The sequence below is a fragment of the Cryobacterium sp. M91 genome (assembly GCF_002929615.1).
GTDB lineage: Bacteria > Actinomycetota > Actinomycetes > Actinomycetales > Microbacteriaceae > Cryobacterium > Cryobacterium levicorallinum.
In genome coordinates, this window is sequence record NZ_PJJT01000091.1 from 114,343 (window position 1) to 170,485 (window position 56,143).

Consider the following 56,143-nt stretch of genomic DNA (forward strand, 5'->3'; position numbering starts at 1 on the left):
AATCAGCAGGTCATAGGCCTTGGCGTCTCGGTAGGGACCACTACTGCCATATCCGCTGATGGAACAGGTAATCAGGGTCGGGTAGCGCTCGCGCAACTCGGCGGCGCCGAGACCGAGGCGAGCCGCCGCATCCGGTGCCAGATTCTGCACGAAGACGTCGGCGGTGGCAAGCAGCTCGTGCATTATCGCCAGGGCCTCTGGCCGTTTCAGGTCGAGGGCGAGGCTCTCCTTGTTGCGGTTGAGCCAGACGAAGTGGCTGGACAGCCCGTTCACCGTCTCGTCGTAGCTGCGGGCGAAATCGCCTGTGCCTGGACGTTCGATCTTGATCACCCTGGCACCCTGGTCGGCGAGGTGGCGGGTGGCCAGGGGAGCAGCCACGGCGTGTTCGCAGGAGATCACCGTGATGCCCTCGAGGGGCAGAGTCTGGGACATATTCAACCTTCAACGCTGACGATAAAATGCATGATTCTCTAAATAATGTATCATTCTGAAACGGAGGCATCTACCCCTCGTCCGGTGGATGCGGTTCGGATAGAGTGAGGCCTTTGACCGCCACCCCGCGAAAAATGCAAGGAAATATGATGGGAATGACCGAGGCGCCCCCCACAAAGCGGGATCAGATCGTCGACGAACTCCGGCGCCTGATTCTCAGCGGTAATCTGCCCCGCGGCGCAAAGCTGCCCCAAGATGAACTAGCCCGCCAGTTCAGCAGCAGCATCACCCCGGTGCGCGAGGCGCTGCGCGCCCTCGAAGCCGAGAACCTTGTGGTGAGCGAACCTCGGCGCGGAGTGCGGGTGGCCGGTATCAATTTCGAGCGGGCCAAAGCGACTTATATTATTCGTCGGCTCACCGAGAGCTACGCCATGCGGCGCGCGGCGATCCGGCTTTCGCCGCTCGAACTGCGCCAGGTCGAACTGCTGCTCGACGAACTGAACGCGGCCACTGCCCGTCACGATTCGGATGCCGTCCGCCAATTGAATAAGCGCTTCCACTTCTTCTTCTACGAGCGCTGCGGCATCCCCAGCCTGGTCGAAGAGATCGATGCTCTCTGGAGAGTATTCCCGTGGGACTTGCTGCTCGACTCCCCCGAACCGGCCGAGGACTCCGAGGCCGAGCACCGAGCGATGCTCGAAGCCGTGCGCGCCGGAGACGCCGAAGCTGCGGGGCTGGCCCTTGAGCATCACGTGTCGCGCAGCTTCATTGCGCTGAACGCGCGTTACACCGGCAAGCCGCCCGCCGACCCTTTCGACATCGCCAACGACTGACGCGCGGTTCGTTGGCCAGGGCGACGGATGCCGTACGTTGTACTGGGCGCACCGCCCGGACACGTTCACGCTTGCGCGGCTTCTGCCCCGCGGCGGGCGAGGATGCGCTCGGCCCGCACGGTGACCGGGCGGTCGATCATCTGTCCGTTCACCTCAGCTGCACCCCCGGTGGCGCCGATCACGCTGCGTGCCCAGTCGATCTCGGCCGGCGTGGGGCGGAACGCGGCCGCCACCGGTTCGAGCTGGGCGGGGTGAATGCAGAGCTTGCCGCCGAAGCCGAACTGCCGGGCGAGGGCAGCCGAATCGGTCACTGCCCCGGTGTCACTAATTTGCACGCTCGGCGAGTCAAGCGGCGCTTCGAGGCCGGCCGCGCGCGAGGCGACGACGATAGCCGACCGGGCGTAGTCGAGCACGCGGTCGCCAGCACCGGCGTTAATATCGAGGGCGTAGTCGATGGCGCCGAAGGCCAACCGAGTCACGCCCGGCACCCGGGCCAGCTCGGGCGCGTTCTGCACGCCGGCGGCGGACTCAATCAGCGCCACGAGCGCGAGCGGCGGTCCGGCAACCCCGGCAAACGCGGCCGCGACCTCGCGGAGCAGTTCGGGGTTTTCGGCCTTGGGCACGACGAGACCGAGCAACCCGTGGCCGGACCGCGCGGCGAGGTCACGGAGAGCTGCGAGCTCCGCGGGCAAGCTCACAGCCCCCGCGGCGTTGACGCGCACGAGGGCGCGAACCGGGTCGGGGCCGGCGGCAAGGTGCTCAAGGATGGCGGCCAGGGCATTCGCTTTGGACTCGGGCGCGACGGCGTCTTCGAGGTCGATAATCACGACGTCGGCCGCTGAACCGGTGGCCTTGCGAAAGCGCTCTGGCCGGTCGCCGGGCACGAACAGGGCGGTGACGGCGCTAGCCGTGGTGGTACGGGACATAGTGTCTCCTGGATTGATCGGCACGAGACCGGTGACGCTCAGTATGAGCGGGGCAGGCCGAGCACCTTGGTGGCCACGAAACTCTTGATCAGGTTGTTGCTCACCGGAGCGGTCTGGAACATGCGTGTCTCGCGGAACTTGCGCTCCACGTCGTACTCGTCCACGAAGCCGTAGCCGCCGTGGGTGTCGAGGCACGCATTGGCGGCGGCCCAGCTGGCCTCCGAGGAGAGGTGCTTGGCCATGTTGGCCTCGGCGCCGCACGGCGCGCCAGCGTCGAAGAGGCGGGCGGCTTCGTAGCGCATCAGGTCGGCCGCGCGCACCTTCATGTAGGCGTCGGCAATGGGAAACTGCACGCCCTGGTTGCTGCCGATCGGGCGGCCGAAGACCTCGCGGCTGTTCGCGTAGGCGCTGGCCCGGGCACTGAACCAGTAGCCGTCGCCGATAGCCTCGGCCGACAGCAGAATGCGCTCGGCGTTCCAGCCGTCCAGTACGTAGCGGAAGCCGCGGTCGACCTCACCGATCACCGCGCTTTTGGGCACCCGCATGCCGCGGTAGTGCACCTGGTTGGTGGCGTAGTTGAACATGGTACGCACCGGGATGGTTTCAAGGGTATGCGGCTGCTCGGCACGAACCTTGCGTAGGTCGACGAGGAACAGGGTGAGGCCCACGGTCTTGTCGGCGCCCCGGTCGCTCGTGCGGGCCAGCACCATGGCCAGGTCGGAGTCGTTGATGCGGCTGGTCCAGTTCTTGTGGCCGGTGATCACGAAATCATCGCCATCGGCCTCCGCGCGGGTGAGGATGCTCGTGGTGTCCAAACCAGCGACATCCTCGGTGACCGAAAACGCCTGCAGTCGCAGCCGGCCGGCCGCGATCTCCGGCAGATATTCGGCCTTCTGGGCTGCTGTGCCGTGGCGTAGCAGCGCGCCCATGATGTACATCTGGGCGTGACAGGCGGCGGAATGGCCGCCGGAGCGGTTGATCTCCTCCATAATCACGCTGGCCTGGGTGAGGGAGTAGCCGAGGCCACCGTACTTGGTAGGGATGAGGGCGCTGAGCAGGCGGGCCTGGGTGAGGGTCTCCACGAATTCCTGCGGGTAGCTGCGGTCGCGGTCGCTCTGGCGCCAATACTCGTCGGGGAAGCCGGCGCAGAGGTCCCTGGTGAACTGGCGAATTTCGTCGAGCGACAATCCCGGCGAGGCCTGCCGGGTGGCCGGTGCGGTGTCGAGCAGGTCTGTCATGAGGGCTCCTTGTCGAGTATCGGGCGGACCGGACGTTAATAGAGTACATAATATATTAAAACGGCGCCAGAGGTATTTGTCGTGCTTTGAGGAAGCAAATAGCTTGACTTGTCTGTGTTTCTCGCAGAAAATACCCCTAATAGATAATATATTCTGTACAAGGAGATCGACTCATGGCCGAGCATACCCTGACCCCCGAATCCACCGGACGCGTCGTCGCGGGCTGGACCGGACGCCTCTGGGAAGACTTCGCCGTCGGCGATATCTACTACCACCCGTTGGGTAAGACGGTCACCGAAGGTGACAATCAGATGTTCACGCTGATGACGCAAAACGTGGCCAAGACGCACATCGACAGCAACTTCGCGCTACGCACGGAGTACAAGCTGCCGCTCGTGAACTCCACCTTCATCCTCGCGCTCGTCACCGGGCAGTCCACGATCGACCTGTCGATGAACGTGTTCGCCAACCTCGGCTGGGACGAGGTACGAATGCCCAGCCCGGTCTTCGAGGGCGACACAATCTACTCGCGTTCCAAGGTGCTGGCTACGCGCGCCTCGAAGTCGCGCCCCACCCTAGGCCTCGTGACCGTGGCGACCGAGGGCTACAACCAGAACAGCGTCATCGTGATGAGCTACCAGCGCACGTTCATGGTCTACCGCGAGGGGCACCTGCCCGACTTGGAGGACACCCGACCGAACGAGGCGAGTCTGCCGGCGACGCTCGAAAAGAACTAGAGGATGCGCGCGCTGCCGCTGGCCGGGCTCACGGTCGTCTCCCTCGAACAAGCCGTCGCCGCGCCGTTCGCCACCCGGCAGCTCGCCGACCTCGGCGCTCGAGTGATCAAGGTGGAGCGGGACACCGGAGACTTCGCTCGCGGCTACGACGAGACCGTGCACGGCATGTCGAGCTACTTCGTGTGGCTCAACCGCAGCAAAGAAAGCATCGTGCTCGATCTGAAGAGCGACTCGGGCCTGGCCGTGCTGCGTGAACTGGTCAGCCGCGCCGACGTGCTGGTGCAAAATCTCGCTCCGGGGGCTGTGGAACGGCTCGGTCTCGGACCCGACGAGGCCCTCGCCTTCAACCCGCGGCTCATCCACGCCTCTATCTCGGGCTACGGCCGCGGCGGCAGCTATGAGCAGAAGAAAGCCTACGACCTGCTCGTGCAGTGCGAAGCCGGCCTGCTGAGCGTCACTGGCACACCCGAGGACCCTGCCAAGGTCGGCGTCTCCATCGCGGATATCTGCGCCGGCATGTACACCTTCTCGGGAATCCTCACCTCGCTGCTGCAGCGCGCCACGACCGGGCGCGGCGACGTGCTCGAGGTATCGATGCTCGAGGCGCTCGGCGAGTGGATGCAGCAGCCCTACTTCTTCGCCGAGTACGGCGGTACTCCCCCGCAGCGCAACGGCGCACAGCACGCGTCGATCGCGCCCTACGGCCCGTTCGATACCGCGGACGGCACGGTCTTCTTTGGTATCCAGAACGAGCGCGAATGGGCAGCATTCTGCACTGATGTGCTGAAACGCCCGATTCTCGGAGCGCACCCAAATTTTCTGGGCAACGCCCTGCGGGTGCAGAACCGGCCAGCGCTGCACGCGGTGATCCTCGAGGTGCTGACCACCCTCACCTCCGTGGAGGTGCTCGCTCGACTGGACCGCGCGAACATCGCCAACGCGCAACTACGTAGCATGCACGACTTCTCGGCGCACCCGCAGCTGACCGAACGCGGCCGATGGCAGAACGTCGACTCACCGGTGGGGCCGGTGCGCAGCCTGATTCCGCCAGTGACGAGCCGTGAGACCGGGTTTCGCATGGACCCGGTGCCGGCGATCGGGCAGCACACCGAGCAGATCCTGGCTGAGCTCGGGCTCGCCCTCTGAACCAAGCATCGTGACCCTGGCTCGGCCCCGGTGATGCCGTAACTTAGGAGTGACCCTGCCCGAGAAAGGACCCGCGATGGCCTCCCGCCGCCCCTCGACCCGCGCGCGCCCCCAGCTGAGCGATGAGGCCTCAGGCTACGTGCGCGGCATGATCATGTCCGGTGAGTTGCCGCCCGGCACGGCCGTGCGCGCCGAGACCATCGGCGCGGCACTCGGCATTTCCACCACGCCGGCACGCGAGGCGCTGCAGGCGCTGCGGGTGGAAGGTTTCCTCGAGCTCGTGCCCCGGCGCGGGTTCCAGGTGGCCGTGCTCACCGGGCAAGACGTTCGGGACCTGTTCACCGTGCAGGCGCTGATCGCGGGCGAGCTCGCCGCACGGGCCGCCGTCGCCGCCACTCCCGAAGATCTCGCCGAGCTCGAGGCCCTGCACCACGAGCTGATCGCGGCGTCCGCGCGCGGCAACCTCGAGCTGCTCGAGGAGAAAAACCACGCCTTCCACCGAGAAATCAACCTGATTGCCGGTGCTCCCAAAATCATCTGGGCGCTCGGCCTGATGACGCGGTATGTGCCCCGGAAGTTCTATTCCAGCATTCCGGGCTGGCCCGAGGCCACGGCGAACGATCACGCCCAGCTCCTGACGGACATCCGTTCCCATGACGCACAGGCCACTCGCGTGGCCATGCAGGCGCACGTCGAGCACGCCGGCGAGTTGCTCGCCGCACACTTCGACGAGCGAACAAGCGCGGCGGCACTTGACGTGACACCCGGGCCGCCCGATTGAGTCGGGTGGCCCAGGCGTCAACTTAGAGCGCGAAGGTCGAGAGCTGCGGTACAAAGGTCACGATGACGAGGGCGATCAACAACACGCCAACGCTCGGCATAGCCGCCTTCGCAACTCGGAGGATATTCATTCCCGTGAGCCCACTCGCGACGAACAGGTTGAGTCCGAGCGGTGGAGTCATCATGCCGATCTCCAGGTTGAGCACCATGATGATGCCGAAGTGGATCGGGTCGACGCCGAGTTCCATCGCCACCGGCAGCAGCACCGGGGCCAGGATGAGGATGGCGCTCGAGGTCTCCATGAACATGCCCACAACGAGCAGCAGCACGTTCACCATAATCAGGAACATCACCGGGGTGAGCTCTGACGCGAGCAGAGCTTCACTCACCTGGCCCGGGATGCGTTCGGCCGTGAGCACGAACGAGAACAGGATTCCAGAGGCCACGATGAACATCACCATCGACGACGTTCGCGCGGACGCCATCAGAATCGATGGAAGGTCCTTGAGCTTGATCTCCTTGTACACGAAAATCGATACGATCAGGGCGTAGAACACGGCCATGGCTGCGGCTTCGGTGGGGGTGAAGATCCCCGTGTAGATGCCGCCGAGCACGAAGATAGGCAGAAACAGGCTGAGTGAGGCGTCGCGCAGGGCTGTGAAGCGTTCGTATTTGCTCATGCGGATGGCATTCAGGCCCATGCCGTATTTTCTGCGTCGCGAGATGACCACGGCGAGGATGAGCAGCCCGATTCCGGCCATGATTCCCGGCCCGATGCCGGCGACGAACAGGTCGCCGATCGACTGTTCGGTGGAGATTCCATAGACGATGAGCGGAATCGACGGCGGGATCAGAATTCCGAGCGACCCGGAGGTCGTGACGAGCCCGGTGGAGAAGTCCTTGCCATAGCCGCTCTTGATCATGGCCGGAATGATGAGCGTTCCCACGGCCACCACGGTCGCCGGGCTCGAGCCGGAAATGGCCGCGAAGAACATACAGGCGAGCACGGCCGTCATAGCCAGGCCGCCGCGGAACTGACCCACGAGGGCATTGGAGGCCGCGATCAAACGCTTGCTGATTCCGCCGCGGCTCATGAGGTTCGCCGCCACGATGAAAAAGGGGATCGCCATCAAGGGGAACGCATTGAGCGCGTTGAAGAGCCGCTCGGGAACCTGGGTGAGCGGGATGGCCGTGAAGAAGTAGAAGTAGATGAATGATGTGAGCCCCATGGCGACCGCGATGGGTGCGGACGTGAGCAACAGGGCAAACAAGATAACCAGGAGGGCCAGCAGTCCTTCGATCACAGTTTCGCCTCCCCTTCTCCCAGGCCGAGCGCTTCTTCTTCTCGTTCGAACTCGCTTTTGTCTCCGTCAACGGATGCCGGCAGGCCCCGGATGAGTCGCACCAGAATCTCAATCGCTCGCAGCAGCATCAGCGTGAATCCCAGTGGAACAGAGAATTCGACCACCCACAGTGGCAGTTTGAGCGTGGGGGTGACCGTGGAGGTGGAGAACGGTTCGAAGAGCAGCAGCCACGCAAAGAAGCCCACGATGGCGAGGTAGGCAATGGTGACCAGAATGCCGAGGATGTCCATCCGGCGACGGCCGATTCTGCCGAGGAACGGTTCGAAGACCTTCACGGCGATGTGTTCGTTGTGGCGCAGGGTGATGATGGCACCGAGGAAGGTGGAGTAGATGATGAGGTAAACAATGGTCTCCTCACCCCACCAGAGGTGAATGTTAAAGATGGCCCTGAGCAGCACCTGGGCGATGGCAACGAGCGTTGCCACCGCCAGACAGGTGCAGACCAGGAAGTTTTCCACCCGAGTCAAAGCGTGGCTAAACCTGATAATGGGGGCGTCCTTAAGTTGAAGGGCAGCACGACGAAACCCGTGCCGACGGGTGAAAAACGAGGGCGATGGCTAGTCGCGGTTGGCGAGCAGTTCGGCCACGATCTCCGGGCCCAGCACTTCGGAATACTCTTCCCAGACGCTCGGGATGACCGTTGCCATCAGGGCATCGCGCTCCGCGTCGGTCAGCTGAATGATCTCGGTCGACCCTTCGGCGATGATCGCCTGCTTGGCCTCTTCGTTCACCTCGGCCGCGATCTCACGGTTGTAGACACTGGATTCGTCGACGGCGTCGAGAACGAGCTGCTGCAGGTCATCGGGCAGCGACTCGAAGAAGTCATTGTTGATAGCCGGAATGTAGCCGATGTAGCCGTGGTTGGACTCGGTGATGAAGTCCTGAACCGTGTGCATGCTCTGCGTTTCCATGTTCGACCAGGTGTTCTCCTGACCGTTAATGACGCCCTGTTCAAGCGCGCTGTAGACCTCGGCGAAGGCGAGGATAGAGGGGATGGCGTCCCAGGTTTCGAACTGACTCACCAGCACATCGGCCGGCTGGATGCGAAAGCTCAGCCCGGCCATGTCCGCTGCGGCCCGGATCGGAACGTTGGCCCCCATCTGTTTGAAGCCATTGTCCCAGAGGCCGAGCGGCTTAATCTTCGCCGCGCGCAGGTCCTCGTTCTCGAAGATCGCCTTGCCCACGACGGAGTCACGAGAGGCGATCTCGGCGATGTCCTCGCTGCTCTCAAACAGGAATGGCAGGTCGAGCAGCTGCAGCTGCGGGGCGAGAGTGGTGAACTTGGCACTCGCCGGGGCGATCATCTGGATGCTGTTGGACTGCAAGGCCTGCAGCTCATCCTTGTCGCCGTACAGCGAAGAGTTGGGGTACAGCTCGACCTCGATGCGGCCATCCGAGGATGCCTCGAGGATCTCCTTGAATTTCTCGGCGGCGGCGCCTTTGGGCGTGTTCGTCGTCGTCACATGGGAGAAGCCGATCGTGTAGACCTCGTCCTCGTCTCCGCCCGACGCGGCAGACCCGCGGGCGGATGAACAGGACCCGAGAACGAGGACGACTCCGAGCGCGATGGCCGTTGCCCCGATCAGGCGGGATTTACGGGTATGTTGTTGCATTGTTTCTTCCTTATCGTCATTGATTAGGCGAAACGTGACGAGCATTGCGTCAAGTTCATCCAGAACAACGCTATCAAAAAAAATATGCTCTCAACCAAAATAATGCATTATTTTTATAACGAATGCATTGCTGCGGCTATCGAGTGGTGTGCATCTAGCAGGCGTTCAACGCTGTTTCGACAGCATCAGGTGAGGTGCCGACCACACCGACCTGGGCCAGTGTCTTCGCTGGTGACGCAAGCGGAGGCATCCGCCGTACCCGCGCTACGCTGACATGTGCAACTTTCCCTATGGCTGGCCCTCGTGGGCGCCGGCGTGCTGATCAGCTTCACCCCCGGCGCTGGCGCGATCAACACCATGAACAACTCGCTCACCAGCGGATTTCGCCGTTCGATCTGGGGAATTTTCGGGCAGCAGGCGGCGCTTGTCGTGCACGTGATCGTGGTGGCGCTCGGCGTTGGGGTGCTCGTCACCAGCTCACCCGTACTGTTCAACGTCATTCGGTATGCCGGGGCCGCCTACCTGGTGTTTCTGGGCATCCGTTTAATTCTGCAGAAACCCGACCCGTCTCGAGACCTGGCTGCACCGCGAGCCAGGGAACTCGCCTGGTCGATGTTTCGCCGCGGTCTGTGGGTCAACCTGCTCAACCCCAAGGCTCTCGTCTTCTTCCTCGCGTTCATGCCGCAGTTCATCCAGCCGGAGCAGCCGCTGCTCCCCCAGTATCTGGTACTGACCGTCACCGTGGTGCTGATTGACATCCTGGTGATGTGGTTCTTCTTCGCGGTCGCGGCCAAATCGTTTCAGCGCTTCACGAACACCACTCGCGGCCAGCTCATTCTCAACCGCTTGTTCGGCCTGCTGTTCATATCCGTCGCGCTGCTGCTGGCGCTGGTGCACTGAGCAGTTCACGAGCGGGAACATCGTGCGGGAGCGCGGCAGCTTGAGCGGGGGCGTGCCCAGCCTGGGCGAGGCAGAATAGAAGGATGAGCGACGCCGACGATTTCGTGGATCGCACGCTGCAGTACGAAGCAACCTGGGAACGCGCGGCCGAGTCGCGGGCTCGGTTCGGGACCGAACTGGAGTTCTACGGCGCCTCGGTCGGCGCCGTGCGCGGCACCATCCGCGATCTGGCCCGCCGATACAAGAACATGACGCACGACGAAGTAACGGCGCTGAGCTCTGAATTGTGGAAGGTTCCGGTCTTCGAACGCCGCCTCGCCGCCATCGTGCTGCTGCAATCCAACGTGACCCGACTCGACAACACCGATCTCACCCGCATTGAGGGGTTTCTACGCGGCGCGGTCCTGCCGGAGCTGGTCGATCCGCTCACCCTCGACGTCGTGCTCCCCATGGTGCGGGCGCTCAGCGGGCCGAGTCGTTTGAGAGCGGATGCCACCCTCGAACGTTGGGCGCACGACGGCGACCCCTGGCTGCGTCGCGCCGCCGACGGCGTTAGCGCGAGAATCACGCCATAGGTACAAGCCGGGTGCAGGGATTCCCCAGGCTTCGAAGGCGGCGATCGCCTCAGCGTTGAGCGAGGAACGCACCAGCGGAGTGTCGATGAAGCCAGGCCGACGGCGTTGGTGCGCACGTTCCCCGCGTCTACCGCAACGCCGGAGACCACACCGGTCGTTACAGGCGGGGTCGGCCAGCCCAGCGGGCGGCTTTGAGGGCCAGGTGCAGCTCGAGACGAGCATGCCCACCCAGTGGGTCAACACCCAGCAGAGAACGGATGCGCCGCAGCCTGTTGTACACACTGGTTCGATGCAGGTGCAGGTGCTCGGCGACCTCGGCCACGGAACCGTCCTTGTCGTAGAGCAGCTCGAGCACGGGCAGCAGTTCCCCGTTCCGGTCGAGATCCCTCAACTCGGAGAACAGCGATGACTCGAACGCCGACACCTCTCGACCCACAACGGCCAGAAATTGGTAGACCCCCAGCGCGCGAAACGAGACGACCCTGCCGAGTTGGGCATCCACCCGAGCCGCCTGCACGGCGCTCCGCGCCTCGGCGTAGGCGCCCGGCAGCCCGCGCAGGTCGGTGAAGGGTTCGCTCAGCCCAAGCAGAGCGGGCGCCGCCACCTGGCCCCCACGGCGCGCGACTTCGAGCTCGAACCGTCTCAGAACCTCGGACTGGTCGAAGCCGTCGATCTCGTCGTGCAGCAGTAGCACGGCATGCGTTTCGGTTCCGGCTGAGAACAGCACGGTGTCAATGCCGAGAGTGGAGTGAAGTGCGGAGAGCCGGTGCAGCAGACCACTCTCGGCAGGGTTGCGCTGAACATTGTCACCGCGCTCCAGCAGCGTGGCGAGACGCCAGGGTCCGCGCCCGTGCAAGCATGGCCAACCGCCCACCGCCACCACGGCGTCGCGGTCGCCCAAACAGGCGGCGAGAAATTGCCCTTCGCTGGCGAGACGCCCGTTAGAATCCGCGCTCGAGCGGTTGAGAAGCATCTCCGCGAGGGCATCCAGCTCCGGGCGAATGATGCCCAACTCACGCAGAATGGACTCCGGCGTCTGCTCGTCGTCGAGCTGGAGGACCCACAGATAGCCCACCCGGAATCCACGCGCCAGCAGCGGCACGCACACGCGGCCCAACATTCCGAGATCGGCATTGGCCGGAACGGGAACCGGTTTTACCGCCGTTGCGATACCGTGGCTCAGCTGCCAGGCGCTGACGTCGGGCGGAACCAGCTTGCTCAGCAGAAAATTCGTGCGCACGCGGTCAGCCGTAGGGCGATGCGCACTATACGCAAGCAGCCCGCCGTCGAGGTCTTCGAGCGAGAGAGCACGGCCCAGATGGGCAGCGATAATAACTACCGCCTGGTCGATATCGGCCGCTGTCATAGCTTCAATCCTACGGAGCCGTGTGGACGCCTGGCGACAATCAACGAGCCGTGACGCTACAAATGTCGAGTCGGCCGCGGGGTGTCTGCCGAGTGGGACACATCGGACCCCGGCGGCGACAGCGAAGAACCCCTGTAAAGGCGGCAAATTTGGGGTGGTGAGGCGTGCGAGGACCAGCCCACGGCATCCGCTGCCCGGCCGCCCCGCCGGGAGAGCCGCGAAAACCCGGGCTTATCGTTCTTACGCCGACCAAAGTCGATCGGCCTGCGTCTACCAGGAACAGGAGTTCCCCATGATCATTGGTGTTCCCACCGAAGTTAAGAACAACGAATTCCGTGTGGCCATCACCGCCGCCGGAGTGCACGAAGCCAAGCTGCACGGCCACACCGTGCTGGTGCAGGCCGGCGCCGGTATCGCCTCCGGCTTCGCCGACGCCGACTACATGGCTGCCGGTGCCGTGATCGCCCCGAGCGCCTTCGAGGTGTGGGCAAGCGCCGACATGATCCTCAAGGTGAAAGAGCCGGTCACCGCCGAGTACGCGTATTTTCGTGAGGGCCTGATCCTCTTCACCTACCTGCACCTCGCCGCCGAGCCCGCTCTCGCCGCCGCCCTGCTTGAGGCGGGCGTCACCGCCATCGCCTACGAGACCGTGCAGAAGGCCGACCGCACGCTGCCCCTGCTCGCCCCGATGAGCGAGGTCGCCGGACGCCTGGCCGTTCAGGTCGGCGCCGCGTCGATGACTCGCCCCGGCGGCGGCCCCGGCATGCTGATGGGCGGCGTACCCGGAGTGCGCGCCGCCAAGGTGACCGTCATCGGCGCCGGCGTCGCAGGCTCCAACGCCGCCGCCATGGCGCTCGGCATGGGCGCGGACGTCACCATCCTGGACATCAACATCGACCGCCTGCGCGAACTCGACGCCCTGTACGCCGGACGTCTCAAGACCATCGCCTCCAACGCCTACGAGATCGACCGCTCGCTGACCGAGGCCGACCTCGTAATAGGCTCCGTGCTGATCCCGGGCGCCAAGGCCCCAAAGCTCGTCACCAACGAGCTCGTGTCGCGCATGAAGCGGGGCTCGGTGCTCGTCGACATCGCGGTGGACCAGGGCGGCTGCTTCGAAGGCACCCACGCCACCACTCACGAGGACCCCACGTTCCCCGTGCACGGCTCGATCTTCTATTGCGTCGCCAACATGCCCGGCGCCGTTCCGCAGACCTCGACCCTTGCACTCACGAACGTCACCCTGCCCTACGCTCTGTCAATCGCCGACCGGGGCGTGCGCGCCGCGTTCGAGCGGGACGCCGCCCTCGCCGGAGGGCTTAATATCGCCGCCGGAAAGATCACGAACCGTTCGGTGAGCGTGGCCCTCGACCTGCCGCTCGCGGACTGGACCGATTTGATCAGTCGGGTCGAGCCCGCGCTGGTCTGAGAGCGCTGTTTTCAAAGCGCTCTGCAGCGCTGTTTCAACGTGCTGCTCTAGCAGCGCTGCGTAGCGGATGCCGGGCGCGGGCCTATCGGCCGGCCCTGGCATCCGCTGCCCGCTTTGTCTCAGAGTTCGAAAGAACCCGACGCTCTGTCAATCGCCTGGACTACAAGGAAGTAACTCCGATGTCGCAATTGAAAACCAACACTCGACCCGCCCCGAACACGCAGCCACACCTGGCCCGATCGCTCTCGAACCGTCATATCCAGCTGATCGCCATCGGCGGCGCGATCGGAACGGGCCTGTTCATGGGCTCAGGAAAGACCATCTCCCTCGCGGGGCCGTCCGTGATCTTCGTCTATATGATCATCGGCTTCATGCTGTTCTTCGTCATGCGGGCCATGGGCGAGTTGTTGCTCTCCAACCTCGACTACAAGTCATTCAGCGACTTTGCTGGGGACCTGCTCGGGCCGTGGGCCGGCTTCTTCACGAGCTGGACGTACTGGCTTTGCTGGATCGTGACCGCCATCGCCGAGCTGATCGCGATCGCGCTGTATACGAGCTTCTGGTGGCCCGATCTGCCGCTGTGGATTCCGGCCCTCGGTGCCGTGTTGATTCTGCTTGGCTTCAACCTCACGAGCGTCAAGGCGTTCGGCGAGACCGAGTTCTGGTTCGCGCTGATCAAGATCGTCGCGATCGTCACGCTCATCATCGTGGGGCTCGTGATGGTGTTCACAAAGTTCCAGTCCCCCGGCGGCACGCCGGCGAGTTTCAGCAACCTGTGGAACGACGGCGGGATGTTTCCGACCGGTCCGATGGGGTTCATCGCAGGCTTCCAGCTCTCCGTGTTTGCGTTCCTCGGGGTCGAGCTCGTGGGCACGACGGCCGCCGAAGCGCAGCACCCGGAGAAGAACCTTCCCAAGGCCATCAACTCGATCCCCATTCGCATCATGCTGTTCTACGTGCTGGCCCTGATCGTGATCATGGCGGTCACTCCGTGGCGTGAGGTCACCGCCGATGTGAGCCCGTTCGTGGCGATGTTCGCCCTCGCGGGGCTCGGCGCGGCCGCAGCCGTGATCAATTTCGTCGTGCTCACCAGCGCGACATCCTCCGCGAACTCCGGCCTATATTCCACATCGAGAATGCTCTTCGGGCTGTCGGTCGAGGGTACGGCACCGGGGCGTTTTCAACGCCTGAGCCGCCACCGGGTGCCCGCCAACGCGCTGTTGTTCTCCTGCATGTTTTTGCTCGTATCCGCTGTTCTGCTGTATGCGAGCTCGTCGATCATCGCCGTGTTCACCGTGGTGACGACCATGGCATCGGTACTGTTCATCTTCGTGTGGTCCATCATCGTGGTGAGCTACATCGTGTACCGCAAGCGTCGCCCGGCACTGCACGCGGCCTCCAAGTTCAAAATGCCCGGCGGCGTCTACATGTGTTATGTCCTGCTCGCGTTCTTCGTCTTCCTGATCTGGGCGCTCACCCAGAAGGCCGATACCCTGCAGGCGCTGCTCGTGACGCCGGTGTGGTTCATCGGGCTCGGCGTCGTCTGGCTGATTATTCGCCGTCGCCCCGAACTGGCCGGCCATCAGGAACTTCACCGGGCAAATGTGCAGGCCGATCGGGCCGCGGCACTCGCCTTCCGGCGCTGATCCGGCCGGACCAGGGTCACCGTTCGTCACCAACTTCGGAGGGTCGGGCCGCGCCCGAATGATCGGTACGCTGGCGGCATGGAGAACACCGTGAAACCGCAACCGCGCCGCGCCGTCGTGGCGGCTGCCGCGGGCTTCGCGGCCTTGGCCGCCTACGCGATTGTGGGCGCCCTGCAGATTCTGGTGTGGAATCCGTTGGCGGCAGTTCCGGGCGCCACGCTCGGGCAGATCCGCGCTGAGATGGCGCGCGCGGATCAGCCGCTCACCGCGAACTGGGTTCTCGCCTGGGGCATGAGCGGAATCGTGCTCGCCACCGTCGTTCTGCTGGTGACGATCGTACGGATGAACAGCCGGGTCGGGCCGGTGGTCGCGGCCTACCTGGTGCTGTTGGTATTTGCAGCTCCCGGACACTTTTTCGCGGGTTTCGGGCCTGGCATGTCGCTCGCTGACACCTTTTTAGTCTCGGGCGCAGACCACGCGCCCTGGGGCATGTTGCTCTACGTCGTTAGCGCCGCCAGTCTGCTCGCTTTGATCGTGCTGATCATTCGGGCCGGGCGCTCCGCCACCGCTCACGCAGTGAGGCACGGGTAGTTCGAGTCTTCGTCAGTCGACGACTTCGATCTGGGTGCGAATGTATTCCTTCTCACTATCGGAGAGGGCGGCCGGGCCTGGCTCGATAGTCGCGTCACACAGGCGGGCCACTTCGTCCAACGCCTCCGTGCTCAAAGGGGCATCCAGGTTCGCCAGGATCTCGTGCTTGAAGTCGATGTCAAGGTGCGGCCACCAGCGGTCAATGGGGGGCAGAACGGTCGCACTCATGAGAATCTCCTGTTCAGCGGTCAGAGTCGTGAGCCGCAATTCCATGATGCGCCGAGTTCTGCCGTCCCGATAGGGGCGAAGCATCGGTGAAGCGGATGCCCGCCCGACACCTCGGCGCCGTTGGTCGTGTCGTACCCCACGCGTAGGCTGCGAGCATGCGCGCAATTATCGTGAACTCTCCCGGTGGTCCTGAAGCTCTCACCCTGACGACGGTGCCCGATCTCGTTGTCGGGGCCTACGACATCCGTTTGGCGGTGGCTGCGGCAGGTGTGAACCGTGCGGATATCGTGCAACGGCAGGGCCACTACCCCTCGCCGGCCGACGCGCCGCAGTGGCCGGGGCTGGAGGAGTCTGGTCTGGTCATCGAGGTGGGCGAGGACGTGACCCGGTTCGGCGTCGGCGACCGGGTGTGTGCGCTGCTCGCCGGCGGCGGGTATGCCACCGAAGCCGTGGTGCACGAAGATCTGGCACTGCTGGTTCCACTGTCGATGGACCTCATCGACGCCGCGGCCCTGCCGGAAGCCCTCGCCACGGTCTGGTCGAACGTGTTCATGAGCGCTGAACTCGCGCCCGGCGAGACGCTGCTCGTGCACGGCGGCGGGAGCGGAATCGGCACGACCGCCATTCAGCTCGCCCGACTCATGGACGCCCGTGTGGCCGTGACGGCCGGATCCGCCGAGAAACTCGCCGCGTGCGCGAGCCTCGGGGCACAGATTCTGATCAACTACCACGAGCAGGATTTCGTCGCCGAGATCAACACCGCCACCGACGGGCACGGCGCCGACGTGATCCTCGACATCATGGGCGGCGCCTATGCGGCGCGCAATATCGAGGCGGTCGCGGTGAACGGGCGCATCATGGTGCTCGCCAACCAGAGCGGCGAACCGGCCACGTTCGACCCGTTTCGCCTCATGCAGAAGCGCGCCCGCTATTGGGGCACCACCCTGCGATCGCGGCCGCTGGCCGAAAAGATCGCCATTCTGCGTTCCCTGGAGTCGGCGGTCTGGCCGTGGATCGCGTCGGGCGAGTTCCGACCGGTGATCGACGGCCGGTTTTCGTTTGCGAGTGCAGCAGATGCGCACCGGCGGCTGGAAGCATCCACTCACGTCGGCAAGATCGTGCTGGTGCCGTAGCCAGCGCTTACCGGCCGGCGGGCGGCATCCGTTATTGGGATCAGTCGTGCGGTCGAAAGCTGCTCGCGCGGCCGGCCTGCCGGGGGCGCGAGCAGCTTTCGGGCACGGCCCGTTCAGCGGGTGTAGTGCGACTCCTGCAGCTCGTACACCGGAGTGTCGAGCCCCTCCATGCGCGCTTTGATCTGCAGCGCGAGGTAGTTCGAGTAGTGCCGACTCTGGTGCAGGTTTCCGCCGTGAATCCACAGCTGAGGAACGTTTGTGGGCTTCCACATGTTGCGCAGCTCACCCTCCCAGGGCCCAGGATCCTTCGGCGTATCGGACCCGTAACCCCAGCAGCGGCCCACCTGATCGGCAACCTCTGTCGAGACGAGATCGGCTAGCCATCCGTTCATGGAGCCATACCCGGTGGCATACACGATCAGGTCAGCATCCAGCTCGGTGCCGTCCGCGAGCACCACGGACTTGGGCGTAATGTGGTCGAGTTGGCCCGATTTCACAGCGACGCGACCGTCAATGAGCAACTGCGATGCCCCCACATCGATGTAGTATCCCGACCCACGGCGCAGGTATTTCAGGAACAGGCCCGAGCCATCCGTTCCAAAATCCAAATCGAACCCGACTTCGCTGAGCTGGGCATAGAAGTCGGCATCGCGCTCGGCCATCTGCTCGAAGACCGGAATCTGCGCGGACGGCAATATTCGGTAGGGCAGTGACGCGAAAAGCAGGTCGGCCTTTTCCGTGGTCACCCCGTTCGCCAGCGCCTGCTCAGAGTACAGGCCGCCGAGCGCAAGGTCCATGAGCGAGTCGCTGCGGGAGATGTGCGTCGACGAGCGCTGCACCATGGTGACGTCGGCCCCGTGCTCCCAGAGGTCGGCACAGATGTCGTGGGCCGAGTTGTTGGACCCGATCACGACCGCCTTCTTGCCGGTATAGTCCCCTCCTCCCGGGTGCTTCGACGAGTGGTGTTGCTCCCCTTCAAACAACCCAGCGCCATCGAAGACCGGCGTATTTGGGTAGCCCGAGACACCAAGCGCAAAAACCAGTTGCTTGGGTCGCAAGGTGACCGGAGTGCCGTCTCGCACAACCTGCACGACCCACTCCTGGGCGTCCTCGTCGAACGCCGCCTTAGTGCATTCGGTGCTCGACCAATAGTTCAGCTCCATGATGCTCGTGTAGTGCTCAAGCCAGTCGCCGATCTTGTCTTTCGAGGCGAAGACCGGCCAGTCCTCGGGAAACTTCAGGTACGGCAGGTGGTCGTACCATACCGGGTCGTGCAGATGCAGCGACTTGTAGCGGTTGCGCCACGAATCCCCGGCCTTCGCGTTCTTCTCGATCACAATCGTGGGAACACCGAGCCGGCGCATGCGGGCAGCCAGGCCAATGCCGCCCTGCCCACCACCCACGATGACGCAATAGGGCTGCTCTTCGTAGCCGAGGCGCGCCTCCTGTGCCGTCTTATTCTCGAGCCAGGATGTGCGGCCCTTTGTGATTTTGTGGGAGACGCCCTGGTCGCGGTTTCGGCCTTTCTTCTCTTCAAAGCCTTTGAGTTCCTGCATCGTGGTGAGCAGGGTGTAACACAGGCCATCGTTGAGCCGTAGGTGCGCATAGCCGCGGGCCTGGCCGGTTTCAAAGGTCACCCACGCTTCGACGGCACCCGCCGCGCCGGTTGCGGGTTCGGCGAGCGCCCAGCTGTACGGGCGCACTTCGTCGAGGGTGACAGCGAGCATCCGCTCTATGTCGGCCTTGCCCTCGAGAGTTTTCAGGTTCCAGGTAAACGACACGAAATCGCGCCAATAGCACTCGTCCGCGAACAACGCCACTGCGCCATCGATATCGCGGTTTTGTAACGCGGAGTCAAACCGGGCGAGCCAGTTTTCGACCACGGTGGTCGGTGAATCGGGCATGTCACTCCTTTGTGAGCTAGCGGAAGGTGAGCCCATTGTCGGACGCGACCTGTATGTTCAAGTACACGGCCGCAGGGGTTACACAGGCGTTACACCCGGTGCTCCTGCTTGGCGCCATCGTCGGATCCAATGGAGGAGACATCGCATGACCCACGGCCCGAACACCACCGTTCTCACTGCTGACCAGCGTTTCTCCTCCCCCCATGAATACGAACGGATGCTGCGCGCGGCCCATGAGGTAACACTGGCCGGTTCGCCCCCGCTCGGGATCAGCACCGAGGTTTGGGAATCCTGGCAGCGTTCGCTGGCTGCGGGCATCGACCCCGACCGACACCTGCCCCGGCATCTGCACGAGGTGGCCGACGTCGTTGCGCTGCGCCGCGGCCATGCACTAGAGGCCGTGATGCCAGCCCTCAGTGAGCTTCTCTCTGATGAGAGCTCTGATGGGCAGCATCTGCTCGTACTCGCCGACGCGAGTGGAGAGGTGCTGTGGCGGGTCGGCAGCCGCGCGGCATTGCGGCAGGCCGACAGGCTCGAGTTCGTCGAGGGCGCTGACTGGTCCGAGGCCGGGGTAGGAACGAACGCGATCAGCGAAGTCGTCCTGAGTGGGCGCGCCGCACAGTTATTCTCGGCCGAACACCTCGTGCGCACTCACCACGACTGGGCGTGCACAGCTTCACCGATTCGGGACGCGGACAGCGGCGCGGTCATCGGCGTCTTGAATGTATCCGGGCCACTCAACACGGTCACGGCCGACAGCATGCGCATGGTCAAGTGCGGGGTGCGGCTCGCCGAGGAGTTGTTGCGGGCGGCGCGACGAGAACTCGGGCGCGGGTCGCAGTTGATGACTGCTGGGCGCTCAACTGCGGTCTTGTCGGTGGCCTCGTCTGCGCTCACCTCCGTGGCATCGCTCGCTCTGCTCGGTGATAGCCCAGGGGTGGTCGGCGGCGATGGACGCCGAGTGCCGCTCTCGCTGCGCCGCGCGGAGATTCTGGCCTTGCTCGACTCACGGGATCGCGGATGGAGCGCCGACGAACTCGCCTACGCCATTCACGGGGAAACAGGCTTAGCCGCCACCATCCGCATCGAGATGCACCGTATTCGCCACGTGCTCGGCGAGTCACTGGAGTCCACGCCGTATCGCCTCGGCTCCACCCTGCGAGGCTCGTCCGACGTGGGGCGGGTACTGCGGCTCGTGCGCGAGGGCCAGGTTGCCGCAGCCCTCGCGGCGTACTCTGCCCCACTGCTGGTGAGGTCGACCGCCGGGGCCATCGAACCGCTGCGCGCCGAACTCACAAGCGCGGTCGGAGCATCCGTTCGTGCAAGCGGAGACGCCGAGCTGCTGCGCCGCTGGTGCGCGACCGAGATGGGGAGCAATGATCGCGAGGCGGTGCAGGCCCTTGGCAGCTTGGCTGGCATCGACGATGCCGGCTACCTGGCATCGCTCGCGCGCCTGAGCCGCATCGACCGCGAGCTCGGCTGTTAGTTCTGTGGAGGTGACCAACGCTGTATAGACTCACGACACATGTCCGAGCCCTGACCCACAAATAAATCTAGGCAACCGGGTTCAGGTCCTGGGAAATGGACTCCACGGCGGCGCGCAGCGCGGGAATGGCGAGTTCTGCAAACGCATCATCGACCCGGGACACCGGCCCGGAGACGCTGACGGCGGTCGGCGTCGGCGCATCCGGAACCGCCATCGCGAAGCAGCGCACACCAATTTCCTGCTCACCATCGTCGATGGAGTAGCCGCGTTCCCGGATTCGGGCCAGGTCAGCCAGGAGATCGTTCACGCTGCCGATGCTCATCGTCGTGGGAGTGGGCATGCCAGCCCTGGCCACAATGGCGCGCACGGCGTCATCGCTCAGCTGGGCCAGAATCGCTTTGCCGACTCCTGTGGCATGAGTATGCGCGCGTCGGCCGACCTCCGTGAACATGCGCATGGAGTGTTTGGATGGAGCCTGGGCGATGTAAAGCGCCATGTCGGCATCGAGAACAGCCATGTTCGCCGTCTCCCCCAGTTGGTCGACAAGGGCCCGGAGTTGGGCCCCAGCCAGGGCGCCGAGCTGCTTACTGGCTGCCGTTCCGAGGCGAATGAGACCTGGGCCCAGCGCGTAACGCCGATTGGCGAGCTGACGAATGTATCCCTTCGCCACCAGCGTGCGCAGCAGCCGATGAATGGTCGGCAGGGGCAGCTCGGTGGAGGCCGCGAGCTCGCTCAGCATCACCTGCCCGCCAGCGGCCGTGATCAGCTCGAGGAGTTCAAAAACCCGCTCCACGGATTGCACACCGCTGCCAGCCGTGCGTTCTGCCATCTTTATGCCTCCAGGCCATACGTGGCAACGGATATCCGCATTGTGGAAATATCGCCAGGTTACCCAGATTACACAGAAGTTGACGCCGGGCCGCACTGACCGTAGTCTTTCCATATAACAAAAACTAACTTCCACAATACGAAACTTGGTGGAATCAAGTCGCATAATCATCAACTCGAGGAGCAAGGACGCCCCCATGCTGTACACCGTAAACTGCTCCATCCTGCTGACCGAACTGCCGTTGCTCCAGCGCCCAGCCGCGGCCAAAGCCGCCGGATTCGACGCGGTCGAGTTCTGGTGGCCCTTTGCCGCCGCCGTTCCCACCGAAACGCAGATTGCCGACTTTGAGAACGCAATCACGGATGCCGACGTTCGACTGACCGGTTTGAACTTTGCGGCCGGCGACATGCCGGCCGGTGATCGAGGTCTGGTGTCCTGGCCAGCCCGATCCGACGAGTTTCGCGACAATCTGGCCGTCGCCGCTGGCATCGGCGGGCACCTCGGCTGCACGTCCTTCAACGCCCTCTACGGAAACCGTATCGACGGCGTTGCCCCAGAGGAACAAGATGAGCTCGCTATCGAAAATCTCTCCCTCGCCGCACGATTCGTCGCCCCGATCGGTGGCACCGTGTTGCTGGAGCCGGTGAGCGGGGCACCGAAGTATCCCCTGCGCACGGCGGCCGACGTGCTGGCCGTGATCGAACGGGTGAGCATCCAGAGCGGCGACACGAACATCAAACTACTCGCCGATTTTTACCACCTGGCCGTCAACGGCGACGATGTCGAGGCCGTGATCTCCGAGCACGCGCACCGATTCGGACACATCCAGATTGCCGACGCACCCGGGCGCGGCGAACCAGGAACGGGCACGCTACCCATTCACGAATGGCTCGCGCACAGTCACGGTCTCGGCTATGACGGCCCCATCGGGCTGGAATACAAGACGGTCGCAACAAATCCGTTTGCCTGGCTTGAAACCGCCTAACCGACCGCTGCGCATCCAACACCCTTGAGAAAAGGACAAATAAAATGAATAATGTCGCCGTCATCGGCCTGGGAATAATGGGCCTGCCCATGGCAATCAATCTCGTGAAGGCTGGCCACAACGTCGTCGGTTTCAACCGCAGTTCGGCACGAATTGACGAGCTGGTCGCCGCGGGCGGTCGAGGCGCGGCGAGTATCCCCGACGCCGTGCGGGATGCCAACGTCGTGATCACGATGCTGCCAGACTCGCCCGATGTCGAAGACGTCGTCAGCGGCCCGGACGGTGTCTTCGCCCATACGCCGGCCGGCGCCTATTGGATTGACGCCAGCACCATCCGGCCCGACGTTGCCGTTCGCCTGGCCGGAGCTGCGAGGGACGCCGGGCTCAAGCCCGTCGACGCCCCGGTCTCCGGCGGCGAAGCCGGCGCAATTGAGGGCACCCTGTCGATCATGGTCGGCGGGGAGTTCGCCGACGTCGAGGCCATCCGTGGCGTACTCGACGCTATGGGCAGCACCGTGGTCCACGTCGGTCCGGCTGGATCCGGCCAAACGGTCAAGGCCGCCAACCAGCTCATCGTCGCCGGCACCATCCAGCTCGTCGCCGAGGCGCTCGTGTTTCTGGAGGCGCACTCGGTCGATACCGAAGCATCCGTCAAGGTTCTGGCTGGCGGGCTGGCCGGCAATCGCATCCTGGACCGCAAGGCCGCAGGTATGGTGGCGCGCACGTTCGAACCGGGTTTCCGGGTCGACCTGCACCACAAGGACCTCGGCATAGTCACCGCAGCGGCCCGCGCGGCCGGCGTCGCCATTCCGCTTGGTTCGATGGTGGCCCAGCTAATGGGCACCCTGCGCGCCGAAGGCCACGGCTCGCTCGACCACTCCGCATTGCTGCTGTTGGTCGAGCAGATGTCCGGCCGCTCGCACGCCTGAACACCAACTTTTCAGATTCAAGGAGAATCACATGTCTAAAATGCGCGCAGTAGACGTTGCCGTCGCCATCCTCGAAAAGGAGGGGGCCACCCAGACCTTCGGTGTACCGGGGGCTGCCATCAACCCGTTCTACTCGGCCATGCGCGCCCACGGCGGCATCGACCACATCCTCGCCCGCCACGTCGAGGGTGCCTCGCACATGGCCGAGGGATTCACGCGCACGAAGGCCGGAAACATCGGCGTGTGTATCGGTACCTCCGGACCGGCCGGCACCGATATGCTGACCGGCCTCTACTCCGCGTGGGCAGATTCCACGCCCATTCTCTGTATCACCGGCCAGGCTCCGGTGAGCAAGCTGCACAAGGAAGATTTTCAGGGCGTCGACATCGCCTCCATCGCGGCCCCCGTCACGAAGATGGCCGTTACAGTGCTCGAGGCCGGGCAGGTTCCCGGCGTCTTCCAGAAGGCGTTTTATCTGATGCGCTCCGGCCGCCCTGGCCCGGTGTTGATCGACCTGCCGATCGATGTGCAACTTACCGAGATCGAATTCGACATCGACACCTATGAGCCGCTTTCGGTAGCCAAGCCCGCAGCATCCGTTGCCCAGCTCGAAAAGGCGCTCGACATGCTGCTGCTCGCGAAGCGCCCGGTGATCATCGCCGGCGGCGGCGTGATAAACGCGGACGCCTCGGCGGAGCTGGTCGAGCTGGCCGAGGTGCTGAATATTCCGGTGATTCCCACGCTGATGGGCTGGGGCAGCATTCCCGACGACCACCGGCTCGCGGCCGGCATGGTGGGGCTGATGACGTCGCACCGCTACGGCAATGCAACCATGCTCGAATCGGATTTCGTACTCGGCATCGGTAACCGTTGGGCCAACCGGCACACCGGTGGCCTCGACACATACACGAAGGGCCGCACATTCGTCCACATCGACATTGAACCCACACAGATTGGGCGGATTTTCTCGCCGGACTTTGGCATCGTCTCCGACGCCGGTGCAGCGCTGCGCGGTCTGGTTGAGCTCGCACGCGAACGCAAGGCCGCCAACGCCCTCCCCGATTGGGAGAGCTGGGTTGAAGACTGCGCGCACCGCAAGGCCACGCTTCAGCGCAAGACGCACTTCGAGAACGTGCCGATAAAACCGCAGCGCGTGTATGAGGAGATGAATCGGGCATTCGGCACCGAAACCCGCTACGTGACCACGATCGGGCTGTCGCAGATTGCGGGAGCACAATTTCTGAACGTCTTCCACCCGCGGCACTGGATCAATTGCGGCCAGGCCGGGCCACTCGGCTGGACGCTTCCCGCCGCCCTCGGCGTGGCCGTGGCCGACCCGTCGAAAACGGTCGTGGGGCTCAGCGGCGACTACGACTTTCAGTTCATGATCGAAGAACTCGCGGTGGGTGCCCAGTTCCACATCCCGTATATACATGTCGTCGTGAACAATTCCTATCTCGGCCTGATCCGTCAGGCGCAGCGCCGCTTCGATATGGATTACCAGGTGTCGCTCGCGTTCGAGAACATCAATTCGCCCGAACTTGAGGGCTATGGCGTCGACCACCTCAAGGTGGCCGAGGGCCTCGGCTGCAAGGCCATCCGGGTGCGCGAAGCCGACGATTTGCAGGCAGCGTTCGCGCAGGCCCAGGCGTGGATGGTCGAGTTCAGGGTTCCCGTTGTCGTCGAAATTATCCTCGAGCGGGTCACAAATATCTCGATGGCCGCCGCCGAGATCGACGCCGTAACCGAGTTCGAAGACCTGGCCGTGACAGCGGCCGATGCGCCCACCTCGCTCTCGCTCATTGTCAGCGCCACCGAATAGTCTGTTTGCACGTGCACGTCGAAAACAAGGGAGTTTTTGTGAGTACAACAACCGTTAGCTCCGAGACTGGCACCGCGATGTTCGGCGCGCTGCGTGCCGCCGTTGGCGACCCGGCTCGGGTGAAAACTCGGGCACTCGACCTCCACGCGAACGCCCACGATGCCTCACACTTTTTGCTTATTCCCCAGGCCGTGGTGGTGGCCACGGATGCCGCGGAGGTCGGCGCCTTGTTGCGCGCCGGCGCCGCGCAGGGCGTGCACCTCACGTTTCGCTCGGGCGGCACCAGCCTGAGCGGCCAGGCCATCACCGACGGTGTGCTGGTCGACGTGCGCCGGAACTTCAAGAACATCGACGTACTCGACGACGGCCTGCGCGTGCGCGTGCAGCCGGGCGTCACGGTGCGGGCGCTCAACACCCGCCTCGCCAAGTACGGGCGCAAGTTCGGACCCGACCCGGCGAGCGAATCCGCCGCCACCATCGGCGGCGTCGTGGCGAATAATTCCTCCGGCATGGCCTGCGGCACCGTGGACAACACCTACCAGACGCTCGAATCGGTCACCGTGGTGCTGCCAAGCGGCACGGTCATCGACACCGGGGCAGCGGATGCCGATGAGCAGTTGCTGAAGCACGAGCCGGTTTTATACAACGGCCTGCTCGAACTCGCGCGGCGCACCCGCGATAACGAGGCATCCGTCGCCACCATTCGTCAGCAATTCTCCATGAAGAACACCATGGGTTACGGCGTGAACTCGCTGCTCGACTTCGACCGTGCCGTGGATATGCTCGCGCACCTGATCGTGGGCAGCGAGGGCACGCTGGGATTCGTGGCCGAGGCGATATTTCGAACGGTTCCCAAACTGCCGCACGTCACCACCGCCCTGCTCGTGTTTCCCGGGCTCGAGGCGGCCACCGCCGCTCTGCCCGCCTTGGTAGCGACCGGTGCGGCCACCCTGGAACTCATGGACGCGCTCTCGCTCATTGTGGGGCAGAAGATGCCGGGGGCGCCCGCGATCGTGGTCGATCTCATGGTGGACCAGCACGCCGCCCTGCTCGTGGAGTACCACGCCGAGTCGCCAGAGAAACTGGCGCAGATGCTCGCGATCGGCATGCAGACCGTCAACACGCTCGGTCTCACCCTGCCAGCCGATTTTACGACCGATGCCGGCATCCGCGGCCAGCTGTGGTACCTGCGCAAGGGGATTATTCCGGCTGTGGGCGGTACCCGGCCGCAGGGCACGAACGCCCTGCTCGAAGACATCGTGGTTCCGGTGCCAGCGCTCGCCCGCACCTGCATGGAGCTCATTCGGCTGTTCGCCAAGTACGAGTATAAGAACTCTATGATTTTCGGTCATGCCAAAGACGGCAACGTGCACTTCATGCTCACCGACGATTTCGGCAGTGCCGTGGGTCTCGAGCGGTTCAGCCGGTTCACCGAAGATCTCGTTGACCTCGTGCTCGCCGAAGGCGGTTCGCTCAAGGCCGAGCATGGCACCGGGCGCGTAATGGCGCCGTATGTGCAGCGCCAGTTCGGCGACGAGCTCTATGACGTGATGCGCCGCATCAAGGTGCTCTTCGACCCGGCTGGCATGCTCAACCCCGGCGTACTCATCAACGACGACCCGAACGCCCACTTGAAAGATCTCAAGGCTATCCCGGCCGTGGCGAAAGAGGTCGACCGCTGCACCGAGTGCGGCTGGTGCGAGCCGGTGTGCCCGAGCCGCAACGTGACGCTCACGCCGCGGCAGCGCATTGTATCGTTGCGTGCAATCGAACAGGCCAGGCTCGACGGTAATCTCGCTCTCGTGGCCGAGATGGAGAAAGACTACGAGTACGACGCCGTGCAGACCTGCGCCGCCGACGGCATGTGTCAAACGGCCTGCCCGGTCAACATCAACACCGGCGACCTCATGAAGAGGCTGCGCCACGACGAGGCGAATCCACTGGAAAGCGCGCTGTGGAATGTGGCCGCCAACAACTGGGGCACGGTCACTCGCGGCGCGGGGCTCGCTCTCAAGGCGATCGCCTCGGTTCCGGTGCCGCTCGTACTCGGCCCCAACCGCCTCGCGCGCACCGTGCTCGGCACCGACACCGTGCCCCTCTACTCGCCCGACCTGCCCGGCGGGGGCCGACCCCGCCACGCCCACTCCGGTCAATCCCAGAAGGAGAATCACCATGGTTGATGCAGTAGTTGCCACCGAGCGGATGCGCCCTGCCCCGCGCCAGGCGCCGGCTGCCGTCTACTTTCCCGCCTGCGTGCAAACGATGTTCGGTCCGGCCGTTGCCGGAACTCCCGGCACGCAATACAGTTTCGAGCAGCTCTGCGAGCGTGCCGGCGTGACCCTACTCGTGCCCGACGGCATCGACGCGCTCTGTTGCGGTACCCCGTGGGCCTCCAAGGGTATGACCCGCGGACTCGCCACGATCGCGGCGAAGACCCTGGCCGCCCTGCGCACCGCGACCCGCGACGGCGAGCTGCCGGTGATCTGTGATGCTTCCTCATGCACCGAAGGGCTGCGGCACATCATCGAGGGTGACCGGAGCGAGCATCCGCTGACGGTCATGGACGCGGTCGAGTTCGCCGCAACGAGCATTCTGCCCGGCCTGCCCGAATATGTGAAGATCGAGTCACTCGCGCTGCACCCCACGTGCTCGTCAACACGGATGGGCGCCAACGCTGCCCTACAGACCGTGGCTTCCAGCGTGGCCGAGCACGTTGAGATACCCGAGAACTGGGGCTGCTGTGCCTTTGCCGGCGACCGCGGCATGCTGCACCCGGAGCTCACAAAATCGGCCACGAAGGCCCAGGCCACTGACGTGCTCGCCATGGACGCCGTGGCGCACGCTTCGTGCAATCGAACCTGCGAGCTCGGCATGACCCGTGCCACCGGCAAGCCGTACCGGCACGTGCTTGAACTGCTCGAAGAGGTCACTCGACCGTAACTTCCAGGGCGCAAAACCGGAGTAGCTGCACGTAGCTACTCCGGTTTTTCGTGTGCTGGGGTCTGACGCGCGCGGGTCCACAAGCCGTCGTCTGTTTCACCTGGCACGACAAAGCGGGCGACAACGGATGTCTCCGCTGCCGCCCGCTCTCGCCTGACTGACTTAGACGCGCTCAGGTTCGGGCGCCAGCACGGCCGCCTTCTGGCGCAGCATCCACCGCACGATGAATCCGAGCGTGCTCATCAGCAGCACGAGCATGATCGTGCCGAGGTTGAAGCCGAGCCCGTAGATAAAGATGAATGAGATCGCTCCCCCGGCGATGCAATAGTACAGCGTGACGAGAATTGTCTTGCGCAGCAGGTCGCCCTCGCGCCCGAGCAGCCCCACCGTGGCTGACGCGGCCACAATGTTGTGGATGGCGATCGGGTTACCGCCAGCGCCGCCGACGGCCTGGGCAGCCACCACCTGCTCCGGGTTCACCCCGATGGCGTTGCCCGTGGAGAACTGGAACTGCGAGAACGTAAGGTTGGACACCGTGTTGGAACCGGCGACGAAGGCTCCGAGCGCACCGATAAATGGGGCGATGAACGGCCACGAGCTGCCCGAGATGGCGGCAGCGCCCTCAGCGAGCGTCACCGGCATGCTCGAGAGACCGGATGCGTTGAGCTCCGGCCCCGACTGGATCAGCACGCGCACGAGCGGCACGGCAAAAAGCAGGGCCACGGCGGTTCCAGCGAGTTGCCTGCCCGATACCTTCCACGTCTCGCGAATCTGTTGGCCATTCATGCCATGAAGTCCATACGCGAACAGTGATGCCAGAATGAGCAGGAAGGCTGGCGAGTAGAACGGCTGCACGGCGGTGGAGATGTCGGTGCCGAGAATGTTTTTGAACGGGATGGCGATACCGGTGAGGAATTCCGTGACCGGTGTAATTACCCGGCTGCCGACCAGCAATACGGCCATCAGTACGTAGGGTGACCAGGCGCTCACGATGCCGATGCGGCGAACGGATGCGGCGGGTTCCGCCGGTTCTATGGTGCCCATCCAACGCGGGCTCCAACTGGCTCGTGGGCCGAAATCGAAGGTTTTCTTCGGCATCAGGAAGCCCCTGCTTGACGTGAACATCACGACGATCAGTCCGAAGAGGCCGCCGAACAACGAGGGGAATTCCGGGCCGAGAAAGCGGGCCACGAGCACGGAGGGAATCGTCATAGCGACCGAGGCGTAGAGCGCGAATGGCCAGATGGCCAGTCCGTCGCGGAAGCGCCGCTCTGGACCGAAGAACCCGGTGAGCATGCACACCAGAATCAACGGGATGAGCAGGCCAACGATCGCGTGGATCGAGGCCACCTGAAAGCCGATCGACGCTATGAACTCGGGCATCGTCACCCCTAGCAGGGAGATGCGCTCGGCGACGGCCGGATCACCGCCGAGCCCACCGCCGACACCCACGATGATCGGCGTGCCCACTGCTCCAAAGCTCACCGGTGTGCTCTGGATAATGAGGCCCACCATCACGGCGGCCATCGCTGGAAAGCCCATCGCCAGCAGCAGTGGGGCGACGACCGCGGCTGGCGTGCCGAAGCCAGATGCTCCCTCGATGAAGCTTCCGAATAGCCAGCCGATGATGACCGCCTGAATGCGCCGGTCGGGCGAGATATTGTTGAATCCGCCGCGGATGGTGGCCATTGCTCCACCGACGGTCAACGTTGACAGCAGCAGAAGCGCCCCGAACACGATGTACAGCAGGGTTGCGGCCGTGATGACACCTTCGAGGGAGGCCGCGATGACTCCCCGAAAGTCCATCTTCCACACCGCGAGGGCCACGATTACCGCGGCGATATAGCCCAGTGGCATGGCGTATTTGGCAGGCCACCGGAATCCGGCGAGCAGTACGCCCACCACAAGAATTGGTGCCAACGCCAGAAGGCTGAGCACAGCAAGATTATCCACGATTAGGTCCTCTCTGACCAATTTTCGCATGGTGAAATTTTATTATTGTGTGGTGGATATCATCGTAGGCGTGACCGCTCTCGGGGTCAACGAATGTGCTCGCTTCGCCACTCCTACCGATTCGCCCCAGCACATCACGATGTTCACAATGCGCCCGGACGGGTGGAGTCCAACCGCCTGCTGCACCTGACCGTGGATGCGGCCAATTCGTGGGTTTGTGCCCCAGGTCGTCATCGATGTGTAAGTTGCTTTCCGTGACCATAATTCGTCGCCCAGGGAGTTCTGGGCGCATTCGACCGCAGCCGGAGCCGCGTTTCAGAACGAGCGGTGCCGCCGTTCACGGGCACGGCAAACGTTCCCTGGCGGGCTCCCGCGGGTTCCTCGTCGGCGGCCTTCGGAATTGATGATTCCCAGCTGAGCCGTGCTGCCGGGGATCTCGCAGCGCCGGTGCACACAGCCACCCTTGAGCTGGGCCCGCACTCTTGCGAGCCCTCGTCGTGGGCATGCTCGCGCTGGTATGGGCCACCCTGGAGCTCATCGATGCGCATCGTCAGGCAGTGGTGGCCCGCAATCCAGCCTGATTCGATCGGAGTTTTTCGAATATTCATGAAGGCGACTGCTGCCACGGACGAGAGAATCGCCGTGACGGCGGCTGTACTGGAAATGATCGTGGCCGTCTGAGCGTGAATGGTCGGCCGTCGGCGCTGCGCGGGGTGACCGTGGAGAACGTGGTGGCCGCGGCGCGGCGGGCGGTCGCGCGCAGCGTCCGCTTATAAAGGCGGCGGGATCTGCGCGGCCGAAATCTGCTGGCGCACGCGGCCGGCCTGCCGTGCGCTCGAGCAGCTTTCGAGCGCACGCGCTCTCGGAGGCCACCAGAAAAGGGCTTAGCTGGTGCGGGTTGCGCCCCGACCCCTACGATCGAAGCTATGGCACTTCTCTACGACGCCGTCCTGCGGCCCTCCAAGTCTGAGCTCATCGCCGCGTGGGCTCCGACGCAAACGTGGTTTGTGGGCGACGTTGGCGCCGAGGTGGAGCGCGTCGCATCCTTCCGCTTCGACGATCCTGATGGAGGGGTCGGCATCGAAACCATCCTGGTGCGCTTTGGTACCGGGCCGCTGCTGCAGATTCCGCTGACCTATCGCGGCGCGCCACTCGAGGGTGGCGAGAATGAGCTCGTCGGCACCATGTCCCACTCCGTGCTCGGTGACCGCTGGGTCTACGACGCCACCGGCGACCCGGTCTATCTGGCGGCGGTCGCTGCCGCAGCCCTGACCGGCGCGCAGCAGGCCGACCAATTCACGCAAGGGAACGGTGAACTCATTCCGGTCGCACCGACCGCTACCGTGCGCGGCAGCGGCACCCCCGGAACCCCCGTTCCGGAGCGTGCTGCGACCATCCACACCGTCTCTACGGCGGGTACCACGATCGCAACGGCAGGCGCCCTGCGCGTAACCGTCGTGCGGGTACTCGACGGCACATCTGCCAGGGCCCTCGCAACGGATGCCGCCACGGTATTGGGTACTTGGGTCGAGCAGTCCCAGCCCCAGTTGCTCCTGACAGTCGGGGTATCGCCGGACTGAGACGCGGGCCGTCTCACTGCATCCGGGGTTCCAGGACGATTGTTGCCACGTTCTCCACCAGCGGATGCCGATGGTCGCCGGCCCGGACGACTCCCTTCTCCCACCGAATGGTGAGGCCGGCGGAGGTGTCGTCGAGGCTCGCCGGACAGTTGTCGAACCAGGGCCCCTTGATGCCCGCCCAGCGGAACGGCGGCGACGCGACTCCAGCGGAACGAGCCAGCCGGGCACTCAGTCGCGTGGCGATGCCGTAGGCGAGTACGGCGGAGAGCGATCGCATGGCCATGGGGAGCGGATTGCGAATCGGCGAGCAGACGGCCTACACGATGCGGCTCCCCGAGGTTCGCTCGACCTCGGAAACGGTGGAGTAGTGCACGTCGCCCGACAGGAACGTCACCGTATCGGGCGCCATCCCGCGTCGGCCGTCGGCCACCTCGGTGGCCATCCGTGCCACCTCGCGGAAGCTGCGCTGGAAGGCGCCCCAATGCTCCAGGTCGGCCAGCTGACGCAGCCGTTCGCCGACCCGCGCGGCCGGCTTGCCCCAGGCTCCTTCGGAAATGGCTTCGTCCCAGGATTCCAGGTGGTGGAGGCCGGGCGGAAGCAGAAACGGCAGCGAGGTGCCGATTAAAAGGTGGCGGAAGCCGCCTCGCATCCGCTCATCGAGCCAGCCGATCTCGTCTTCGTCCAGAAGTGCCCGCCGGGCCGGGTCGAGTTCGCGGGCTGCGCGGGAGTCCACCACGATCAGCCGAACATCGCTGATGTCTCGACAATAACTCCATCGGTAGCTGGTGGGCTGCTGGTCACACCGTTCGGCAAATGCGTCGAGCGCGACGCTCAGGTCGAGTTCATCCGGGCCATCGTGGGCAGCGATCAGGCGCCAGATGTCATCGTCGGCTCGTTCGGCGGGTGACATATTGCCGAGATGCTGATAGACCCAGTAGGAGGCGAGCCCCGCGATGATCCTGCCCCGCCACCACGACGTCGCCTCCATTTGGCGCTTCCAGCCCTGCGAGGTATTCCAGTCGTCGCGAATGTCGTGGTCGTCGAAAATCATCGCGGTCGGCACTGTGGAGAGCAGCCAGCGGTTGGCCTCGTCCGACCAGGCCAGGCGATAGAGGTGCGCGTATTCCTCATAATCTGCCAGCTCTTTGCCGGGAGGCTTCGTGATATCACGCCGCGCCCTGATGAACTTTTGCATCTCCTCGGTAGTCAGGTCGGCATAAACCTGATCGCCCAGAAAGAGGATCAGATCCGGGCGCGGCACGTCGTTGTCGGGCGAGGCCAGGCGCAAAGCGCAGGCCCGCAGAGCGTCAACGCCATGCGTTCGGTTGCCGTCCTCGTCATGGGAAACACTGGTGCGGCAGGATCCAAAAGACATCCGAAGCGGATGCCCGCCGCCGAGCGTCGCGATGACCGCCGCCGGATACGAGGACTTCGAATCGGGCCAGACCGGACGTCCGTCGAACTCCACCGTGTACGGCAGGGTCGTGTTGGGGTGCAGACCGTCGACGTGCACGAGGGCGTAGTGGTGTGCATGCACGGCGAAGGTACGCGCCGCCCAGGAACGACCAGCCGCGGTGACCACGATCCGACCGGCATTTCGAGTCTCGAACCAGATGCTCGCCGAGACATTATCGACGTAGCGCATCATCGGTCCCAGAATCAGAGGTGAACTCGTCATGATTCAGTTGTACCGCTCCAGGAGCGGGTCGCGCGAGATTGCCGACTCGTCGGGGCCGGTAATACGCGGATTCGTGGGGCGTCGCGGCGGTTATACATGGGGGCCTGCACGGCTGCGGAGAATATTGGCCTCAGTGCCGAGAGCTGTTAAGTCGATTCTGACGAAAATCTCCGCTGTTCTGCACGGCAGGTCGGGCAGTCCGGCGCCGTCTAGACTCGGCGCATGCCCCGCCTCGTTGTCGTTCTGCCGCTCACTCCGCTGCAGACCGGCGAGAGCTTCACCGTCGGGAGTTGGCCGCTGCACATTACCGTGCTCGCTCCCTTCAAAACGGATGCTGCGCCCAGCGAGATTGCGCAGGTCATTGCCGCGACGATGGCTGGGTTTCCGGCGCTCACTGTGGCAGTCGGGCCGGACGCCCTGTTTGGCCGCCGACACGATATTCCGGTGACACTCATTGACGACAACGCTTCGCTGACGAGACTGCACGACCGGCTGGTCGAAGCGCTGCTCCCGTTGGCCACAGCCCCGAACGAGCAGGCCTTCTCGGGACCGGAGTTTCGGGCGCACGTCACGGTCAAGCAGCATCGGCGCGTGCACGCGGGCGATGAGCTCGTGCTGGCCCAGATCGCGCTCGTGGATATGGCGCCGCGCGCGGCAGCGAGCGGACGCACGGTGCTCGCGACATTGGACCTGGCTGGCTGAACTAGTCGGACGACCCGAGGCGGCACGGGCGGCGAGTACTCTCGAACTGTGCTGTCCCGCGATCTGATCCGTCTGTACCCCGAGCTCTACCACGTGGCCGCCGATGGCAGTTGGCCAGCCATCGAGCGCCACGGGCTGCTCAGTCCGGCCGCGCTCGTGACCCGCTGGGGAGTCAAACAGGGCGCGCCGCAGGTGGCAATTCTGGGCAAGCGGCGCGGTGAGTCACGCGTGCTCGAGCATGCGGAATTCGGAACTGCGGTCATCCGTCATCAAAAGGCGATTCACGAGCCGTCGCTGGAGGATGCCCTCGACGATATGACGCTCGCCGAGTGGTACTCCGCGCTGAACGACCGGGTGTTCTTTCACCTGCAGCCACGCTTTCTGCAGGAACTTCTGCAGGCCCGGTCGTATCGGGATGATGCCCACACCGTGATCACCCTGAGCACCAAGAGCCTGGTCGCGGCGCACGAAGACGAGATGGAGCTGAGCACGATCAACTCCGGCTTCGCTCAGCGCCACAGCAAAGAGTCGCGCGGGCGCGACACCTTTCGGTCGATCGCGGACTATCAGCATCCGACCCGGTCGCACGCCGCGACCAAGGGGCAGGATGTCGCCGAACTCGCGATCCCGCGCGGCGTGCGCGACCTGCGTGACCACGTCGTGCGCGTCGAACGGATGCGCGAGGGCACCGTTCTCGAGCGCCTCGCCTAAATCTTGCGCCGTCATGGTGGCTAAATCAGGATCTCTGGGTCGATCATGCAGGCGGTGGCCCGAAAACACCGGACACCAGGCTGCCGGTGGTCCCGATTTGCTGATCTAGCCACCATCGCACCCCGCTTCAGGTCACAACTTCTGCAATTTGGAGGAGCGGCAGAAAAGTTGGGCGGAATTCGGCGCATCCGCTTGCGACCGACCACAATTTGCAGGAGTTATGCCGTCCGCGGCGCCATCAGGGCCAGCCGCGGACGGCGCGCGGCACTCGGGTTAGGGGGCGGCGAGGTACTGGACGGCGGAGACGATGACGGGCAGTGTCACGATCGCCAGCAGGCTGGCGCCCAAGGCGGCGGCGAGAACCGTGAACGTGGTGCGCCGGACGCCGGCCGCCGAAACCTCCTGTTCGAGCGCGGTGAAGCGTGCGTGCAGGTGGTCCGGCGCGCTCGTTCGCACCGGCGTGTGCCACGTGGTCGGGTCGTCAATGACCGCGGTCAGGGTCGCCTGCTGCTCCGCACTAAATTGCCGCGGACGCTCCACCAGCCACCGGCGCAGCCTGGGCGAATCGATGACGGTCACGACGTCGGGCTTGCGATTGAGCCGAATTTTGTGCGGGTTGACCAGCACGATCATCGGCTGAACCACGGCCGTTGCCGGCATTGCCCCGGCCAGCAGTGCCGTGATCTGAGTCGACTCGAACCGCGCATCGCGCAGGTAGGGCATGGTGTGATCGCCGACTGGAATCGTGCGCACCGACCCGGTCAGGTCGTGATCCCAGCGTGTTTTGGAGCTCAGCGCGAAAATTCCGCCGGGCCCGACGATGAGGTGATCCACCCAGAACGCGGTATTGCGAATGGGCAGCGAGTGGAAGACGCTGTAGCCCTCGGGCAGCCGGGCGAGAATCTCGCCCACCACCATCTCGGCCTGTACCGCGCGCAACCAGGCCAGGCCATTGGCATCGAGCGGGGAGAGACCGAGGGTGCGGGCTAGCCGGGAGCGCGGAGCGCGATCCTCCTGTTGCCGCAACAATTCTTCCACGAGGGATTGCCCGGCGAACCGCCCGGTGGCCGGTGACGGGTCAGAACAGGGCAGCATCGACACGGCCGGCACCGCTAAAACCACTGGCGCCGGCTCGCTGTCGCCAGCGTGCACACCATTGCCCAGCGTTGCGTTGATCACGTTCTCGCCTCACCTCGGGCTTTCGCCCGATACCATTCTGTCGCCGAGGAGTCCCCGTTCAGGGGTAACAGTCGGCCGACGCGCGACATTGGTTAGCAAATCGGAGTAATTCTCAGACCGGTTGAGGAAGTGGCGCGCGAGGCTGGCGCGGAGCATCCGCTTGTCAATATAGGGGTACGACCCCGACCGGCGCCTCCCCCACTAAATAGGCCAAGGTCGGCTAGCCTGACAGTCACCCCACCGATTGGATTTGCCCCGTGAAACACCTGACTTTCAACGTTTGCGCCATCGCGGGCCTCGGTTTCAGCGGGCTGGCCGTGCTGCTGCTGGTGGGCAACCTGATCTCGGGCAATCAGTTCGTCGACTTCATTTTGCCGGCGGCCGTCGTTTCACTCGTGATCGGCGGCGCGTTCTCGGTGCGGGCGCGCCTGCTCTCCGCGAAGGGGAACGGGCCCAAAAAGCGCTAATTCCGCACGGTACCGGGCCGCGGCAGGATAGACGGACGGATGCCCCAGGTCAGCGGGTTGTCGATGGCGGCGGCCAGTTCCATGCGTTCGATCGGACGCAGCACCTGCGGCCGGGAAGCCAGCCAGTGGCCCAGAGCGCGCGCCCCGAGAACCGCCACCGGAGCAGGACGACCCGGCGCCGCCCAACTCTGCCCAGTTTGGCCCGGGGCCCAGAGCGCGCGGGCGCCGAGCACGACAACGACGGGCTGCACCGCGGTGCGCAGCGGTACCCGCCCGCGGAGCAGCGTGGTGAGTCGTTGCGCGCCAGCCTCGGCGGTGGCCAGGTCGGGGGCCCGACGCCCCGCGACGTGCACGGTCTGGCGATACACCCAGGCGATCCGCCCGTCGCAGAGCTGCGCGTGCAGCGCAAAAACGCCGCCGGGGCCGACGATGAGCCACGCCGCACTTGGGCCGTCGCCGGTCAGGGCAGGCGAGGTGAATGCCGCCCAATGTTCGGGCAGCGTCTCCAGAAAGGTGTCGACGGCCAGCTCGCTGCGGGCTCGTGCCAGCGCCAGGTCGGTGGGCGTGGGTTCGGGTCGGCGCGGGGCGCGATCGAGCAGCCAGGCCAGGCCGGGTGTTGATCGAAGCGCTCCGGTGCGATTCGATTCGGGCAATTCCGGGGGCGTCGCGAAACGCCGCCGCGTGGAGAGTATGTGAGTCATGAGTGCTCCTCGCCGGGTTCTATATCCTGCCAGTGCGGCCCCCGAAAGAAGACCCCCAGAATGGGTGTCTTTTCATCAAACGGATGCCGCGGCCTGACCCGACGGCCGCGGCGCACGCCGTATATTCGAGGGGTCGTGCCTTTGCGGCCAGAAGGAGCACCATGGCCGTCCGTCGCCCGAAGAAGACTTTCGTGATCACGGCGGTGATCGTGGCCGCCCTCGCGGCGATTCTGGTGGGAACGTCGCTCGCGGGGACATCCGTTTCACCGGATCTGGCCGACACCGGAAGTTCCGCAAGTGCGACGCCATCAACGCATGCCACTGCGGAACCGGCCACCGCACAGCCAACGCCCACGTCCGACTCCGCAGCCCTCGCCGTGCTCGCAACCCTGCCGGTAAAGGGTCGCGCGCCGAAAACCGGCTATGACCGCACGGAAAGCTTCGGATCAGCCTGGCAAGACGTCGACCAGAACGGATGCGATACCCGCAACGACATCCTGGCCCGCGACCTGACCGTGCTCGTCATTGCGGGCGACTGCGAGGTGCAGAGCGGCACCCTGGTCGGGCCGTTCACGGGCCGGGCCATCGATTTTGTGCGGGGCCAGGCGACCTCCTCGCTCGTGCAGATCGACCACCTCGTTGCCCTGTCGAATGCCTGGCAGACCGGGGCTCAGCAACTGTCGCAGGAGCAGCGGGTGGCGTTGGCGAACGATCCGCTCAATCTGCTCGCCGTCGACGGCGTGACCAATTCGCGCAAGGGAGACGGCGACGCGGCCACCTGGCTGCCGCCGCTGAAAAGCTACCGGTGCACCTACGTGGCCCGGCAGATCTCGGTGAAGGCGACCTACGCCCTGTGGGTGACCGCGGCCGAGCGCGACGCGATGACGCGCATCCTCTCGGACTGCCCCGACGAGCTCGCGAGTACCGGTGAGCCTGCAGTCGTCACGCCGGACGAGGTTTATTTTCAGAACTGTACCGCCGCCCGGGAAGCCGGCGCGGCGCCGGTGCACTCCGGCGAACCCGGCTACGGCAGCCACCTCGACCGCGACGGTGACGGAACCGGCTGCGAATAGTCGCGGGCTAGGCGCGTGCCAGGGGCAGCGTCAGGGCGAAGCGCGCACCCGTCGCGACCGGTTCGAGGCACTCGAGGGTACCGCCGTGCGCACGGGCGAGGGCCCGGGCGATCGACAGGCCGAGGCCGGAGCCGCCGCGATTGCTGGCCCGTGACGGGTCGAGGCGCACGAACCGTTCGAAGATGCGCTCGCGGTCTGGCGCGGGAACGCCGGCGCCGGAGTCGTTGACCTCCAGCCGGGCGGTGCCATCAACGATTGCCAGGCTGGTGCGGATGCTGCCACCCGGCTCGGTCGCAGTGCGCGCGTTCCCGAGCAGGTTGGTCACGATCTGCGTCAGGCGCTGGGCGTCACCGCTCACCCAAACCTCGGCCGCGACCGCGAGGTCGAATTCGCGGCTGGCCCCGAGCATCCGCTGCTCGGCAACGACGTCGCGGGTGAGCGCGGACAGGTCGATCGGTTCGAAGGCCGCGCCCTCATCGCCCTGGTCCAACCGGGTCATCAGCAGCAGGTCATCGACCAGTCGGGCAGCTCTCTGGGTCTGCTGAATCATGCCGACCGTGAGGCTCTCGCGCTCAGCGCGGGCCGGATTGTCGCGCAGCAGCGTTTCAGCGCTGGCCTGCAGGCCAGCAACCGGGGTGCGCAGTTCGTGCGAGACATCGGCGAGAAGCCGGCGCATCCGTTCCTCGGCGGCAGCCGCGACCTGCGCGGCATCACGGGCCGTGATTTCTGCGGCCTGCGCATCGGCCGCGGCCTGGCGAGAGGTGTTTTCGGCGGTTTCGAGCGCCTGCAGCATGTCGTCGAAGGCGCCGGCGGTGCGCCCGATCTCGGTGCGCGGATTGCTCGGGCGCAGCCGGCCGCCGCGCCCTCCCTGGGTGATGGCGAGCGCGAGCTCGGTCATGCGGGTCAGTGGGCGCAGCGCCACCCCGACCACACCGGACAGCAGCAGCCCGGTGACGACAATCGTGAGCGCACCGGCGACGACCTCGATCGTGCGCAGCTGGGCCAGGGCCGCGTCGATGCCGGCCTCACTCGAGCTGAGGGTGAGGGTTCCGCCGGCCACGGTCTGGGTGACCGAGAGGCGGTCGCCGCTTTGGGTGACGACGGCGCCCGGCACGGTCTCGGCATGCGGCGGAGCGCCAGGGCCGCGGTCACCGCGGGGAGTGGGATCGGTGCGGCCATAGACGGTGTCGCCGCCGACCGAGTAGGTCACGGTGACGTCATCGCCGGTCAGCCGGTTGGCCAGGCTCTGCGCCGCCAGACCTTCCTCGGCCAGAATCTGCGCGTAGCCGGCCCGGTCGATCAGGCGCTGCTGCAGGTCGGCCCGCAGCTGGCCGCCGAGCACGACGTTGATCAGAATACCGACCGTGACCAGCACAATCGTGAGCATCGCCAGAACAGCGGCGACGACTCGCAATCGTAGGGACGTGGTCCGCATGAGGGGTGCTTTCTAATGGGAGCGGGAGATAAACGGATGCGGCGAGCAAACGGCATCCGCTGGCCGAGACGAGCCGGTCAGCCCGTGAGGCGGTAGCCGATTCCGCGCACGGTGTGGATGAGGCGCGGACCGTTGGCATCGAGTTTGCGGCGCAGGGTACTCACGTACGCCTCGACCAGGTTGGGATCGTAGTCGTCGTAGCCCCAGACCTGGGTGAGGATCTGGGTTTTGGAGAGGGTACGTCCGCGGTTGTGCACGAGGTAGGTGAGCAGGCGGCGTTCGGTCGCGGTGAGGTCGATCAGCTGGCCAGCCCGGGTGGCCGTGGCGGCCTCCTCATCGACGACGAGGTCGGCGACCTGCATGGTCGGTGAGACCAGGCGGCCGGTGCGGCGGAGCACAGCGGTGACGCGGGCAACAAGCTCGGCCAGCACGAACGGTTTCATGATGTAGTCGTCGGCACCGGCCTCAAAGGCGGCGAGCCGGTCATCGACCGCGTCGCGGGCGGTCACGAACAACACCGGGGTGTTGCCGGCTTCCCGTAGCCGCTGGGCCAGGTGCAGGCCGTTTTCACCGGGCAGCATAATGTCGAGCACCGCGGCATCCGGTCGAAAGCGGGCGATGCGTTCGGAGAAATTCGTGCCGTCCGGCGCGGTATCGACCACGAACCCGGCGTGAGTGAGGGCTTGGCCGATCGCGGTGCGCAGCACGTCTTCATCTTCGACGACGAGGACGCGGGCAGGTTCGGTGGGCACGGTTTAACAGTGCGGGGCCAAGCTGAGCGTTTGCTATGCGCCCGCTGACCGTTTGGCCGCGTCGGGCGGGATTCAGTTCGTCTTCAGATTCGCGCCAAAGGCTGAAAACAGATCCCCCCACTCACTTCATTTCGTCAGGAGACAGTATGACCCGCACCAACGATTCCCAGCCCACCGATCCCGCCGACGGTGCCGACGACACCGTCGAGCCCCGCACCACACCCGACGCCTTGGACACCAGCGCGGACACGACAGACACTAAGAAGACAGACACTGCCCAGTCCTGCACCGATACCGCCGCGACCGAGGCCTTCGACGCGCAGTCGGACCTGCCGTACGACGCGCAGCAGACCCTGCCCTTTGACTCCAACGCGACCGTTCCCCTAACTGGAACGCCGGTCGACGCGAACGCGACGGTTCCCTTCGCAGCAGCCTCAACCGGCTACGCCACTCCGAGCGCACCCTTCGATCCCGCCGCGCCGAAGCCCCGCGCCTGGTACCGCAAGCCGGTCGCTATCGGCGGAGTCGCCGCCGCGGTCATCATCCTCGGTGGCGCCGGAATAGGCTTCGGCATTGCCGCGAATTCCGGTTCGAACGCCGAACTTGCGTCGAACAATTCCCGCATTTCCGATGGCCCCGGACACGGCGGCTCCGACTCTGACGGCGGCCCGGGGTCGTCCACCGGAAGGGCCGGCCTCGACGCTTCCGGTCCGAGCATCTCGGGCACCGTGCTGACCGTGTCGGGCGACACCATCACGATCACCGACAACGACGGGTTCGTGCGCACGATCAACGTCACCGACGACACCGAGTACGGCGACGGGCTTGCGGCCGACCTCGAAGATGGCACCGAAATTCGCGCCACCGGAACGGTCAATGACGATGACACGAGCCTCGATGCGACGTCGATCACCACAGCCTCGGCGGGCCATGGCATCGACGGCGGTATGGGTGATCCCGGCATCGGGGGTCCCGGCATGGGCGGCGGTCACGGCGGCCCCCGGGGAGCGGATGTCGGCACCAGCGTCACCCCGCCGACCGACGGCACCGCACCCGTCGCCCCGACCGACACCCCGAGCACGCCCGCCGCGTAACCGCTCACCGTTTTGCGCCGCTCGGCGGCCCCTCGCCGGGCCGCCGAGCGGTTTCTATTGCCGCCGGGCGGGCAGCTTCAGCCAGGGAATTGGGCCTCCTGACTGGCGACCAGTGAATAGGTTATGGCTTGCTCTCTCACATTAGGGGGTGTACATTACTTCGCTTATGCTGAACCCAGCAACTTGGGCACGGCCGTTCGGTCTCCGGCTTCTGGGGGCACCGACGTAAGGCACTGCACCATGAACAAGAAGAATATTCTCATCGCCACCGCCGCTGGCGTGGTTCTGCTCCTCGGCGGCGCTGGCATTGCCCTCGCCGTGAGCGACAACGACAACGACGGCCCCCTTACCGGTGAGACCCTCGACCGCGCCAGCAACGCCGCCCTGGCCGAGGTCGGCCCCGGCACCGTGACGAACGCCGACCGCAACGACGACGGCGGAAGCGCCTACGACCTCGAGGTGCGTCTGGACGACGGCACGACCGTCGACGTTGAGCTCAACGACGCCTTCGACGTGGTTTGGGTCGGCGATTACGACACCGACGACAGCAACTCATCCTCGTCGAGCGCCGCCCCGAGCGCTTCCGCAATCGCCACTCCGAGTGCCACGGCCGACACCGGCTCCGCCGACCAGGCCGCCAGCGACCGTGCCAGCGCGGAGGCCGCAGCCCTCGCCGCGATCGGCAGCGGTCGCGTCACCGACTTCGACCGCGATGACGACTGGGACCACCTCTACGAGGTTGAGGTCACCCTCGACAACGGCGACGACCGGGACGTCGACCTCGACGCCAACTTCGTCGTCGTGAGCATCGACGACGTTCTGCAGTAATTCCCTTTTTTCCGTGAAGCGCTGAGCGAATTCGCTCAGCGCTTCACGCGTTTAAGGGGTCAGCGCTCGACCAGAATGCCGTCCTCGTCGCAGTACACCGTGCGCCCGGGGGTGAAGACGACGCCGGCGATCTCGACGACGGCATCCGCTACCCCCGAACCGGTCTTGGAACTCTTGCGCGGGTTGCTGCCGAGGGCCTTGACTCCGAGGTCGAGGGCTCCGATGGCGACCCGGTCGCGCACGGCGCCGTTAATGATCGCGCCAGACCAGCCGTTCGCCACGGCGAGGTCGGCGATCATGTCGCCCATGAGCGCTGAGCCCAGCGAACCACCCCCGTCGATGACGAGCACGGCGCCGTCGCCCGGCGTGGACAGGATCGACTTGAGCAGCGCATTGTCCTCGAAGCAGGTGACCGTGCGAATCGGGCCGCTGAACCGGGCCCGCCCGCCGATCGTCTGAAACTGCAGGGGTACGGATTGCAGCTCGTCGCCACGTTCGTCGTACAAATCGGCGGTCAACACGGTCATTGTTCCTCCAGGGTTTCGTTGCTTACAGAGTAGGCCCCGGTCAAGCGTGCGCGTCCACCGAGCTACATGACGCTGTCGAGGAATGCCTTGGTGCGCGGATTCTGCGGATGGTCGAGCACGCTCGCTGGCGGCCCGCTCTCCACGACGACCCCGCCGTCCATGAACACGACCTCGTCGGCGGCACCGCGGGCGAAGCCGATCTCGTGGGTGACCACGACCATCGTCATGCCATCGGCGGCGAGCGCCCGCATCACATCGAGCACATCACCGACCAGCTCCGGGTCGAGCGCGCTCGTCGGCTCATCGAACAGCAACAGCTTCGGATCCATGGCCAGGGCGCGGGCGATCGCGACGCGCTGCTGCTGCCCGCCTGAGAGTTGCGCGGGGTACGACTGCGCCAGGTCGGCGAGTCCGACCCGGTCGAGCAGCTCCCGGCCGCGAGCCAGGGCGGCCGGCTTGGCCAGCCCGCGCACCCCGATCGGCGCCGCCGTGATGTTCTCGAGGGCGGTCATGTGCGGGAACAGGTTGAATCGTTGGAACACCATGCCGATGCCGCCGCGCTGCTTGGCGACCTCGCGCCGGTTCATCTCGAAGATGCGGCCGTGTCTGGCCGCATAGCCGATGAGTTCGCCGTCGACGGAGATGCGGCCGCCGTCGATGCGCTCGAGATGGTTGATGCAGCGCAGAAACGTGCTCTTGCCGGAGCCGGATGGCCCGAGCAGGCACATCACCTGCCCGGCCGCGACCTCGAGCGAGATGCCCTTGAGTACCTCGACACCACCGAAACTCTTGCGAACCTTGCGCGCGCTCAACAAGGGTGCAGAAACGGATGCCGTCGGTACGGCTGTTGTGACGCGCGTATCGGTCATGGGGCATCCGCTCTCGGTGTGGTCGGGCGGGGCGTTGGGCGCAGGACCGCCCAGACCCGTCCGAGTGGGGTCGGCGGCAGCGTGCGGGCGTTGCCGCGGCCGTAGTGGCGTTCCAGGTAGTACTGCGGAATTGACAGCACCGAGGTGAGAAACAGATACCAGCAGCTGACGACCACGAGCAGTTCGACCTGGCGCAGGTTCTGCGAGGAGATCTGGGTGGCGACCGTGTACACCTCGAGTACCGCGATCACCGAGAGCAGCGAGGTGTTCTTGAGCATCGAGATGGTCTCGTTACCCATCGGCGGAATAATCACCCGCATCGCCTGTGGCAGCACAACCTTGAACAGGGTGAAGGTGGGGCTCATACCGACCGAGTAGGCGGCCTCGTACTGGCCTTCGTCGACCGAGAGCATTCCGGCACGCACGATTTCGGCCGAGTACGCGGCCTGGTTAAGGGTGAGCGCGAGGAGCCCCGCGACAAAGGCTGGAATCAGCGTGTTCGTATCGACCGAGAACAGGCTGAAGTCGGTGAACGGAATTCCGAGCGTGATCTGCGCATAGAGCAGCCCGAGGTAGCCCCAGAATACGATCTGAATCAACAGCGGCGTGCCGCGAAAAGCCCAGACGTACAGCCAGGACAGCGCGTTCATCACCGGGTTGTTGGAGAGCCGCATGACGGCCAGCAGCACGGCGAGCACCGTCGACACGACCATCGACACGACGGTGAGCACGAGCGTGAGTACGACGCCGTCGAGAATGCGCCGGTCGAAGATGAACTCGTTGATGGTCGGATGGTTCACATTGTCGTTCTGCCACAGCGACACGGCGACTCCGGCGAACGCGAGCAGGAGCAGCACCGCGATGACCCAACGCCACGGATGCCGCAGTGGCACCGCGTCGATGTCGTCAGGGTCGCGCGCCACTGGGGCTCGCGGGTTGAGCGGGTCCGGATCGCGAGAGTCTCTTTCGCGGGTGGCCACGGCGCGTGGGTTCGGCATCAGGTCACGACCCGAGGTTGAAGCCGGCCTCGTCGAGCCCGTAGTTGGTGAGGTCGTACTTGGCCAGAATCTCGGCGTAGGTGCCGTCGGCGATGGTCGCGACCAGGGCGAGACGGATGGCCTCGCTGAGTTCGCTGTTCTCCTTGAGAATGCCGATTCCGCTGTAGACCGGGCTGTACCCGTTCGGGTTGGCCTCGTCGGTGACGACCTCGAACATCTCACCGTCACCGGCGGTTTGCGCGGTGTAGGCGGCGACGGCGGAGTCGACGACCTCGGCAACGGCCCGGCCGGACCGCACTGCGGTTTGCACCTCAGTCTCGCCGGGCAATTCGGAGATGATCACCGGGCCGGGGCCGGCCGCGGTGCACTCTTCGTCGTAGCCGCGCAGAATATCCGCCTGCACGGTGGCCTTGGGCACTGCGACCTCCTTGCCGCACAGATCGAGCACCCCGGTGATGTTCTCGGGGTTGCCGGCGAGCACGAGAATCGAGAATCCGGCGTGGAAGTAGTCGACAAAGTCGAGGGTGCCCTGCCGTTCCTTGGTGTCGTTCATGCCCGACATGATCACGTCGTTCTTGCCGGCCTGCAGCGACGGAATCGCGGTCGCGAAGGACTGCTTCTGCAGTTCGAACCGCACGCCGAGCTTCACTCCGAGGGCGGCCGCGAGGTCATGGTCGAAACCGGTGATGTTCTGCTCGACGTCGTACATTTCCATCGGTGGGTAGGGAATGTCAGAGGCCGCCCTGATGATTCCGGCCGATTTGATCGATTCGGGCAGGGCGGCCGCGGCGGCCGGGTCGACGTCGCCGGTCACGGCGGCGGGTTCGGTACTGTCGACGGTGGCGGAGCATCCGCTCAGGGCCAGGCTCAGGGCCAGGCCGAGCACCGGCCAGGTCAGCCGGCGGTGCGAGCGAGTTTCGAGCTTCACGTGCAGGGTCATGACGGTCTCCTGTTGTTGGGTAAGGCTAGAAACGGATGCTGTCGGTGCTGGCGGTGACGCTGGCCAGCACCTCGGGCAATACCTCAACGCCGATGCCGGGCCCGGTGGGCACCCGCAGGTGCCCGTTTTCGAGCTCGAACGGTGCGGTGAGATCCTGCGCGAAGTACCGGTTAGAGGCCGAGGTATCCCCCGGCAGCACGAAGTTCGGCAGCGCGGCGAGGGCTACGTTCGCCGCCCGACCGACGCCGGTTTCGAGCATGCCGCCACACCAGACCGGCACGCCGTGTGCCGCTGCGACATCGTGAATGCGCCGAGCTTCAAGGTAGCCGCCGACTCGGGCGGGCTTGACGTTGATAATGCTGCAGGCACCGAGGGTGATCGCCGTCGCGGCGTCTCTGGCCGATTCGATCGACTCGTCGAGGCAGATCGGCGTGGAGATGAGCTTGGCCAGATTGGCGTGGCCGAGCATGTCGTCCTCCTTCATCGGCTGTTCCATCAGCAGCAGGTCGAAGGGGTCGAGCAGGGCGAGGTGGCGGGCATCGGCGAGGGTGTATGCGGTGTTGGCGTCGACCTGCAGCAGAATGTCTGGCCCGAAGCGTTCGCGCACCGCGCGCACCGGGGCGAGGTCCCAACCCGGTTCGATTTTGAGTTTGATGCGCAGGTAGCCTTCGGCGAGGTAGCCGGCGACCGCGTCAAGCAGCTCGGGGATTGAGTCCATGATGCCGACGGAGACGCCGGCCGGCACGGTCTCCCGTACGGCGCCGAGGTAGCCGCCGAAGGACACCCCGGTGGTCTTGAGCTGCGCGTCGAGAATGGCCGTTTCGAGGACGGCCTTGCTCATCATGTGCCCCTTGACCGGTTCGAGCGCCGGGGCAACCAATTCGGCTGTGAGCCGGTTGCCGAGCGCCTGCAGCCGGGGCACAAGGTGGTCGCGAATGACCAGGTCGCTCGCGTCGAGAAATTCGCTGCTGTAGAGCGGATGCGCGTCGGCGGCGCACTCGGCCCAGCCCTCGGCATCCGCTGTGATGACACGTACCAGCGTCACTTCACGCTCGGTCGACGTGCCGAACGAGGTACGGAACGGCCGCACCAGCGGCAGGTGTACGCGGCGTAGCTCGATGGTCTCGATTTTCATGCGGTTCCTCCTGGTGCGAGTCGGTACCAGCCGTCACGGCTGACCCCACGGGCTATATGCCCCGAAGCGAATACGTCGGTAAAAATAGAACGGATGCTGCGCCGCCACTCGGCCGCGAGCTGCGGGTTTTGCGCGCGCAGTGCCACAATGTCGGTCGGAACCCGGCACCACAGGGCGCCGGCTGCCATTACGAGCACGGGGTCGTCGTCGGGTCCTACTCTGAGCACATCGCTCGGGCTGTAGGAGGGGCCGTCGATCGGGGCCTGGTGGTTCTCGCTGCAGGCAGTCGATTGCGTGCTCGTGAGCGGCCAGACCGCGACCAGTCGGTCACTCTCGTCGTTCGCGTTCATCTCGCCCTGCATCGGGCCGTAAAAGTCGACGGCGTACTCGCTCGCCGAGGCGCCGAGTTTGGTGAGGTTGAAGCGCGCGTTGCGGCTGACCAGGGGGTCGAAGGTCCAGGTCATTTCGGTCAGGTCGCGCGCCAGGCCCCAGGCCCGCTGGTGCTGCTTCAGGGCGAAACCGACGCCGCGGTCGCTGATTCCGGGCAGAACCCCGGCAATAAGGGAGTACATCGACGCGGACTTCGGACTAACGATGGCCGCAGCGGCGCCCACGAGGCGGCCGGTCTGGTCGCGGGCCGCCGTGACGTTGCAGCCGGCGTGGCTAATGCTGCGCAAGAGTTCGGAGGGGATGGCGCTCTCGCCGGGCGGCAGCAGCCAGACCGTATTGAACAGCTGCTCGACCTCGAGAAAGCCAGCCAGGCTGGCCTCGTCACTCACCCGTACCCCGGCCGATTCGGCGGCGACCCGGGCCGCCTGCTGGGCCTGGTCCGTGAGTGCGGCGAGGGGCCGGTGCGGGGACATCTGCCTAGTGTGGTCGGGTCGCAGCCTCCGATCTTTAGCGGGCAGCACCAAGAAAAAGCATAGTTATGGTCGTGCAGCACAAAGCGGATGGGTATGGTGAACGAATGACTACCCTGGGATTGCCGGTCGGTGACCTGTTCGCGCTGGCAAATGCGATCGCCGCGATGGTCGGCGGCGCGACCGCGATCGAAGATCTGCAGACTCGGGTCCTCGCGTATTCCACGCTGCCAGACCAGACGATCGATGACACCAGGCGCGACGGCATTCTGGGCCGTCAGGTGCCCGACCTACCCGATAACGCAGAGGCCTACGCCGCACTGTTTCGGGCGTCCGGCGCGGTTCGGCTACCCGGAGCGATGACACCGAGCCTGCCCGGCGAACCCGCCGTGCCGGTGGGGCTGGCCCGACTGGCGGTCGCCGTGCGGGCCCGCGCCGAGCCCCTTGGGTCGATCTGGGTCGTCGACGTCACCGGCTCGCTCGACGATGCTGCTGCCACCGAGCTTGAACGCGCCGCAGCCATCGCGGCGCTGCATATTCTGCGCGCCCGCAGCGCGGCCGACCTGGCTCGGGCGCAACGCGCTGTGCTCCTGCGTCGGCTGCTCGACGGCGATGCGGATGCCCGACTCGTCGCCGCTCAGCTCGACCTCGACTTGGCCGGCCCGTTCGTGGCTCTGGCCTTTCAACCGCAGTTCGGCCCCGCGGGCGACGAGCTGCGCCTGAACCGGCTGGTTGATCTGGTGGCGATGGCCTGCGAAGCGCACCAGAGCGGCACGGAGTGTGTGGCCATCGGCACCACGGTCTATGCCCTTTTTTTCGGCGGTCAGCTCGACGACACGCAGCTGATCGGCATCGAGGCAATGGCAGCTCGATTGGTGACCCGGGCTACGGGAGCGATGCGGATCGTGCTGCGGGCATCCGTTGGGTCGCGGGTGACCGGTGTCGACACGATCAGCCGGTCGCGGCGGGACGCGGATTTGGTCCTCCTGTTGACGGACCATTCAGCCGATACCGGCCAGGTCGTCAGCGCGCGGAACGTCGGCAGCCGATTGAGTCTGCTCGAACTCGGGCAGGTTCTTCGGGATACCCCGCGGCTCTTTTCGGCACAGGCGCAGGCGGTGCTCAACCTCGATGCTCGCTCCGGCACCGAGTATGCCGCAACCCTGCGCAGCTACCTCGACTGCGGGCGAGACTCGGCCAGAACGGCCACCTTGCTGTCGGTGCACCAGAACACGCTGCGCTACCGACTGCGGCGGGTGCAGGAACTGTTCGGCATCGACCTCGACAACGCCGACGACACACTCATGCTGTGGCTGAGCCTGCGGGTGGGCGACTAGCTGTGCGGAGCAGAATAGTCCCGTGATACGTAAACGAGTGCTGGCCCACGGCGAGGTTCAGGGCGTCGGATTTCGTTACCACGCTACTGCCCAGGCCCGGCATCTGGGACTCGTCGAATATTGCCGCAACCGCCCGGACGGAACGGTGGAACTCGAGATCGAGGGTCGGGAGGCATCCGTTTCGCGCATGCTGCGCTGGCTCGAAACCGGCCCGCGATATGCCGTCGTGACGGCGCTCGACGTGAGCGACATCGCCGCGACCGGCGCAAGCGACTTTCAGATCACCGACTAGGGTCAAAACGCCCTTAACGCTGGCGTAGCGTTGCATTATGACCGCGCGCGAAAGCCCCGCCGGGGGACGCCAATGACGACGCGCACAGCGTTCGCTCTGGCGCGCCTCGGCCTGGCCGCAGCCGGAATATTCGCTCTGAGCGGCTATTTCTACTACACACTCGGTGTCGCAACCTTTGCCATCGCGAATTTCTTCAGCTATTTCACCGTGCAAAGCGCCATCGCAGCGGTCGCCGTGATCGTCACTGCAGCCATCGTGGCTCTGCGGCGACCGACCGACCCGGTCTGGGTCGACATGCTGCGCGCCATGGTAACGACCTACATTCTGGTCTCCGGAGTGGTCTACGGAATCATCGTCTGGCAGTCCTCCAGCGCCAATTACTCAATCGAGGTGCCGTGGTCGAGCCAACTGCTGCACTTCGTCATTCCGGCCTGCGCCCTGATCGACTGGATGGTCGACCCGTTCAAGGCTCGCCTGCCGTGGAAATATCTCGGCTGGGCCATCGTGTTTCCGGTGTTCTGGCTGTTGTTCACGCTCATTCGCGGGCCGATCGTCGGCTGGTATCCCTACTTCTTCCTCGACGCCCGGCAGGTCAGCGGCCCCGGTGAGACCGTGTTCTACTGTCTGATCATCGTGGCGATCATCACCGGAATCGCAGCGTTGCTCACCTGGATCACCCGATTGAAGCGGATGCCGCGGCACCTGCTGCCGCCGTGGGGTTCGTCCCTCTGAGCCGCGCGCCTATTCGTCAGAAACTGCCGCGTCGGGAACGGCCAGGAACGGCTCGAGCGCGGTGAGCGCCGCGGAGAGAAACTCGTCGTCATCGAGCTCGGACAGCCGAGTGGCGTTCTCGGCGGCCACGACCCCCATGAGAATGGGCTCCCCGGTGAGCGGCATCATGTTTACCCAGACCGGAAAATCGGCGTCTTCGCCGACGATGGTCCATAGCCGGGCCTCGGTGTCCCAGAACGGCTCGTCGAAGCGCAGCCAGACCTTGTCGAGTACCCCCATTCCCAGGGCGGCAATGGCACCGCGATGCGCGAAGGGCAGCGCCGGCGAAAATTCGATCGCGGCAGTCTGCAACACGCCAAGCGGCACTGTGAGAATGACCCGGTCGGCCGAGAGCGACTCGCCGGTGCCGAGACGCAGACTCACGCCACCGTCGTCGTGGGCGACCCGGTTGACCACGCTCGATAGCAATAGCTCCAGACCGTCGGCGTCACTTTTCAGCAGAGTGGAATAGCCGCCGATCACGATCTGGTCATCGTCGGCGCTGCCCATGTCGGTGGTGTACCAGGCGGACTGCTGACTCGGCGTTGCCCCGGTTTCAACCTTGAGTTTCGTGGCGATCTCGTACTCGAGCCAGTCGGAATCCGACAGGCCGTCGGCGTTGGGCGTGCTCGAAAGTTTCGCTTCACCCGAATCGATCAGGGCACGTTCAACCGAGACATCCTGCTGCTGATCGGCTGCCCAGTCGAGGGCACCGGCGACAGCCTCGGCGCCCAGCGTCGACACCTCGACGACGGCCCCGGCCCGGGTGCGCACCTCCGGGGTGCGCACGAACGGCAGCAGGCTGACCCCGAGCGTGGTCAGTTCATCGTCGAGAAAATTGTCAGAAGTGCGGTGCACAAAAGAGGGCCCACGTTCGATCGGAAAGGGCCAGTCGCTGCTGACGGTGTCGATGCGCCCACCGATACGGTCGCGCGCCTCGACCACGACGACGTCGTAGCCGGCATTGACGAGTTGGCGGGCCGCTGTGATGCCGGCAATCCCGGCGCCGACGATGGTGATGCGTTCGCCGGGAGCCGCGACATCCTGCACCCGTCCGGCCGCAAGCAGGCCGGACGCGCGGGCGCCCTGCACCGTGCCGGGCGCGTCCACTGCTGTGGCTTCACCGGCGAAAAAAACCCGGGCATCGACGGCCTGACCGAGCGCAACGCGGTGTTCCGGGGTGGCCCCAACGGCGGCGTAGCTGAAGGATCCGCGCGAGAAGGGGTCGGTCGACCAGTTGGTGCGGGAGACGGCGAGCGGCTGAGGAACCAGTGAGGGCGTGAGCGTGGTTGGCGCCGGGGATGCCGTCGGAACCGGCGCCGGGGACACGCACGCGGCGAGAGCCAACACGGAAAAACCCGACGCCGTGCCGAGCAGAAAAGTGCGCCGCTTCACGATCGGTCTGCTTTAGAACGGCGGATCCCGGGCGCGCGCCCGCAGAGCTTCAGTACGGCGCCAGTCATGAGACCAAACTACCGCAGACCGTGCCGCTTGACATTTTCTTCTCGAGGGCGACTGGTTACCGTCGCTCCTCGGCCACGGAGTTACCGCCGTCGACGACGATCACCTGCCCGGTGACGTAGGCGGCTCCTGGCGAGGCAAGAAACGCGATGACGGAGGCGACCTCCCCCGGCGTGCCGCTTCGGCCGGCCGGAACCAGCGCACCCTCCAGAGCCTCGCTCGTGAGCTGGGAGCCGGTCGAGATCCAGCCGGGCGCGACGGCGTTCGCCGTGATGCCCACTTCGGCCTCGTCCACTGCGAGCGCCCGCACCAGCCCGACCAGCCCGGCCTTCGCTGCGGCGTAGGCGACATCATTGCGGCAGGCCATGATCGACCCGCTCACGCTCGACACCATCACGATACGACCCCATCCGGCCGCGCGCATGAACCGGATCACCGTGCGAGTGGCATGAAATGCTGTGGACAGGTTGATGGCGAGGCCGTGTTCCCACTCGGCCGGACTGGTCAGGATATCTCCGTGGCCCATCTCGGCGTCGCCGACCGCGACCATGCCCGCGTTGTTCACGAGAATCGTCGGCTCGCTCCCGGTCGCGGCGAGCGCCACCCGCAGTCCCTCGGCACCGTCGACCGAGTCGAGGGAACAGACGATTCCGCTCGCATCGAGTCCGTGTGCCGTCAGTTCGCGCGCCCGGTCGTGCACCCGCGCCGTCGTGCCGGTGAGGATCACCCGGCAACCGAGTTCACCCAGCATCCGTGCTGCGGCGAAGCCGATACCGGTGGCGCTGCCCGCCCCGGTGATGAGTGCGGTGTGCCCGCCGAGGTTGAAGGCGGCCGGGAGCGCGGGTGCGGGAGTCATGGCGTCAGGTTAGTGCCCTCTCACCGCAGACCGTGCCGGTTGACATTTTCCCCTGAAGGCAACTAGTTAGTCACATGACCAACTAACCAGTGAACCGGCGGGGGCTGGGAATCGGGCAGCAGCATCCACTGAAAGCAGACAGTCCTTGATCGAAGCGGGCAAACCGATCTTCGTGCAGATCGCGGAGCAGATCGAGAACGACATCGTTGATGGCGTCCTTGAGGAAGAAATATCCGTTCCGTCGACCAACGAATTCGCGGCCTTTCACCGCATCAATCCGGCGAGAGCTGACAAGGGCGTCAACCGTCTGGTCGAAGACGGCATTCTCTACAAGAGGCGAGGAATAGGAATGTTTGTAGCAACCGGAGCTCGGCAACGACTGGTCGTCGCCCGCACCGAACAGTTTCGGGCCAACTTCGTCGGCCCCCTGCTGAGTGAAGCCGCCAAGCTCGGCATCACCCCGGAACAGGCAGGCCATCTCCTTCGGATTTCCGCTCGTGCTCGGTTTCGGCGTCACCCGCCGGGACTTCTACCTCGGAACAGCGCTGCTGTTCGTACTGATCTCGGCCGCCAACGCCCTCGCGTTCGCCCTGCTGACCCAGCTCGAACAGCTGACCGAGGAGTGGTTCATCGACACCTATATGTTCAACGCGCTCTGGCTCGGCATCGACGGGTTCTGGGTTGACCTTTTCTCGTTCTTCGTGATGCAGCTGCTCGTGTTCTTCATCGGGGCGTCGATCGCGACCATCTATATGCGCTGGCGCATGCCCGGCATGCTCGTGTTCTGGAGCTCGCTGGCCTTGGCCATCGTCGGCGCGGTCACGATCATCACCTTCACGAGCAGCTGGCCGGCAGTTGCTATCTGGTTCGGCGCCCAGGGAATCGGCGGCATCTTCGCCTGGCTGCTTCTGCCCGCAGCGGTCGCCGGATTCGGCGGCTTCCTGGCTCTGCGCCGCGCGACCCCCAAGAACTAGCTACTTCAGGAAGCCGTCGACGAGCAGGGCGCGCACCTTGGGCAGCAGTTCGGCGGCAAGCGCTGGCTCGTCGGCGTCGAGCAGCTGGGCGAGCGCGCCGATGATGGCACCGACCCCGAGGTCGCCGTCGCAGGCACCTACCAATCCGGCCAGGGCCGTGTCGAGCGGCACCGAGCGGCCGAATCCGCTGCCCTGGTGCAGGGTCATGAGCGTCGGATCCGACTGGCCGGGCCAGTAGTGGCGCTCTTCGGTGACGTCGGAGGCCACGGTGAGGTTCGTGCGCAACATGCGCGCATCATCCGTTTGAGCCTGCCAGTCGTGCGCGGCGAGACACTCGGCGAGGTGCGCGCCGAGCCCGGCCGGGTTGTGGCCCAGGGCATCGGGCAGGCGCTCGAGGCGACGCAGCGTCGGGGCGGAGATGGGCGCCTCACCGCCAGCGGCGGGTGCATCGCCGGCGGGCAGGCGCAACAGCAGGTATCCAAACCCGACGCGGCGCACGCCGCGCGCTTCGAAGTCGTTCAGCCAGGCGTTGTACAGCCGGTCGAAGTCGGGGCCGGGTCGGGTGCCGCCGTCGCGGATCCAAGTCTCGGCGTACTCGCCCGGCGTCTGCACCTCGCGCTCAATGATCCACGCGTCGAGGGCACCCGGCGTGAGCCAGCGCTCGAGTCGTTCGAAGGCATCCGTTTCATCGTGGTATTCCCAGTTGCCGAGCAGCTGCACGACGCCGCCGGGGGTGAGATGGTCGGCGGCCCCGCGCACGACGGCCTCGACCAGGGCGTCGCCGACCATTCCGCCGTCCCGATACTCGTAGCTCGGCACACCCTCGGCGCGCGGCGTGATCACGAACGGCGGGTTCGAGATAATGTGATCGAACCGCTCCCCCACCACCGGCTCGAACAGGCTGCCAAAGCGAAACTCGATATTGTCGATCTCGTTGAGCTCGGCGTTCAGCGCCGCAAGCTCGAGCGCCCGCACCGAAATGTCGGTCGCGACGACCTGCTCGGCGTGCCGCGAGGCGTGCATGGCCTGGATTCCGCAGCCGGTTCCGATGTCGAGCGCCCGCTCCACCGCCGTCGGCATCATGAGTCCGCTGAGGGTGCGCGAGGCTCCGCCGATGCCGAGAACGTGCGTTTCGCCCAGCGGATGCCCGAGCGCCAGCTCCCCCAGATCGCTCACGATCCACCAGCTGCCGGCGCCGTGCGCGTCGATGAAGCTGTACGGGCGCAGGTCGACGAGCGGGCATACGTCGGCCGAACCGTCCGCCGCCACGAGCCCGAGCTCCGCGGCGCCGACCGCCCCGAGCGTCGGAAGCGCGGCGTCGAGGTCGGCTCGCGGCACCGCGTCGCCGAGCAGGAACAGCCGGGCGAGGGTCGCGGCGGGCTCGTTCCGGCCGAGCTTCGCGGCGAGCGTGGCGAGCGCCCGCTGGGCCGGAACCCGCTGGTTGCGGCGGAGGGCAGCATCCGCTTCAATGCCCCATAATCCGGTCAGGCCGGGAACCGAGAAGTGGGCGGCAGCGAGGTCGGTGCGGAGGCGGGGAACGAGAGTTGCAGAAGTCACCCGTCTATTCAACTCGATCTGCGGCCCACGCCCGAACGTCAGGCCGGTGAATCTGCGCCCCGCTGAGCGGAGCCGGCATGTCGTGCATTAGACCGGCGACCTACCCGTCAGGTCACAGCCAGCGCATCGTGAACGCGCGGGCGACGAGTTCGTTGGCCGGCGGCAGGGTGAGCGAACGCACGAGGGCGTTGCGGGCACCGAGCCGCAGGCCACGGGCCGGCCGACCCATATTCATGTTGAATCCGGCCTGCACGGCCGCGCGGTGAGCGGCACTCCGGCGGGACCGGTCATAACCACCCAGAACGGATGCCGCCACCGCCGGCTCGAGCAGCGCCCGCTGCAGAGCCGGCGCGAGCGCAACGGCGTCGAGCCAGCCCAGGTTCATGCCCTGCCCGCCGATCGGACTAATCTGATGCGCTGCATCGCCGACCAGCACGATGCGGCCCGCCTGCATGCGCCCTGCAAGCCGCTGCTGCACTCCGAAGGCGCTCGCTGCCCCGAGCGGTTCGGCCACCCTGACGTCGGTTCGATGACGGACGAGCGCGGCCAGGTCGGCGCTGTCGGCTTCCGTGGCGAGAAAATCGGTCATCGCCACCCAACGGCGCCGGCCGCCGGGCAGTGGGAAGGACTCCACCACGCCGCCGCGCTCGAAATAGAGCACCGCACCGGTGTCGCCCGGATCAGGGTCGGCGAAGTCGCCCATGAGATAGGTTTCGCTGCGGCCGAGCTGCCGCCAGGTGATGCCGGCCGCCGCCCGCACCTGGCTGCGGGCGCCGTCCGCGCCAATCACATAGCGCGCCTCGATTGGGCCGGCGTCGGTCGAGAGCACGACGGCATCGCCGCGATCGTGCACTCCGGTGACCGTCACACCGCTGCGATACTGCCCCGGCCTGAGCTGGTCGAACCGGGCGCGCAACAGGGCCTCCGTCTCGTATTGCGGCACCGCGACCACGAATGGATATTCCGGCGCTGCCCGCTCGAACGACAGCTGCCCGAGCCTGCGGCCGTCGCAGCGTACCTCCCCCTGGTGAATGCGTACCGCCCGGTCGAGCAGGGCGTCGGCGACACCGATAGAGGCGAGGGCGCGCAGCGACGGCGGGTGGATGCCGATCGCCCGCGAGCGCAGCGACGGCAGCTCGCGCTGCTCGACCACCTCAACATCGAGCCCGCCGACTGCGAATACGCAGGCGAGCATCGTACCGACCGGCCCGCCACCCACGATGACAACGTCACGCATCAGGCCGCATCCCAGCCCAGCACGAGCCGCGATGGCCTGCCGCGCGAAACGGTCCATCCGACCGGAACCGCGGCCCGCAGCTCGACGGCGGTGTAGCTGCGTTGAATCGAGGTGAGCCCGTCCGGCCGAATATAGGAGTGTCGAAAGAACGGCCAGGTAGCCGCCGCGAACCCGAGGTAGGCGAAGTTCGAGCGTTCGAGATCGGCGTGCAGCACCCGACGCCGTGCGAGCGATTCGGAGTCCACGAGCAGCCCCTTGAGCTCGTCGACGCTCAGGTGGTGCAGCACATGGTTGGAGACCACGAAGTCATAGTGCTCGCCCTCCGCGACAAGATCCGAGCTCAG

At 65.4% G+C, this 56,143-nt stretch carries 53 protein-coding genes and 2 pseudogenes (2 of these 55 running past the window's edge); 27 read left to right on the top strand and 28 right to left on the bottom strand.

What is annotated here, in order from left to right; all coding sequences use genetic code 11:
- On the bottom strand, positions 1-432 hold the 5' end (the start) of the coding sequence (locus CXY80_RS17860) for a CaiB/BaiF CoA-transferase family protein (protein WP_104133272.1). The gene continues 756 nt to the left of window position 1, outside the view; only the first 432 of its 1,188 coding nucleotides appear in the window; its start codon is at positions 430-432; the stop codon falls past the left edge of the window.
- A 113-nt stretch (positions 433-545) separates the two neighbouring features.
- Between CXY80_RS17860 and CXY80_RS17865 the strand changes: the two genes are divergently transcribed.
- Entirely contained in the window at positions 546-1,265 is a 720-nt protein-coding gene (locus tag CXY80_RS17865) for a GntR family transcriptional regulator (protein WP_134479313.1), read from the top strand.
- A gap of 65 nt (positions 1,266-1,330) precedes the next feature.
- Here CXY80_RS17865 and CXY80_RS17870 read toward each other — a convergent pair whose 3' ends face one another.
- Together CXY80_RS17870 and CXY80_RS17875 are read right to left on the bottom strand one after the other, a co-directional pair.
- On the bottom strand, positions 1,331-2,191 hold the full coding sequence (locus CXY80_RS17870) for a CoA ester lyase (RefSeq protein ID WP_104133273.1): 861 nt from the start codon (positions 2,189-2,191) through the stop codon (positions 1,331-1,333).
- 38 nt (positions 2,192-2,229) lie between these two features.
- Positions 2,230-3,429, bottom strand: coding sequence for an acyl-CoA dehydrogenase family protein (locus CXY80_RS17875; RefSeq protein ID WP_104133274.1), 1,200 nt, complete (start codon positions 3,427-3,429; stop codon positions 2,230-2,232).
- 173 nt (positions 3,430-3,602) lie between these two features.
- Here CXY80_RS17875 and CXY80_RS17880 point away from each other — a divergent pair, with 173 nt between their 5' ends.
- The 3 genes from CXY80_RS17880 (at position 3,603) to CXY80_RS17890 (ending at position 6,093) form a co-directional block, all read left to right on the top strand.
- A complete protein-coding gene (locus tag CXY80_RS17880) occupies positions 3,603-4,166 on the top strand; it encodes a MaoC family dehydratase (protein WP_092448847.1) in 564 nt (187 codons plus the stop codon).
- A 3-nt stretch (positions 4,167-4,169) separates the two neighbouring features.
- Positions 4,170-5,312 carry a CaiB/BaiF CoA-transferase family protein gene (locus tag CXY80_RS17885; RefSeq protein ID WP_104133275.1) on the top strand — a complete coding sequence of 381 codons (1,143 nt, stop codon included), beginning with the start codon at positions 4,170-4,172 and terminating at the stop codon, positions 5,310-5,312.
- A 76-nt stretch (positions 5,313-5,388) separates the two neighbouring features.
- The gene (locus CXY80_RS17890) at positions 5,389-6,093 is read left to right on the top strand and encodes a GntR family transcriptional regulator (RefSeq protein ID WP_092448849.1); all 705 of its coding nucleotides are present in this window, start codon (positions 5,389-5,391) and stop codon (positions 6,091-6,093) included.
- A 22-nt stretch (positions 6,094-6,115) separates the two neighbouring features.
- Here CXY80_RS17890 and CXY80_RS17895 read toward each other — a convergent pair whose 3' ends face one another.
- The 3 genes from CXY80_RS17895 to CXY80_RS17905 all read right to left on the bottom strand — a co-directional run bounded on the left by CXY80_RS17895 (position 6,116) and on the right by CXY80_RS17905 (position 9,069).
- Positions 6,116-7,396 carry a TRAP transporter large permease gene (locus tag CXY80_RS17895; RefSeq protein WP_198415523.1) on the bottom strand — a complete coding sequence of 427 codons (1,281 nt, stop codon included), beginning with the start codon at positions 7,394-7,396 and terminating at the stop codon, positions 6,116-6,118.
- On the bottom strand, positions 7,393-7,914 hold the full coding sequence (locus CXY80_RS17900) for a TRAP transporter small permease (RefSeq protein WP_158251701.1): 522 nt from the start codon (positions 7,912-7,914) through the stop codon (positions 7,393-7,395). Before CXY80_RS17900 ends, CXY80_RS17895 begins: the two co-directional genes overlap by 4 nt.
- Positions 7,915-8,013: 99 nt before the next feature.
- Complete coding sequence (locus tag CXY80_RS17905; protein ID WP_158251702.1) at positions 8,014-9,069, bottom strand: DctP family TRAP transporter solute-binding subunit; 1,056 nt, start codon at positions 9,067-9,069, stop codon at positions 8,014-8,016.
- 276 nt (positions 9,070-9,345) lie between these two features.
- Between CXY80_RS17905 and CXY80_RS17910 the strand changes: the two genes are divergently transcribed.
- Together CXY80_RS17910 and CXY80_RS17915 are read left to right on the top strand one after the other, a co-directional pair.
- Complete coding sequence (locus CXY80_RS17910) at positions 9,346-9,969, top strand: LysE family transporter (protein ID WP_104133277.1); 624 nt, start codon at positions 9,346-9,348, stop codon at positions 9,967-9,969.
- Positions 9,970-10,052: 83 nt separating this feature from the next.
- Complete coding sequence (locus CXY80_RS17915) at positions 10,053-10,544, top strand: DNA alkylation repair protein (RefSeq protein ID WP_092448853.1); 492 nt, start codon at positions 10,053-10,055, stop codon at positions 10,542-10,544.
- Between the two features lie 157 nt (positions 10,545-10,701).
- On the opposite strand, the gene CXY80_RS17920 is transcribed toward CXY80_RS17915, so the two are convergent.
- The gene (locus CXY80_RS17920; RefSeq protein ID WP_104133278.1) at positions 10,702-11,910 is read right to left on the bottom strand and encodes a CdaR family transcriptional regulator; all 1,209 of its coding nucleotides are present in this window, start codon (positions 11,908-11,910) and stop codon (positions 10,702-10,704) included.
- A gap of 292 nt (positions 11,911-12,202) precedes the next feature.
- On the opposite strand from CXY80_RS17920, the gene ald reads away from it, so the two are divergent.
- The 3 genes from ald (at position 12,203) to CXY80_RS17935 (ending at position 15,576) form a co-directional block, all read left to right on the top strand.
- A complete protein-coding gene (gene ald, locus CXY80_RS17925; protein WP_092448855.1) occupies positions 12,203-13,339 on the top strand; it encodes an alanine dehydrogenase in 1,137 nt (378 codons plus the stop codon).
- A gap of 179 nt (positions 13,340-13,518) precedes the next feature.
- Positions 13,519-14,985, top strand: coding sequence for a D-serine/D-alanine/glycine transporter (gene cycA, locus CXY80_RS17930; protein WP_092448856.1), 1,467 nt, complete (start codon positions 13,519-13,521; stop codon positions 14,983-14,985).
- A gap of 78 nt (positions 14,986-15,063) precedes the next feature.
- Entirely contained in the window at positions 15,064-15,576 is a 513-nt protein-coding gene (locus CXY80_RS17935) for a hypothetical protein (protein ID WP_233195449.1), read from the top strand.
- Between the two features lie 12 nt (positions 15,577-15,588).
- Here CXY80_RS17935 and CXY80_RS17940 read toward each other — a convergent pair whose 3' ends face one another.
- Positions 15,589-15,804: a hypothetical protein gene (locus tag CXY80_RS17940; protein WP_134495345.1), complete on the bottom strand. Its 216-nt coding sequence runs from the start codon at positions 15,802-15,804 to the stop codon at positions 15,589-15,591.
- 155 nt (positions 15,805-15,959) lie between these two features.
- Between CXY80_RS17940 and CXY80_RS17945 the strand changes: the two genes are divergently transcribed.
- Positions 15,960-16,937, top strand: a complete 978-nt coding sequence (locus tag CXY80_RS17945) for an NAD(P)H-quinone oxidoreductase (RefSeq protein WP_104133279.1) — start codon at positions 15,960-15,962, stop codon at positions 16,935-16,937.
- Between the two features lie 113 nt (positions 16,938-17,050).
- On the opposite strand, the gene CXY80_RS17950 is transcribed toward CXY80_RS17945, so the two are convergent.
- Positions 17,051-18,841, bottom strand: coding sequence for an NAD(P)/FAD-dependent oxidoreductase (locus CXY80_RS17950; protein ID WP_092448859.1), 1,791 nt, complete (start codon positions 18,839-18,841; stop codon positions 17,051-17,053).
- Between the two features lie 145 nt (positions 18,842-18,986).
- Between CXY80_RS17950 and CXY80_RS17955 the strand changes: the two genes are divergently transcribed.
- Positions 18,987-20,327, top strand: coding sequence for a transcriptional regulator (locus tag CXY80_RS17955; RefSeq protein ID WP_104133280.1), 1,341 nt, complete (start codon positions 18,987-18,989; stop codon positions 20,325-20,327).
- A gap of 67 nt (positions 20,328-20,394) precedes the next feature.
- On the opposite strand, the gene CXY80_RS17960 is transcribed toward CXY80_RS17955, so the two are convergent.
- Complete coding sequence (locus CXY80_RS17960; protein ID WP_092448861.1) at positions 20,395-21,156, bottom strand: IclR family transcriptional regulator; 762 nt, start codon at positions 21,154-21,156, stop codon at positions 20,395-20,397.
- Positions 21,157-21,352: 196 nt separating this feature from the next.
- Between CXY80_RS17960 and CXY80_RS17965 the strand changes: the two genes are divergently transcribed.
- The 4 genes and pseudogenes from CXY80_RS17965 (at position 21,353) to CXY80_RS17980 (ending at position 27,832) form a co-directional block, all read left to right on the top strand.
- Positions 21,353-22,141, top strand: a complete 789-nt coding sequence (locus CXY80_RS17965; protein WP_092448978.1) for a hydroxypyruvate isomerase family protein — start codon at positions 21,353-21,355, stop codon at positions 22,139-22,141.
- A gap of 44 nt (positions 22,142-22,185) precedes the next feature.
- Positions 22,186-23,070, top strand: a complete 885-nt coding sequence (locus CXY80_RS17970; protein ID WP_092448862.1) for a 2-hydroxy-3-oxopropionate reductase — start codon at positions 22,186-22,188, stop codon at positions 23,068-23,070.
- A 31-nt stretch (positions 23,071-23,101) separates the two neighbouring features.
- On the top strand, positions 23,102-24,892 hold the full coding sequence (gcl, locus tag CXY80_RS17975; protein ID WP_092448863.1) for a glyoxylate carboligase: 1,791 nt from the start codon (positions 23,102-23,104) through the stop codon (positions 24,890-24,892).
- Positions 24,893-24,969: 77 nt separating this feature from the next.
- Positions 24,970-27,832 (top strand): annotated as a pseudogene (locus CXY80_RS17980) (FAD-binding and (Fe-S)-binding domain-containing protein).
- 162 nt (positions 27,833-27,994) lie between these two features.
- Here the strand turns inward: CXY80_RS17980 and CXY80_RS17985 are convergent.
- Positions 27,995-29,785, bottom strand: a complete 1,791-nt coding sequence (locus CXY80_RS17985) for an L-lactate permease (RefSeq protein WP_104133281.1) — start codon at positions 29,783-29,785, stop codon at positions 27,995-27,997.
- 926 nt (positions 29,786-30,711) lie between these two features.
- On the opposite strand from CXY80_RS17985, the gene CXY80_RS17990 reads away from it, so the two are divergent.
- Positions 30,712-31,365, top strand: coding sequence for a hypothetical protein (locus CXY80_RS17990; RefSeq protein ID WP_104133282.1), 654 nt, complete (start codon positions 30,712-30,714; stop codon positions 31,363-31,365).
- A 13-nt stretch (positions 31,366-31,378) separates the two neighbouring features.
- Here CXY80_RS17990 and CXY80_RS20860 read toward each other — a convergent pair whose 3' ends face one another.
- Entirely contained in the window at positions 31,379-31,648 is a 270-nt protein-coding gene (locus CXY80_RS20860; RefSeq protein ID WP_369828723.1) for a hypothetical protein, read from the bottom strand.
- Positions 31,649-31,681: 33 nt separating this feature from the next.
- Positions 31,682-33,043, bottom strand: a complete 1,362-nt coding sequence (locus CXY80_RS17995) for an alkaline phosphatase D family protein (protein WP_369828724.1) — start codon at positions 33,041-33,043, stop codon at positions 31,682-31,684.
- A 222-nt stretch (positions 33,044-33,265) separates the two neighbouring features.
- On the opposite strand from CXY80_RS17995, the gene CXY80_RS18000 reads away from it, so the two are divergent.
- Positions 33,266-33,745: a 2'-5' RNA ligase family protein gene (locus tag CXY80_RS18000; RefSeq protein WP_092448867.1), complete on the top strand. Its 480-nt coding sequence runs from the start codon at positions 33,266-33,268 to the stop codon at positions 33,743-33,745.
- 48 nt (positions 33,746-33,793) lie between these two features.
- Positions 33,794-34,456 carry a hypothetical protein gene (locus CXY80_RS18005; protein ID WP_104133283.1) on the top strand — a complete coding sequence of 221 codons (663 nt, stop codon included), beginning with the start codon at positions 33,794-33,796 and terminating at the stop codon, positions 34,454-34,456.
- 273 nt (positions 34,457-34,729) lie between these two features.
- Here CXY80_RS18005 and CXY80_RS18010 read toward each other — a convergent pair whose 3' ends face one another.
- Positions 34,730-35,635 (bottom strand): nuclease-related domain-containing protein, encoded by a 906-nt coding sequence (locus tag CXY80_RS18010; RefSeq protein WP_104133284.1) that lies wholly within the window; start codon positions 35,633-35,635, stop codon positions 34,730-34,732.
- A gap of 257 nt (positions 35,636-35,892) precedes the next feature.
- On the opposite strand from CXY80_RS18010, the gene CXY80_RS18015 reads away from it, so the two are divergent.
- Positions 35,893-36,102, top strand: coding sequence for a hypothetical protein (locus tag CXY80_RS18015; protein ID WP_104133285.1), 210 nt, complete (start codon positions 35,893-35,895; stop codon positions 36,100-36,102).
- Here the strand turns inward: CXY80_RS18015 and CXY80_RS18020 are convergent.
- Positions 36,099-36,803 carry a hypothetical protein gene (locus CXY80_RS18020; RefSeq protein WP_092448871.1) on the bottom strand — a complete coding sequence of 235 codons (705 nt, stop codon included), beginning with the start codon at positions 36,801-36,803 and terminating at the stop codon, positions 36,099-36,101. The genes CXY80_RS18015 and CXY80_RS18020 overlap by 4 nt on opposite strands.
- Before the next feature lie 161 nt (positions 36,804-36,964).
- Here CXY80_RS18020 and CXY80_RS18025 point away from each other — a divergent pair, with 161 nt between their 5' ends.
- Positions 36,965-37,876, top strand: a complete 912-nt coding sequence (locus CXY80_RS18025; RefSeq protein WP_104133286.1) for a DUF1524 domain-containing protein — start codon at positions 36,965-36,967, stop codon at positions 37,874-37,876.
- A 7-nt stretch (positions 37,877-37,883) separates the two neighbouring features.
- Here CXY80_RS18025 and CXY80_RS18030 read toward each other — a convergent pair whose 3' ends face one another.
- Positions 37,884-39,311 (bottom strand): cell wall metabolism sensor histidine kinase WalK, encoded by a 1,428-nt coding sequence (locus CXY80_RS18030; protein WP_104133287.1) that lies wholly within the window; start codon positions 39,309-39,311, stop codon positions 37,884-37,886.
- 77 nt (positions 39,312-39,388) lie between these two features.
- On the bottom strand, positions 39,389-40,063 hold the full coding sequence (locus CXY80_RS18035; protein ID WP_104133288.1) for a response regulator transcription factor: 675 nt from the start codon (positions 40,061-40,063) through the stop codon (positions 39,389-39,391).
- A gap of 146 nt (positions 40,064-40,209) precedes the next feature.
- On the opposite strand from CXY80_RS18035, the gene CXY80_RS18040 reads away from it, so the two are divergent.
- Positions 40,210-41,157, top strand: a complete 948-nt coding sequence (locus CXY80_RS18040) for a hypothetical protein (RefSeq protein ID WP_104133289.1) — start codon at positions 40,210-40,212, stop codon at positions 41,155-41,157.
- A gap of 240 nt (positions 41,158-41,397) precedes the next feature.
- Positions 41,398-41,985: a PepSY domain-containing protein gene (locus tag CXY80_RS18045; RefSeq protein ID WP_104133290.1), complete on the top strand. Its 588-nt coding sequence runs from the start codon at positions 41,398-41,400 to the stop codon at positions 41,983-41,985.
- A 59-nt stretch (positions 41,986-42,044) separates the two neighbouring features.
- Here the strand turns inward: CXY80_RS18045 and rraA are convergent, their stop codons facing one another.
- The 6 genes from rraA to CXY80_RS18075 form a co-directional block, all read right to left on the bottom strand.
- Complete coding sequence (gene rraA / locus CXY80_RS18050) at positions 42,045-42,512, bottom strand: ribonuclease E activity regulator RraA (protein ID WP_092448877.1); 468 nt, start codon at positions 42,510-42,512, stop codon at positions 42,045-42,047.
- A 62-nt stretch (positions 42,513-42,574) separates the two neighbouring features.
- Entirely contained in the window at positions 42,575-43,381 is an 807-nt protein-coding gene (locus tag CXY80_RS18055; RefSeq protein ID WP_092448878.1) for an amino acid ABC transporter ATP-binding protein, read from the bottom strand.
- A complete protein-coding gene (locus tag CXY80_RS18060) occupies positions 43,378-44,379 on the bottom strand; it encodes an amino acid ABC transporter permease (protein WP_092448879.1) in 1,002 nt (333 codons plus the stop codon). Before CXY80_RS18060 ends, CXY80_RS18055 begins: the two co-directional genes overlap by 4 nt.
- A 4-nt stretch (positions 44,380-44,383) precedes the next feature.
- On the bottom strand, positions 44,384-45,319 hold the full coding sequence (locus CXY80_RS18065) for an ABC transporter substrate-binding protein (RefSeq protein WP_092448880.1): 936 nt from the start codon (positions 45,317-45,319) through the stop codon (positions 44,384-44,386).
- A gap of 25 nt (positions 45,320-45,344) precedes the next feature.
- Positions 45,345-46,454, bottom strand: coding sequence for an o-succinylbenzoate synthase (gene menC / locus CXY80_RS18070; protein ID WP_104133291.1), 1,110 nt, complete (start codon positions 46,452-46,454; stop codon positions 45,345-45,347).
- Positions 46,451-47,317, bottom strand: coding sequence for a chorismate synthase (locus CXY80_RS18075; RefSeq protein WP_104133292.1), 867 nt, complete (start codon positions 47,315-47,317; stop codon positions 46,451-46,453). Before CXY80_RS18075 ends, menC begins: the two co-directional genes overlap by 4 nt.
- 104 nt (positions 47,318-47,421) lie before the next feature.
- Here CXY80_RS18075 and CXY80_RS18080 point away from each other — a divergent pair, with 104 nt between their 5' ends.
- The 3 genes from CXY80_RS18080 to CXY80_RS18090 all read left to right on the top strand — a co-directional run bounded on the left by CXY80_RS18080 (position 47,422) and on the right by CXY80_RS18090 (position 49,675).
- Positions 47,422-48,651: a CdaR family transcriptional regulator gene (locus CXY80_RS18080; protein WP_146070767.1), complete on the top strand. Its 1,230-nt coding sequence runs from the start codon at positions 47,422-47,424 to the stop codon at positions 48,649-48,651.
- Positions 48,652-48,673: 22 nt separating this feature from the next.
- Positions 48,674-48,943 carry an acylphosphatase gene (locus CXY80_RS18085; protein ID WP_104133294.1) on the top strand — a complete coding sequence of 90 codons (270 nt, stop codon included), beginning with the start codon at positions 48,674-48,676 and terminating at the stop codon, positions 48,941-48,943.
- A 72-nt stretch (positions 48,944-49,015) separates the two neighbouring features.
- Positions 49,016-49,675, top strand: a complete 660-nt coding sequence (locus CXY80_RS18090; RefSeq protein WP_092448885.1) for a Pr6Pr family membrane protein — start codon at positions 49,016-49,018, stop codon at positions 49,673-49,675.
- 9 nt (positions 49,676-49,684) lie between these two features.
- Here the strand turns inward: CXY80_RS18090 and CXY80_RS18095 are convergent, their stop codons facing one another.
- Positions 49,685-51,109 (bottom strand): NAD(P)/FAD-dependent oxidoreductase, encoded by a 1,425-nt coding sequence (locus tag CXY80_RS18095; protein ID WP_092448886.1) that lies wholly within the window; start codon positions 51,107-51,109, stop codon positions 49,685-49,687.
- A 124-nt stretch (positions 51,110-51,233) separates the two neighbouring features.
- Complete coding sequence (locus CXY80_RS18100) at positions 51,234-52,031, bottom strand: SDR family NAD(P)-dependent oxidoreductase (protein WP_092448887.1); 798 nt, start codon at positions 52,029-52,031, stop codon at positions 51,234-51,236.
- A gap of 145 nt (positions 52,032-52,176) precedes the next feature.
- Here CXY80_RS18100 and CXY80_RS20355 point away from each other — a divergent pair.
- Positions 52,177-52,527, top strand: a pseudogene (locus CXY80_RS20355) (GntR family transcriptional regulator); the annotation flags it as partial.
- A 1-nt stretch (position 52,528) separates the two neighbouring features.
- Positions 52,529-53,005, top strand: a complete 477-nt coding sequence (locus CXY80_RS18110; RefSeq protein WP_233195472.1) for a hypothetical protein — start codon at positions 52,529-52,531, stop codon at positions 53,003-53,005.
- Here the strand turns inward: CXY80_RS18110 and CXY80_RS18115 are convergent, their stop codons facing one another.
- The 3 genes from CXY80_RS18115 to CXY80_RS18125 form a co-directional block, all read right to left on the bottom strand.
- Complete coding sequence (locus CXY80_RS18115; protein ID WP_104133297.1) at positions 53,006-54,562, bottom strand: methyltransferase; 1,557 nt, start codon at positions 54,560-54,562, stop codon at positions 53,006-53,008.
- Between the two features lie 112 nt (positions 54,563-54,674).
- Positions 54,675-55,799: an NAD(P)/FAD-dependent oxidoreductase gene (locus CXY80_RS18120; protein ID WP_158251703.1), complete on the bottom strand. Its 1,125-nt coding sequence runs from the start codon at positions 55,797-55,799 to the stop codon at positions 54,675-54,677.
- On the bottom strand, positions 55,799-56,143 hold the 3' portion of the coding sequence (locus CXY80_RS18125; RefSeq protein WP_092448891.1) for a class I SAM-dependent methyltransferase. It continues 354 nt past the right edge of the window; 345 of the gene's 699 nt are visible here — the last part of the coding sequence; its start codon lies off the right edge, out of view — the gene reads right to left on this strand; the stop codon is at positions 55,799-55,801. The genes CXY80_RS18120 and CXY80_RS18125 overlap by 1 nt, the downstream gene beginning before the upstream one ends.

Excerpts from the sequence above, each read along its gene's own strand:
- CXY80_RS17870 (WP_104133273.1), bottom strand. The coding sequence starts at position 2,191 with ATGTCCCGTACCACCACGGCTAGCGCCGTCACCGCCCTGTTCGTGCCC.
- CXY80_RS17875 (WP_104133274.1), bottom strand. The coding sequence starts at position 3,429 with ATGACAGACCTGCTCGACACCGCACCGGCCACCCGGCAGGCCTCGCCG.
- CXY80_RS17880 (WP_092448847.1), top strand. The coding sequence starts at position 3,603 with ATGGCCGAGCATACCCTGACCCCCGAATCCACCGGACGCGTCGTCGCG.
- CXY80_RS17885 (WP_104133275.1), top strand. The coding sequence starts at position 4,170 with ATGCGCGCGCTGCCGCTGGCCGGGCTCACGGTCGTCTCCCTCGAACAA.
- CXY80_RS17890 (WP_092448849.1), top strand. The coding sequence starts at position 5,389 with ATGGCCTCCCGCCGCCCCTCGACCCGCGCGCGCCCCCAGCTGAGCGAT.
- CXY80_RS17905 (WP_158251702.1), bottom strand. The coding sequence starts at position 9,069 with ATGCAACAACATACCCGTAAATCCCGCCTGATCGGGGCAACGGCCATC.
- CXY80_RS17915 (WP_092448853.1), top strand. The coding sequence starts at position 10,053 with ATGAGCGACGCCGACGATTTCGTGGATCGCACGCTGCAGTACGAAGCA.
- CXY80_RS17920 (WP_104133278.1), bottom strand. The coding sequence starts at position 11,910 with ATGACAGCGGCCGATATCGACCAGGCGGTAGTTATTATCGCTGCCCAT.
- ald (WP_092448855.1), top strand. The coding sequence starts at position 12,203 with ATGATCATTGGTGTTCCCACCGAAGTTAAGAACAACGAATTCCGTGTG.
- cycA (WP_092448856.1), top strand. The coding sequence starts at position 13,519 with ATGTCGCAATTGAAAACCAACACTCGACCCGCCCCGAACACGCAGCCA.
- CXY80_RS17935 (WP_233195449.1), top strand. The coding sequence starts at position 15,064 with ATGGAGAACACCGTGAAACCGCAACCGCGCCGCGCCGTCGTGGCGGCT.
- CXY80_RS17940 (WP_134495345.1), bottom strand. The coding sequence starts at position 15,804 with ATGAGTGCGACCGTTCTGCCCCCCATTGACCGCTGGTGGCCGCACCTT.
- CXY80_RS17945 (WP_104133279.1), top strand. The coding sequence starts at position 15,960 with ATGCGCGCAATTATCGTGAACTCTCCCGGTGGTCCTGAAGCTCTCACC.
- CXY80_RS17950 (WP_092448859.1), bottom strand. The coding sequence starts at position 18,841 with ATGCCCGATTCACCGACCACCGTGGTCGAAAACTGGCTCGCCCGGTTT.
- CXY80_RS17955 (WP_104133280.1), top strand. The coding sequence starts at position 18,987 with ATGACCCACGGCCCGAACACCACCGTTCTCACTGCTGACCAGCGTTTC.
- CXY80_RS17960 (WP_092448861.1), bottom strand. The coding sequence starts at position 21,156 with ATGGCAGAACGCACGGCTGGCAGCGGTGTGCAATCCGTGGAGCGGGTT.
- CXY80_RS17965 (WP_092448978.1), top strand. The coding sequence starts at position 21,353 with ATGCTGTACACCGTAAACTGCTCCATCCTGCTGACCGAACTGCCGTTG.
- CXY80_RS17970 (WP_092448862.1), top strand. The coding sequence starts at position 22,186 with ATGAATAATGTCGCCGTCATCGGCCTGGGAATAATGGGCCTGCCCATG.
- gcl (WP_092448863.1), top strand. The coding sequence starts at position 23,102 with ATGTCTAAAATGCGCGCAGTAGACGTTGCCGTCGCCATCCTCGAAAAG.
- CXY80_RS17990 (WP_104133282.1), top strand. The coding sequence starts at position 30,712 with ATGGCACTTCTCTACGACGCCGTCCTGCGGCCCTCCAAGTCTGAGCTC.
- CXY80_RS20860 (WP_369828723.1), bottom strand. The coding sequence starts at position 31,648 with ATGGCCATGCGATCGCTCTCCGCCGTACTCGCCTACGGCATCGCCACG.
- CXY80_RS17995 (WP_369828724.1), bottom strand. The coding sequence starts at position 33,043 with ATGACGAGTTCACCTCTGATTCTGGGACCGATGATGCGCTACGTCGAT.
- CXY80_RS18000 (WP_092448867.1), top strand. The coding sequence starts at position 33,266 with ATGCCCCGCCTCGTTGTCGTTCTGCCGCTCACTCCGCTGCAGACCGGC.
- CXY80_RS18020 (WP_092448871.1), bottom strand. The coding sequence starts at position 36,803 with ATGACTCACATACTCTCCACGCGGCGGCGTTTCGCGACGCCCCCGGAA.
- CXY80_RS18025 (WP_104133286.1), top strand. The coding sequence starts at position 36,965 with ATGGCCGTCCGTCGCCCGAAGAAGACTTTCGTGATCACGGCGGTGATC.
- CXY80_RS18030 (WP_104133287.1), bottom strand. The coding sequence starts at position 39,311 with ATGCGGACCACGTCCCTACGATTGCGAGTCGTCGCCGCTGTTCTGGCG.
- CXY80_RS18040 (WP_104133289.1), top strand. The coding sequence starts at position 40,210 with ATGACCCGCACCAACGATTCCCAGCCCACCGATCCCGCCGACGGTGCC.
- CXY80_RS18045 (WP_104133290.1), top strand. The coding sequence starts at position 41,398 with ATGAACAAGAAGAATATTCTCATCGCCACCGCCGCTGGCGTGGTTCTG.
- rraA (WP_092448877.1), bottom strand. The coding sequence starts at position 42,512 with ATGACCGTGTTGACCGCCGATTTGTACGACGAACGTGGCGACGAGCTG.
- CXY80_RS18055 (WP_092448878.1), bottom strand. The coding sequence starts at position 43,381 with ATGACCGATACGCGCGTCACAACAGCCGTACCGACGGCATCCGTTTCT.
- CXY80_RS18060 (WP_092448879.1), bottom strand. The coding sequence starts at position 44,379 with ATGCCGAACCCACGCGCCGTGGCCACCCGCGAAAGAGACTCTCGCGAT.
- CXY80_RS18065 (WP_092448880.1), bottom strand. The coding sequence starts at position 45,319 with ATGACCCTGCACGTGAAGCTCGAAACTCGCTCGCACCGCCGGCTGACC.
- menC (WP_104133291.1), bottom strand. The coding sequence starts at position 46,454 with ATGAAAATCGAGACCATCGAGCTACGCCGCGTACACCTGCCGCTGGTG.
- CXY80_RS18075 (WP_104133292.1), bottom strand. The coding sequence starts at position 47,317 with ATGTCCCCGCACCGGCCCCTCGCCGCACTCACGGACCAGGCCCAGCAG.
- CXY80_RS18080 (WP_146070767.1), top strand. The coding sequence starts at position 47,422 with ATGACTACCCTGGGATTGCCGGTCGGTGACCTGTTCGCGCTGGCAAAT.
- CXY80_RS18090 (WP_092448885.1), top strand. The coding sequence starts at position 49,016 with ATGACGACGCGCACAGCGTTCGCTCTGGCGCGCCTCGGCCTGGCCGCA.
- CXY80_RS18100 (WP_092448887.1), bottom strand. The coding sequence starts at position 52,031 with ATGACTCCCGCACCCGCGCTCCCGGCCGCCTTCAACCTCGGCGGGCAC.
- CXY80_RS18120 (WP_158251703.1), bottom strand. The coding sequence starts at position 55,799 with ATGCGTGACGTTGTCATCGTGGGTGGCGGGCCGGTCGGTACGATGCTC.